Annotated in this window: 57 protein-coding genes (2 of these 57 cut by a window edge); 33 read left to right on the top strand and 24 right to left on the bottom strand. The window is 71.2% G+C overall.

What is annotated here, in order from left to right; translation table 11 throughout:
- The 7 genes from A4R43_RS21190 to A4R43_RS21160 all read left to right on the top strand — a co-directional run.
- Positions 1-254, top strand: the 3' portion of a protein-coding gene (locus tag A4R43_RS21190) for a DUF742 domain-containing protein (protein WP_113693928.1). 109 nt of this gene lie to the left of the window's left edge; the window shows 254 of its 363 coding nt (coding positions 110-363); the start codon falls outside the window, past its left edge; the stop codon is at positions 252-254.
- Positions 235-840 (top strand): GTP-binding protein, encoded by a 606-nt coding sequence (locus A4R43_RS21185; protein ID WP_113693927.1) that lies wholly within the window; start codon positions 235-237, stop codon positions 838-840. Before A4R43_RS21190 ends, A4R43_RS21185 begins: the two co-directional genes overlap by 20 nt.
- Positions 841-995: 155 nt before the next feature.
- Complete coding sequence (locus tag A4R43_RS21180; RefSeq protein WP_257791796.1) at positions 996-1,535, top strand: RNA polymerase sigma factor; 540 nt, start codon at positions 996-998, stop codon at positions 1,533-1,535.
- Positions 1,525-2,109, top strand: a complete 585-nt coding sequence (locus A4R43_RS21175; RefSeq protein ID WP_418190852.1) for a methylated-DNA--[protein]-cysteine S-methyltransferase — start codon at positions 1,525-1,527, stop codon at positions 2,107-2,109. Before A4R43_RS21180 ends, A4R43_RS21175 begins: the two co-directional genes overlap by 11 nt.
- The gene (locus A4R43_RS21170) at positions 2,106-2,318 is read left to right on the top strand and encodes an Ada metal-binding domain-containing protein (protein WP_236809171.1); all 213 of its coding nucleotides are present in this window, start codon (positions 2,106-2,108) and stop codon (positions 2,316-2,318) included. Before A4R43_RS21175 ends, A4R43_RS21170 begins: the two co-directional genes overlap by 4 nt.
- Positions 2,297-2,590 carry a hypothetical protein gene (locus tag A4R43_RS21165; RefSeq protein ID WP_113693924.1) on the top strand — a complete coding sequence of 98 codons (294 nt, stop codon included), beginning with the start codon at positions 2,297-2,299 and terminating at the stop codon, positions 2,588-2,590. Before A4R43_RS21170 ends, A4R43_RS21165 begins: the two co-directional genes overlap by 22 nt.
- Before the next feature lie 41 nt (positions 2,591-2,631).
- Positions 2,632-3,228: a superoxide dismutase family protein gene (locus tag A4R43_RS21160; RefSeq protein WP_162788533.1), complete on the top strand. Its 597-nt coding sequence runs from the start codon at positions 2,632-2,634 to the stop codon at positions 3,226-3,228.
- Between the two features lies 1 nt (position 3,229).
- On the opposite strand, the gene A4R43_RS21155 is transcribed toward A4R43_RS21160, so the two are convergent.
- The gene (locus A4R43_RS21155; protein WP_113693922.1) at positions 3,230-3,787 is read right to left on the bottom strand and encodes a hypothetical protein; all 558 of its coding nucleotides are present in this window, start codon (positions 3,785-3,787) and stop codon (positions 3,230-3,232) included.
- A 553-nt stretch (positions 3,788-4,340) separates the two neighbouring features.
- Between A4R43_RS21155 and A4R43_RS21150 the strand changes: the two genes are divergently transcribed.
- The 5 genes from A4R43_RS21150 (at position 4,341) to A4R43_RS21130 (ending at position 8,428) form a co-directional block, all read left to right on the top strand.
- On the top strand, positions 4,341-5,642 hold the full coding sequence (locus tag A4R43_RS21150) for a sensor histidine kinase (RefSeq protein WP_113693921.1): 1,302 nt from the start codon (positions 4,341-4,343) through the stop codon (positions 5,640-5,642).
- Positions 5,639-6,082: a roadblock/LC7 domain-containing protein gene (locus A4R43_RS21145; RefSeq protein WP_113693920.1), complete on the top strand. Its 444-nt coding sequence runs from the start codon at positions 5,639-5,641 to the stop codon at positions 6,080-6,082. The genes A4R43_RS21150 and A4R43_RS21145 overlap by 4 nt, the downstream gene beginning before the upstream one ends.
- Before the next feature lie 63 nt (positions 6,083-6,145).
- Positions 6,146-6,487 carry a DUF742 domain-containing protein gene (locus tag A4R43_RS21140; protein ID WP_113697776.1) on the top strand — a complete coding sequence of 114 codons (342 nt, stop codon included), beginning with the start codon at positions 6,146-6,148 and terminating at the stop codon, positions 6,485-6,487.
- Between the two features lie 31 nt (positions 6,488-6,518).
- Positions 6,519-7,154 carry a GTP-binding protein gene (locus A4R43_RS21135; protein WP_113693919.1) on the top strand — a complete coding sequence of 212 codons (636 nt, stop codon included), beginning with the start codon at positions 6,519-6,521 and terminating at the stop codon, positions 7,152-7,154.
- Positions 7,155-7,198: 44 nt separating this feature from the next.
- On the top strand, positions 7,199-8,428 hold the full coding sequence (locus tag A4R43_RS21130; protein ID WP_113693918.1) for a styrene monooxygenase/indole monooxygenase family protein: 1,230 nt from the start codon (positions 7,199-7,201) through the stop codon (positions 8,426-8,428).
- A 276-nt stretch (positions 8,429-8,704) separates the two neighbouring features.
- On the opposite strand, the gene A4R43_RS21125 is transcribed toward A4R43_RS21130, so the two are convergent.
- Together A4R43_RS21125 and A4R43_RS21120 are read right to left on the bottom strand one after the other, a co-directional pair.
- A complete protein-coding gene (locus A4R43_RS21125; protein ID WP_113693917.1) occupies positions 8,705-9,076 on the bottom strand; it encodes a DUF427 domain-containing protein in 372 nt (123 codons plus the stop codon).
- A 22-nt stretch (positions 9,077-9,098) separates the two neighbouring features.
- Positions 9,099-10,121, bottom strand: a complete 1,023-nt coding sequence (locus A4R43_RS21120; protein WP_113693916.1) for a serine hydrolase — start codon at positions 10,119-10,121, stop codon at positions 9,099-9,101.
- A 96-nt stretch (positions 10,122-10,217) separates the two neighbouring features.
- Here A4R43_RS21120 and A4R43_RS21115 point away from each other — a divergent pair, with 96 nt between their 5' ends.
- Complete coding sequence (locus A4R43_RS21115) at positions 10,218-10,592, top strand: hypothetical protein (protein WP_113693915.1); 375 nt, start codon at positions 10,218-10,220, stop codon at positions 10,590-10,592.
- A gap of 42 nt (positions 10,593-10,634) precedes the next feature.
- Positions 10,635-11,735 carry a calcium:cation antiporter gene (locus tag A4R43_RS21110; RefSeq protein ID WP_113693914.1) on the top strand — a complete coding sequence of 367 codons (1,101 nt, stop codon included), beginning with the start codon at positions 10,635-10,637 and terminating at the stop codon, positions 11,733-11,735.
- Positions 11,736-11,783: 48 nt separating this feature from the next.
- On the opposite strand, the gene A4R43_RS21105 is transcribed toward A4R43_RS21110, so the two are convergent.
- The 5 genes from A4R43_RS21105 to A4R43_RS21085 all read right to left on the bottom strand — a co-directional run bounded on the left by A4R43_RS21105 (position 11,784) and on the right by A4R43_RS21085 (position 16,590).
- On the bottom strand, positions 11,784-13,295 hold the full coding sequence (locus A4R43_RS21105; protein WP_113693913.1) for a long-chain-fatty-acid--CoA ligase: 1,512 nt from the start codon (positions 13,293-13,295) through the stop codon (positions 11,784-11,786).
- Complete coding sequence (locus tag A4R43_RS21100) at positions 13,292-14,173, bottom strand: bile acid:sodium symporter family protein (RefSeq protein ID WP_113693912.1); 882 nt, start codon at positions 14,171-14,173, stop codon at positions 13,292-13,294. The genes A4R43_RS21105 and A4R43_RS21100 overlap by 4 nt, the downstream gene beginning before the upstream one ends.
- 117 nt (positions 14,174-14,290) lie before the next feature.
- A complete protein-coding gene (locus tag A4R43_RS21095; protein WP_162788532.1) occupies positions 14,291-14,914 on the bottom strand; it encodes a hypothetical protein in 624 nt (207 codons plus the stop codon).
- Positions 14,915-15,455: 541 nt separating this feature from the next.
- Positions 15,456-16,106 (bottom strand): peptidylprolyl isomerase, encoded by a 651-nt coding sequence (locus A4R43_RS21090; RefSeq protein ID WP_113693910.1) that lies wholly within the window; start codon positions 16,104-16,106, stop codon positions 15,456-15,458.
- A gap of 31 nt (positions 16,107-16,137) precedes the next feature.
- A complete protein-coding gene (locus tag A4R43_RS21085) occupies positions 16,138-16,590 on the bottom strand; it encodes a MarR family winged helix-turn-helix transcriptional regulator (protein WP_113697775.1) in 453 nt (150 codons plus the stop codon).
- Between the two features lie 86 nt (positions 16,591-16,676).
- On the opposite strand from A4R43_RS21085, the gene A4R43_RS21080 reads away from it, so the two are divergent.
- Complete coding sequence (locus A4R43_RS21080) at positions 16,677-17,741, top strand: NAD(P)/FAD-dependent oxidoreductase (RefSeq protein WP_113693909.1); 1,065 nt, start codon at positions 16,677-16,679, stop codon at positions 17,739-17,741.
- Here A4R43_RS21080 and A4R43_RS21075 read toward each other — a convergent pair.
- Genes A4R43_RS21075 through A4R43_RS21065 form a run of 4 tightly spaced genes read right to left on the bottom strand, consistent with a single transcriptional unit; the run spans position 17,719 to position 19,746 of the window.
- The gene (locus A4R43_RS21075; protein ID WP_113693908.1) at positions 17,719-18,363 is read right to left on the bottom strand and encodes a hypothetical protein; all 645 of its coding nucleotides are present in this window, start codon (positions 18,361-18,363) and stop codon (positions 17,719-17,721) included. The two genes, A4R43_RS21080 and A4R43_RS21075, sit on opposite strands and share 23 nt — an antisense overlap.
- On the bottom strand, positions 18,360-19,076 hold the full coding sequence (locus A4R43_RS21070; protein WP_236809169.1) for an ABC transporter ATP-binding protein: 717 nt from the start codon (positions 19,074-19,076) through the stop codon (positions 18,360-18,362). Before A4R43_RS21070 ends, A4R43_RS21075 begins: the two co-directional genes overlap by 4 nt.
- Positions 19,073-19,423, bottom strand: coding sequence for a hypothetical protein (locus A4R43_RS44035; protein WP_236809167.1), 351 nt, complete (start codon positions 19,421-19,423; stop codon positions 19,073-19,075). Before A4R43_RS44035 ends, A4R43_RS21070 begins: the two co-directional genes overlap by 4 nt.
- Positions 19,420-19,746, bottom strand: coding sequence for a PadR family transcriptional regulator (locus tag A4R43_RS21065; RefSeq protein WP_113693906.1), 327 nt, complete (start codon positions 19,744-19,746; stop codon positions 19,420-19,422). Before A4R43_RS21065 ends, A4R43_RS44035 begins: the two co-directional genes overlap by 4 nt.
- A 109-nt stretch (positions 19,747-19,855) precedes the next feature.
- Between A4R43_RS21065 and A4R43_RS21060 the strand changes: the two genes are divergently transcribed.
- The gene (locus A4R43_RS21060; protein WP_113693905.1) at positions 19,856-21,805 is read left to right on the top strand and encodes an AfsR/SARP family transcriptional regulator; all 1,950 of its coding nucleotides are present in this window, start codon (positions 19,856-19,858) and stop codon (positions 21,803-21,805) included.
- On the opposite strand, the gene A4R43_RS21055 is transcribed toward A4R43_RS21060, so the two are convergent.
- Positions 21,802-22,275: a sigma factor-like helix-turn-helix DNA-binding protein gene (locus tag A4R43_RS21055; RefSeq protein ID WP_113693904.1), complete on the bottom strand. Its 474-nt coding sequence runs from the start codon at positions 22,273-22,275 to the stop codon at positions 21,802-21,804. The two genes, A4R43_RS21060 and A4R43_RS21055, sit on opposite strands and share 4 nt — an antisense overlap.
- Before the next feature lie 75 nt (positions 22,276-22,350).
- Entirely contained in the window at positions 22,351-23,292 is a 942-nt protein-coding gene (locus tag A4R43_RS21050; RefSeq protein ID WP_113693903.1) for a CE1 family esterase, read from the bottom strand.
- A 154-nt stretch (positions 23,293-23,446) separates the two neighbouring features.
- On the opposite strand from A4R43_RS21050, the gene A4R43_RS21045 reads away from it, so the two are divergent.
- Positions 23,447-23,842: a hypothetical protein gene (locus tag A4R43_RS21045; protein WP_113693902.1), complete on the top strand. Its 396-nt coding sequence runs from the start codon at positions 23,447-23,449 to the stop codon at positions 23,840-23,842.
- Positions 23,843-23,846: 4 nt separating this feature from the next.
- Here the strand turns inward: A4R43_RS21045 and A4R43_RS21040 are convergent, their stop codons facing one another.
- Both A4R43_RS21040 and A4R43_RS21035 read right to left on the bottom strand, forming a co-directional pair.
- Positions 23,847-24,305, bottom strand: coding sequence for a MarR family winged helix-turn-helix transcriptional regulator (locus tag A4R43_RS21040; RefSeq protein ID WP_113693901.1), 459 nt, complete (start codon positions 24,303-24,305; stop codon positions 23,847-23,849).
- Between the two features lie 10 nt (positions 24,306-24,315).
- A complete protein-coding gene (locus A4R43_RS21035; RefSeq protein WP_113693900.1) occupies positions 24,316-25,164 on the bottom strand; it encodes an SAM-dependent methyltransferase in 849 nt (282 codons plus the stop codon).
- A gap of 84 nt (positions 25,165-25,248) precedes the next feature.
- On the opposite strand from A4R43_RS21035, the gene A4R43_RS21030 reads away from it, so the two are divergent.
- Positions 25,249-26,685, top strand: coding sequence for an amino acid permease (locus A4R43_RS21030; RefSeq protein ID WP_162788531.1), 1,437 nt, complete (start codon positions 25,249-25,251; stop codon positions 26,683-26,685).
- Positions 26,686-26,786: 101 nt separating this feature from the next.
- On the opposite strand, the gene A4R43_RS21025 is transcribed toward A4R43_RS21030, so the two are convergent.
- Positions 26,787-27,383 carry a dihydrofolate reductase family protein gene (locus A4R43_RS21025; protein ID WP_113693899.1) on the bottom strand — a complete coding sequence of 199 codons (597 nt, stop codon included), beginning with the start codon at positions 27,381-27,383 and terminating at the stop codon, positions 26,787-26,789.
- Between the two features lie 113 nt (positions 27,384-27,496).
- Between A4R43_RS21025 and A4R43_RS21020 the strand changes: the two genes are divergently transcribed.
- The 3 genes from A4R43_RS21020 to A4R43_RS21010 all read left to right on the top strand — a co-directional run bounded on the left by A4R43_RS21020 (position 27,497) and on the right by A4R43_RS21010 (position 35,066).
- Positions 27,497-30,175, top strand: coding sequence for an ATP-binding protein (locus A4R43_RS21020; RefSeq protein ID WP_113693898.1), 2,679 nt, complete (start codon positions 27,497-27,499; stop codon positions 30,173-30,175).
- Positions 30,176-30,371: 196 nt separating this feature from the next.
- Positions 30,372-33,608 (top strand): tetratricopeptide repeat protein, encoded by a 3,237-nt coding sequence (locus A4R43_RS21015; protein ID WP_236809164.1) that lies wholly within the window; start codon positions 30,372-30,374, stop codon positions 33,606-33,608.
- A gap of 12 nt (positions 33,609-33,620) precedes the next feature.
- Positions 33,621-35,066, top strand: a complete 1,446-nt coding sequence (locus tag A4R43_RS21010) for a phenylacetate--CoA ligase family protein (protein WP_113693897.1) — start codon at positions 33,621-33,623, stop codon at positions 35,064-35,066.
- A gap of 205 nt (positions 35,067-35,271) precedes the next feature.
- Here the strand turns inward: A4R43_RS21010 and A4R43_RS21005 are convergent, their stop codons facing one another.
- Positions 35,272-35,685 carry an SsgA family sporulation/cell division regulator gene (locus A4R43_RS21005; protein ID WP_113693896.1) on the bottom strand — a complete coding sequence of 138 codons (414 nt, stop codon included), beginning with the start codon at positions 35,683-35,685 and terminating at the stop codon, positions 35,272-35,274.
- Between the two features lie 242 nt (positions 35,686-35,927).
- Here A4R43_RS21005 and A4R43_RS21000 point away from each other — a divergent pair, with 242 nt between their 5' ends.
- A complete protein-coding gene (locus A4R43_RS21000) occupies positions 35,928-36,509 on the top strand; it encodes a dihydrofolate reductase family protein (protein WP_162788530.1) in 582 nt (193 codons plus the stop codon).
- Here A4R43_RS21000 and A4R43_RS20995 read toward each other — a convergent pair.
- From A4R43_RS20995 to A4R43_RS20975, 5 genes are all read right to left on the bottom strand, one after another.
- The gene (locus A4R43_RS20995; protein WP_113693894.1) at positions 36,458-37,114 is read right to left on the bottom strand and encodes a PIG-L deacetylase family protein; all 657 of its coding nucleotides are present in this window, start codon (positions 37,112-37,114) and stop codon (positions 36,458-36,460) included. The genes A4R43_RS21000 and A4R43_RS20995 overlap by 52 nt on opposite strands.
- Before the next feature lie 18 nt (positions 37,115-37,132).
- A complete protein-coding gene (locus tag A4R43_RS20990; protein ID WP_113693893.1) occupies positions 37,133-38,989 on the bottom strand; it encodes an ArnT family glycosyltransferase in 1,857 nt (618 codons plus the stop codon).
- Positions 38,986-40,233, bottom strand: a complete 1,248-nt coding sequence (locus A4R43_RS20985; protein WP_113693892.1) for a bifunctional glycosyltransferase family 2/GtrA family protein — start codon at positions 40,231-40,233, stop codon at positions 38,986-38,988. Before A4R43_RS20985 ends, A4R43_RS20990 begins: the two co-directional genes overlap by 4 nt.
- Before the next feature lie 168 nt (positions 40,234-40,401).
- Positions 40,402-41,328: a threonine ammonia-lyase gene (locus A4R43_RS20980; protein WP_162788529.1), complete on the bottom strand. Its 927-nt coding sequence runs from the start codon at positions 41,326-41,328 to the stop codon at positions 40,402-40,404.
- Positions 41,214-42,005 carry a CDP-alcohol phosphatidyltransferase family protein gene (locus A4R43_RS20975; RefSeq protein WP_113693891.1) on the bottom strand — a complete coding sequence of 264 codons (792 nt, stop codon included), beginning with the start codon at positions 42,003-42,005 and terminating at the stop codon, positions 41,214-41,216. Before A4R43_RS20975 ends, A4R43_RS20980 begins: the two co-directional genes overlap by 115 nt.
- A 259-nt stretch (positions 42,006-42,264) precedes the next feature.
- Here A4R43_RS20975 and A4R43_RS20970 point away from each other — a divergent pair, with 259 nt between their 5' ends.
- The 7 genes from A4R43_RS20970 to A4R43_RS20940 all read left to right on the top strand — a co-directional run bounded on the left by A4R43_RS20970 (position 42,265) and on the right by A4R43_RS20940 (position 48,061).
- Positions 42,265-43,230, top strand: a complete 966-nt coding sequence (locus tag A4R43_RS20970; RefSeq protein WP_113693890.1) for a zinc-dependent alcohol dehydrogenase — start codon at positions 42,265-42,267, stop codon at positions 43,228-43,230.
- Between the two features lie 3 nt (positions 43,231-43,233).
- On the top strand, positions 43,234-43,632 hold the full coding sequence (locus tag A4R43_RS20965) for a 6-pyruvoyl trahydropterin synthase family protein (protein ID WP_113693889.1): 399 nt from the start codon (positions 43,234-43,236) through the stop codon (positions 43,630-43,632).
- Entirely contained in the window at positions 43,629-44,666 is a 1,038-nt protein-coding gene (locus tag A4R43_RS20960) for a glycosyltransferase family 4 protein (protein ID WP_113693888.1), read from the top strand. Before A4R43_RS20965 ends, A4R43_RS20960 begins: the two co-directional genes overlap by 4 nt.
- On the top strand, positions 44,663-45,442 hold the full coding sequence (locus tag A4R43_RS20955; protein ID WP_113693887.1) for a methyltransferase domain-containing protein: 780 nt from the start codon (positions 44,663-44,665) through the stop codon (positions 45,440-45,442). The genes A4R43_RS20960 and A4R43_RS20955 overlap by 4 nt, the downstream gene beginning before the upstream one ends.
- Positions 45,443-45,516: 74 nt before the next feature.
- Positions 45,517-46,161, top strand: a complete 645-nt coding sequence (locus A4R43_RS20950; RefSeq protein WP_113693886.1) for a GTP cyclohydrolase II — start codon at positions 45,517-45,519, stop codon at positions 46,159-46,161.
- Entirely contained in the window at positions 46,158-46,949 is a 792-nt protein-coding gene (locus A4R43_RS20945) for an inositol monophosphatase family protein (RefSeq protein WP_113693885.1), read from the top strand. The genes A4R43_RS20950 and A4R43_RS20945 overlap by 4 nt, the downstream gene beginning before the upstream one ends.
- 71 nt (positions 46,950-47,020) lie before the next feature.
- Positions 47,021-48,061 (top strand): lysylphosphatidylglycerol synthase transmembrane domain-containing protein, encoded by a 1,041-nt coding sequence (locus tag A4R43_RS20940; protein WP_113693884.1) that lies wholly within the window; start codon positions 47,021-47,023, stop codon positions 48,059-48,061.
- Here the strand turns inward: A4R43_RS20940 and A4R43_RS20935 are convergent.
- A complete protein-coding gene (locus A4R43_RS20935; protein ID WP_113697771.1) occupies positions 47,978-48,658 on the bottom strand; it encodes a creatininase family protein in 681 nt (226 codons plus the stop codon). The two genes, A4R43_RS20940 and A4R43_RS20935, sit on opposite strands and share 84 nt — an antisense overlap.
- 71 nt (positions 48,659-48,729) lie before the next feature.
- Between A4R43_RS20935 and A4R43_RS20930 the strand changes: the two genes are divergently transcribed.
- The 4 genes from A4R43_RS20930 to A4R43_RS20915 all read left to right on the top strand — a co-directional run.
- On the top strand, positions 48,730-51,678 hold the full coding sequence (locus tag A4R43_RS20930) for an AfsR/SARP family transcriptional regulator (protein WP_113693883.1): 2,949 nt from the start codon (positions 48,730-48,732) through the stop codon (positions 51,676-51,678).
- Between the two features lie 129 nt (positions 51,679-51,807).
- On the top strand, positions 51,808-52,410 hold the full coding sequence (locus A4R43_RS20925) for a hypothetical protein (RefSeq protein WP_236809160.1): 603 nt from the start codon (positions 51,808-51,810) through the stop codon (positions 52,408-52,410).
- A 119-nt stretch (positions 52,411-52,529) separates the two neighbouring features.
- Positions 52,530-53,720, top strand: coding sequence for an ATP-binding protein (locus A4R43_RS20920; RefSeq protein WP_113693881.1), 1,191 nt, complete (start codon positions 52,530-52,532; stop codon positions 53,718-53,720).
- Positions 53,717-55,411 carry the 5' portion of a tetratricopeptide repeat protein gene (locus A4R43_RS20915; protein ID WP_162788528.1) on the top strand. The gene runs 30 nt beyond the window's last position, so the window shows 1,695 of its 1,725 coding nt (coding positions 1-1,695); the start codon lies at positions 53,717-53,719; its stop codon lies beyond the right edge, outside the window. Before A4R43_RS20920 ends, A4R43_RS20915 begins: the two co-directional genes overlap by 4 nt.

The raw sequence follows: 55,411 nt of genomic DNA, 5'->3' as shown, positions 1-55,411 counted from the left end.
TGGTGGCCATGCCGTCGATCGCGGAGGCGGCCGGCATGGACCCGGAGTACGCCCAGATCGTGCGCCTCTGCCAGCGGCCGATCTCGGTGGCCGAGGTGGCCGCCAGGGTGGACCTGCCGCTGCCGGTGGTCAAGGTGCTGCTGTGCGACCTGATCGAGCAGAACCTGGTCCTCTTCCGCACCGCGGCCCCGCTGACCGAAACCCCCAACAAACACGTACTGCAGGCGGTTCTTGATGGCATCCGGAAACTCTGAGGCCCGGCGCGGACTGACCGCAACCGCGGTCAAGATCCTCATCGCCGGTGGCTTCGGGGTCGGCAAGACCACGATGGTCGGCTCGGTGAGCGAGGTTCCCCCGTTGCGCACGGAGGAACTGATCACCGAGGCCTCGGCCGGGGTGGACGACCTGTCCGGGGTGGAGTCGAAGACCACCACCACGGTGGCGCTGGACTTCGGGCGCATCACCATCAACCCGGAGCTGATCCTCTACCTGTTCGGCACGCCCGGCCAGGACCGGTTCTGGTTCATGTGGGACGAGCTGGCCACCGGCGCGCTCGGTGCGGTGGTGCTGGCCGACACCCGCCGGCTGGAAAGCTGCTTCGCGGCGGTCGACTTCTTCGAGCGCCGCGGGCTGCCGTTCATCGTCGGCGTCAACTGCTTCGACGGCGCCTACCGCTACGGCACCGAGGAGGTCCGCGCCGCGCTGGACGTGGACCCGTCGGTCCCCCTCCTGCTGTGCGACGCGCGTGACCGCGAGTCGACCAAGCAGGTGCTGATCGTGCTGCTGCAGCACCTGCTGGCGGGCAGCGAACTGGCCGAAAGCATGCCGTTCGCGCGCTGATCTCACGTTTCCGGCCGTTCCTTCGTCTACCCGGTACAAAGGGTTTTCGACGAAGGGACGGACGTGCGTGCAACGCAAACCCCCACGCGAGGTCGCGCCGGTCACTGGGCTGGGGCGCGTCAGGTCGCCCCAGCGGCCTGGCGTGGCTCGGCCCAGTGACCGGCTCAAGGGCGACCTCGCCCGCCGCGCCGGAGGCGCGGCCAAAAACACCGCCGTTCGACGCGATCGTCACCGAGTACGGCGCGATGGTGTTCCGCGTCTGCCGCGCGGTGCTGGGGCAGGCCGACGCCGAGGACGCCTGGTCGGAGACCTTTCTCGCCGCGCTGAAGGCGTACCCGAAGCTGCCCGCCGACGCGAACGTGGAGGCCTGGCTGGTCACCATCGCGCACCGCAAGGCCATCGACGTGCGCCGCGCCGAGGTGCGGCGGGCGGTGGTGGCCGGTGAGCCGCCGGACCGCCCGTCCACCACGGGCAGGCCGGAGGACTGGGACGGCGACCTGTGGGCCGCGCTCGGCTCGCTGCCCGACCGCCAGCGCACCGCGGTGGCCTACCACTACCTCGGCGGGCTGCCCTACCAGGAGATCGCCGCGATCACCGGCGGCACGGCCGACGCCGCCCGGCGCGCCGCCGCCGACGGGATCAGGAAACTCAGAAGCGTCTATCCGGGGAGTGACCGTGTCCGAGCTGTTCGCTGACCTGCCCGAAATCGATCCGGCGACCACCGCGCGGCTGCGGGCCAGGCTGGCCGGGGCCGCCGAGCGTGACGGGGTGCTCGACGTCGCCTACCGCACGGTTGATTCGCCGGTGGGGGAGCTGCTGCTGGCCGCCACCGACGCGGGACTGGTGCGGGTGGCCTTCGCCCGCCAGGACCACGACGCCGTGCTGGCGAACCTCGCCGAGGTGGTCAGCCCTCGGGTGCTCCGGGCCCCGGGGCGCCTGGACGAGGCGGCCCGCCAGCTCGGCGAGTACTTCGAGGGCCGCCGCCGGTCGTTCGACCTGCCGCTGGACTTCCGGTTGTCCCGGGGGTTCCGGCTGGCCGTGCTGCAGCACCTGGCGGAGATCGGGTACGGCAGGACGGAGAGCTACGCCGAGGTCGCCACGGCCGCGGGCAGCCCGCGCGCGGTGCGGGCGGTCGGCACGGCGTGCGCGACGAACCCGTTGCCGCTGGTGGTGCCGTGTCACCGAGTGGTCCGCTCGGACGGTTCGTTCGGCGGGTACGCCGGGGGGCCGGAGGCCAAGCACCACCTGCTCAGCCTGGAAGCCGCGTGACCGGCCACGGCACGCTGGGCGGAAACCGGCGGCTGCGCAGCTACGGCAGGTTGGACTGTCCGTCCGCCCTGCGAGCCATCGCCCGCGGCGGGGACGTCCGCCACCGCGTCTTCTTCGCCGACGAACCCGAAGCCGTGGCCGCCGGGTACCGGCCGTGCGCGGTGTGCCTGCCAGAGGAGTACCGGAAGTGGAAGAACTCGGCACGCTGACCATCGGCTGCTCACGGGACGCCGAGTGCCGGGCGATGGCCGAGGACGCCGCGGCCGCCTGGACCCGCCGCGGCGGCACCGTGTTGTCCATTGTGGACTGGCCAGAGACGGCGGCTTCGTGGTTGCGGCAGGCCAGGCGCTTCGTCGAGGGCGGGCCGGACGCCTGGCTGGTGGTCGCCCGGCCGGCGGGCTGGGCCCGCATGCGGGAACGACTGCTCCACTCCACCACCTGGGACCCGGCGCGCACCCTCGCCGTGCACCCGGGTGATTAGGAAACGGGCATTCCGGGAAGCCGGGGCCCATGGACAGGAGGATGCGACTGCTGGCCTGCGCGGCAGCGGCGGGACTGCTCGTGACGGGCTGTGGGGACGAACCGGACGGCGAGGACACCGGCGAGCAGCCGCCCGCGGGTGGGGTGAACGTGCAGCAGGAGGGCAAGCTGGCCCCGCCGGAGCAGGCGAGCAACGCCTTCACCTACGACCAGGCCGCCGCGCCGGCCGGGGCCACGCTCGACATCTCGGCGAAGTCGACGCCGACGGGCACGCTGGTCGAGTTCGGCGTGGACGGGATGGCGCCCAGCCGCGGTTATGCCGTGCACCTGCACGCCAAGCCGTGCGGGCCGACCGGCGACGCGGCCGGGCCGCACTACCAGAACCGGCTGGATCCCGCGGCCACCCCGGAGCAGCCGTCGAAGGACCCCGCCTACGCGAATCCGCAGAACGAGTTCTGGCTCGACCTGCGCACGAACGAGCAGGGCGACGCCGAGACCCGTACCGAGGTGCCGTTCGGCTTCAGCGACCGGGTACCGGCTTCGGTGGTGGTGCACGCCGAGGAGAAGACCGCGACCGAGCACGGCAAAGCCGGGCAGGCCGGCGGCCGGGTGGCTTGCCTGACCGTGCCGTTCCGGTAGGTCACCTCTCCGCGGTGACGCGGTCCTCCTCGAGCACCTTGTTGGCTGCCTCCAGCTGGCTGACGATGTGCGCGCGGAGGCTATCGGCCTCCTCCGATCGGGCCCGCGCCTCCGCGAGGATGCGCTCGGCCTCCGCCGCGGCCTCGGCCCGCTGCGTTTCGATGGCGCGCAGCGCGTCACGCCGCCGGACGGACATCGCGAGTTCGAAGTCCTGCTCGACCTGCTTCCGGCGTTGCTCGTCCCGGTCGCGCTGGGCGCGCGCGGTGGCCTTGATCTCAGTGGCCTCCAGCCGGGCCAGCTCCATCATGTGCCGGAGCCGCTCGGTCAGCCCGTCGGGCTCGATCGGCTGCTGGCACACCCGGTCGAGCGCCTCGGTCAGCTCCTGGTTGTCCTCCAGCAGCACGGCCACCTGCTTTTCGAGGTCTTTCACTTGGGACACCGCGGCTTCGTGGTCCGCCACCGCCTCGGCCAGCTCGGCTCTGAGCTCGTCGAGACACTGCTCGACCTGACCTCGGTGATAGCCACGCCACACCACGCCGAAGTTGGGGTTCTCCGCCACGTCACCTCCAGAACCTCGGAGAACTCCAACATACCAACGAATCCGGCCGCGGTGTGCCGCCGATCGCGCGGTCTTCGCGATTTCCCTTGCGCACCAAGGAGAAATTCGAAAACCCTGCTGTGGCAAGGCATCCGGTGGGTGAATTCGAGGTGAGCCGCGGTTACCCCGCGCAGGGTAGCCGGACCGGGTGGATGTCCGTTTTCGCGCCGCGCGCGGAACATTCGCCGCCGCGCGCCGCCGCCCCCGGTGTCACGAATGTGGCTTTCGAGACGTCCGGCGTCTCGAAAGCCACATTCGTGACATCAAGGCGCGGGCTGGGTCGATCGGGTGTTCGAACGAGCCCGGCTTCGACTGCTGAGAATGATCATCCACAGTGGACAGTGGAAGATCATGGCCGGATACGTGGCGCGGTAACGGTATGACCGTGCGTATCCAAGCCGGAGCTTTTTGTGGACATCGGCTACCGTGTCTGCTTGCATGTTGCACTACGACCGTCGGCGTACGCTCGGTGGTCGAAACGGAGCCGTACGCGACGAAAAGGGTAGACAGGCAGATGGCGACGCGGGCTCGGGAACTACTGGATCGCTCGCGGGTGCTGCGAGATCGCGCCCGCGCGGCCGCGGTCCAGTTCCTCAGCACCCCCGGTCAGGAACCCCACCGGGGCACCAGGGTGATCGAGGCGCCTGCGCCCGCACCCGCGGTGGACAACACCGAGCAGGAGGCGCTGGCCGGGATCTGCGCCAGCGTCGCGCTGCGCGACCTCAACCTGGTCGACTCCCTGCTCTCGCAGCTGGAAGAGATGGAGTCGCGCGAGGAGGACGACGAGCGCCTCGCCGAGCTGTACCGGCTCGACCACCTCGCCGCCCGCCTGCGCCGCAACGCGGAGAACCTGCGGGTGCTCGCCGGTCGCGAGGCCGGGGACAACGCGGGCGAGACCGCCTCGGTGGTCGACGTGATCCGTGCCGGTATGTCGTCGATCACGCACTACGCCAGGGTTTCCATCGGCCGCGTGGTCTCGCTCGGCGTGGTCGGCTTCGCCGCCGAGGACCTGAGCAGGCTGCTGTCGGAGCTGCTCGACAACGCCACCGGCCAGTCCTCGCCGAACACCCCGGTCCGGGTCAGCGCCCACCTCACCGAGCAGGGCAGCGTGCTGATCCGCATCGAGGACGAGGGCATCGGCGTGCCGGCCGAGCGGCTCGCCGAGCTGAACGACCGGCTCGAGGCCGAACCGGTGCTCGACCACACCGCCGTCCGGCACATGGGCCTGGCCGTGGTGCGGCGCCTCGCCGTCCGCCACGGCATGCGGGTGCGGCTGGAGCGCCGCGTCCCGCACGGCACCACGGCCACCGTGCTGCTGCCCGCCGAGCTGGTCAGCGAGCTGCCCGAGGCGAGCTGGTCCGGTACCGCCACCGTGGTCATGCCGTCGAACGGCTTCACCCCGACCATGGCTCAGGACGCCGAGGCGGTCCCGCTGGCGCGCCGCCCGAACGCCGCGCCGAGCCCGTCGGGCTCGTCGAGCCCGCTGCCCAAGCGCACCGCGGGCGCCTCGGGTGCCACAGCCACCGCCGAGCCGCTGACCAGGCGCAAGCCATCGCCCGCACCCCGTGGCGAAGAGGGCGGGATCACCGCGGGCGGCCTGCCCCGCCGGGTACCCCGCAGCATCAAGGGCACCGGTGAGGACGAGCCACCGCCGCCCGCCGTCACGGAGGACCCGGTCGACGGCCACGACCGGCTGCTCGCCGACCTCGGTGCCTTCTCCGACGGAGAGCGCGCCGCGCTGGCGGAACAGCGCGACTCCGACGGCGCCAGAGACGAGAACGATCCAGCGAAACCATCCGAGGGACCCCAAGCGTGACCGCCGCCCAGCACAGTTCCGGCAAGCAGGACTTCACCTGGCTGATCAACGACTTCGTGCACAAGGTGCACGGGGTGAGCCACGCGCTGATCATGTCCGCCGACGGCTTCCCGCTGACCTCGTCGGACAGCATGGACAACGACGACGCCGAGCAGCTCGCGGCCATCGCCAGCGGCCTGCTCAGCCTCGCCGGCAACAGCGCCGCGCTGTTCCACAAGGGCAGCTGCGAGCAGATCATCATCCGGCTCACCCACGGCTACTTCCTGTTCATGGGCATCGGCGTCGGCGCGGGACTGGCCGTGCTGACCGGACCGGAATGTGACATGAAGGTCGTCGCGTACGAGATGACGCAGTTCGTCCGCAACGCCGGCCACGTGCTGACCCCTGAGATACGGGCCGATCTGCGGCGCGTGCTCACCGCCCGCAGGCCGCAGGCCTGAGCCGGCCGGGAGGATGTGAACTACGTGTCCACTGACGAAGTGACCGAGCAGCCGGTCCGCAAGATGCGCAGCAGGCGCGTCCGCCCGTACACGCTCACCGGTGGCCGCACCCGGAGCAAGCACCACCTGCTGGTGGAGACGCTGATCTCGGTGCCGAGCTACGACCCGGTGCTGGCCGAGGCGCTGATGCCGGAGTCGCGCGCGATCTACGAGCGGGCCCGCACCCGCGCGTCGATCGCCGAGCTGTCGGCCGGGCTGACCATGCCGCTGGGTGTGGTCCGCGTGCTGATCAGCGACCTGGCCACGCAGGGCGCGGTGTACATCCACTCCACGGCGCACACCTACTCCCACGACCTGTCGCTGCTGGAACGAGTCCTCGACGGGCTCAAGCGGCTTCCCGTCTAGACGAGGCCTTGGGCACCGCGGAAAGGACAAGATGAGCAAGTCGAGCCTCGCGCAGCCGGACGCCGGAGATCCACTCGCGGCGATTTCGGCCAAGATCGTCGTCGCGGGTGGTTTCGGGGTGGGCAAGACCACGCTGGTGAGCGCGGTTTCGGAGGTGCCGCCGCTGAACACCGACGCCTGGATGACCGAGGCGGGCACCGGCGTGGACGACCCGCCGGACGGTGGCAAGAAGTCGACCACCACGGTGGCGATGGACTTCGGCCGGATCACCCTGCACTCGGACCTGCTGCTGTACCTGTTCGGCACGCCGGGCCAGCCCCGGTTCTGGTTCCTGTGGGACGACCTGTGCCGGGGTGCGCTGGGCGCGGTGGTGCTGGTGGACACCCGGCGGCTGGACGAGTCCTTCGCCGCGATCAACTACTTCGAGAACGACTCCGACCTGCCGTTCATCGTGGCGATCAACCTGTTCGACGGGGAGCTGACGCACGCGGTGGACGAGGTGCGCGACGCGCTGGCGCTGAGCGACGACGTCCCGCTGGTCACCTGCGACGCGCGGGATCGCGGTTCGGTGCAGCGGGTGCTGCAGGACGTGGTCCGCCACACCATGTCGATGGCGCGGCTGTCGGTGCCGGGCGGGGTGCCCCGCGCCGAGTTCAGCCCGGCCTGACCCGTCGTTTTCCTCGAAGAACCTTCCTGGAGGGATGTCCCCACATGCCCAAGATCCTGATCGTCGGCGCCGGTCAGTCCGGCCTCCAGCTCGGCCTGAGCCTGCTCGAAAACGACGGCTACGAGGTCACCCTGATGTCGGCGCGCACGCCGGACGAGATCCGCGCCGGCCGGGTGATGTCCACCCAGTGCATGTTCCACCTGGCGCTGGAGCACGAGCGTGAGCACGGGCTGAACTTCTGGGAAGCCGAGACGGTCAAGGTCGAGGGCCTCGGGGTGTCCATCGCGGCGCCGGACAGCAGCCGCGCGCTGGACTGGGTCGGCAAGCTGGACAACTACGCGCAGTCGGTGGACCAGCGGGTCAAGATGGCGGGCTGGCTGGAGAAGTTCGAGGAACGCGGCGGCAAGCTGATCATCCACGGGGTGACCACCTCGGACCTGAACTCGCTGGCGGGCATGTACGACCTGGTGGTGGTCGCGGCGGGCAAGGGTGAGCTGGTGCAGCTGTTCGACCGCATCCCGGAGCTGTCGCCGTACACGCAGCCGCAGCGCGCGCTCTCGCTGGCCTACGTGCACGGGCTCAAGCCGCGGCCGGAGCACCCCGACTTCTCGGCGGTGCGGTTCAACATCATTCCCGGCGTCGGCGAGCTGTTCATCATTCCCGCGTACACGCTCAGCGGGAACTGCGAAATCCTGTTCTTCGAGGGCATTCCCGGTGGGCCGCTGGACGTGTTCACCGACAACCCGGACCCGCAGGAGCACCTGGACCGGATCCTCAGCCTGATGCGGCAGTACCTGCCGTGGGAGTACGACCGCGCCACCGAGGTGGAGCTGACGGACTCGCGGGCCACGCTGGCGGGCGGGTACACCCCGGTGGTGCGCAACGCGGTCGGCGAGCTGCCGTCGGGGCACGCGGTGCTGGGCATGGCCGACGTGGTGGTGGCCAACGACCCGATCACCGGGCAGGGCTCGAACAACGCCAGCAAGTGCGCGGCGTCCTATTTGGACTCGATTCTGGCGAACGGGGACAAGCCGTTCGACCGGCAGTGGATGAAGGGCGCGTTCGACAAGTACTGGGAGTACGCGCAGCACGTGACGATCTGGACCAACGCGATGCTGCAGCCGCCGCCCCCGCACGTGCTGGAGATCATCGGCACGGCGGCGGCGAAACCGGCGGTGGCGCGGCGGTTCGCCAACGGCTTCCAGGACCCGTCCGACTTCCAGCACTGGTTCCTCGATCCCGACAAGGCGGCGGCTTACCTGGCCAGTGTGTAGGGGGGCGACCACCCCGGTATTTCATTGTGACGACGGCTGGGAACCCCTTGTCAAGGCGGGAAAGAGTACCTTGACAAGGGGTTCCCAGCCGTGTTTTTGGCTGTGGACCGGGGCGGGGAAGGGGGAGTTTGGGTGGGCGCCGGGTTCCCGCCCCGGCTTCCGGTGGGCTGGTGGCTCCGGCTTGCGGTGGGGCCGCTGGTCCCGCGATGTCACGAATGTGGCTTTCGAGACGCTGAACGTCTCGAAAGCCACATTCGTGACACTTGGTCCGCAGAGCTACCGCGGGGTTTCGGTGATCTGGTCCACGCGGTCCGGGTAGAAGGCGACGTAGCCCTTGATCTGGGCGACCGCGTCGTACGGGGTGTCGTAGGTCCAGACGGCGTTTTCCCCGCCGCCCGCCACGGTGTAGTAGGCGGCCTCGCCCTTGTACGGGCAGTACGTCTGGTGGTCGGTGCGCTCCAGCGCCGAGAAGTCCACGTCCTCCCGCGGCAGGTACGCCACCGGTGGGTAGGTCGCCTCCCGCAGGGTGAGCGCCCCGGTGGTGTCGGCGATGGTGCGCCCGCCCGCGGTGACGACGATCCGGTTCGGGTTGGGCTCGATGGTGATCGGGTGGTCCGGCCCGGGGACCAGCACCTTCCTGTCCGGCATGACGCACTCCGTTCCTGGCGGGTCAGCCGCCGTTCGACGGCTGGTAGGCCCTCGCCTTGAAGGTCAACGCGGCCGGCGTCGAGAACCTTCCCACCGAGTCCACCAGCGTCCGCCCGATCGCCTGCCGTGCGCGCAGCGCCGGGTGCGTGGCGCCGAAGTTCACGTCGTTCGCCGCCGCGTCGCCGGCGAACGGGCCCGAGGCGAACAGCGAGTAGGTGACCACCGGCCTGCCTTCCGCGTCGAACACCACCCCGGCCTCGTTGCGGCCGTCGTTGAACCAGCCCGCCTTCGTCGCCACCCGCAGCCGCTCCTCGGAGCTGAGGTTGAGCCGGATGCCGTCGGTGAACGAGCTGAGCGAGCGCAGCACGTTGAGCAGGTACTCGGTCGACGCCTTCGACAGCAGCGTGCCGCCGACCAGCTTCTGCAGCAGCGTGTACGTCTCACGCGGCGTGGTCTTGCCGAGGAAGAACCGGTTCGGGTTGGCCACCGGGACCACCTGGGTGTGCGTGAAACCCTTGGCGCGCAGGATTTCGTTGAGTTCCGCGGCCGGGCAGACCAGGCCGCACAGGCGGACCGCGGTGTTGTCCGAAAGGGTCAGCAGCGCGGCCATCGCGTGCCCGAGGGTCACCGAGCTGGGGTAGGCGCCGTCGAGCCCGAAGATGCCGTCGGTGTCCTTGATGACGATGTCGGCGGTGACGTCCACGCGCTGGTCCAGCGCGAGCAGGCCGCGGTCCACCTTGTCCAGCACCGCGGTGGCCACCGCGATCTTGTTCACGCTGTAGGCCTCGACCACCTCGTCGGCGCGGTCTTCGACGGCGGCGGCCTGGGCACCGGCCACCGCGATGTAGGACGACCAGGTACCGCGCGCACGGGCGGTTTCCCTGCCGTAGGTGCGCGCGATCTTGCGGTTGGCGGAGGCCGCGTCGACGGCGACGATCTCTTCTTCGTCGGAAGCGGCAGCGGTAGCGGTAGCGGCGGAGCCGAGCACCACACCGGCGGCGGCCACGCCGCCCAAGCCCAGCGCATGCCTGCGATTCACGGTCATGGCGGGATCCTAGTCAGCATTACCTCCCGCGTAATCGACTCCGCCCGTCCCAACCGCGAAAGTTGGTGCATCGGAACGGAAAAGCTGGAGGACACAATGTTCGGACTGCGCAACGTGCTGCGGATGGACGCGCTCGCCTCGGGTGCGCTCGGCTTGGTGCTGGTGGCCTTGGGAGCGGTGCTGGCGGAGCCGCTCGGCATCCCGGTGCTGCTGTCGATCATCGCCGGGATCGGCCTGCTCGGCTGGGCGGCGTTCGTCGGCTGGGTGTCGTCGGGGCTGAAGGCGGGCATGGTCCGCGAAGTGATTTCGATCAACGTGCTCTACGTGCTGGGCAGCGCCGCGTACGCCTTCCTCGGCGGGCTCACCGCGCTCGGCACGGCGTTCGTGCTGGTCCAGGCGGTGGCCGTGCTCGGGCTGACCGCGCTGCAGGTGACCGGCCTGGCCGCGACACGCCCCGTGCCCGCCGGGTGAATCGCCGGGCGAGGTGGCCGGGGGTCTGGTTGGCTGGGTGGCATGGCCACTCGATCCCCGGCGTTGTCCTGGACGACCGTGGTCCCGGTGCTCGCGGCCATCGTGCTCGCGCTGACCTGGGGCCGCGACCTCAACACGCTGCTCGTCATCGTAGTCGCGGTGGTGCTGGCCGGCACGGTGCTGGCCGCGGTGCACCACGCCGAGGTGGTGGCGCACCGCGTCGGGGAACCGTTCGGCTCACTGGTGCTCGCGGTGGCGGTGACCATCATCGAGGTGGCGCTGATCGTCACGCTGATGGTCTCGGGTGGACCGGAATCGGCTTCGCTGGCCAGGGACACCGTGTTCGCCGCGGTGATGATCACCTGCAACGGCATCGTCGGCATCGCACTGATGGCCGGCGCGATCCGGCACAGCTTCACCCACTTCAACGCCGAGGGCACCGGCGCCGCGCTCGCCACGGTGGCCACGCTCGCGACGCTCAGCCTGGTGCTCCCGACGTTCACCACCAGCCAGGCGGGCCCGGAGTTCTCCGGCCCGCAACTGGCTTTCGCGGCGCTGGCTTCGCTGGCGCTGTACGGCATGTTCGTCTTCACCCAGACCGTCCGGCACCGCGACTTCTTCCTGCCGGTGGAGACCGAATCCGGCTCCACCGACGCCGACGGTGACGGGCACGCCGACCCGCCGACCGCCAAGGCCGCGCTGCTCAGCCTCGGCCTGCTGCTGGTGGCGCTGATCGCCGTGGTCGGACTGGCCAAAGTGGAGTCACCGGCGATCGAAGCCGGGGTCAAGGCGATCGGCTTCCCGCCGTCCTTCGTCGGTGTGGTGATCGCGTTGCTGGTGCTGCTGCCGGAAACGCTGGCCGCGCTGCGGGCCGCCCTGCGTGAGCGCGTCCAGATCAGCCTGAACCTGGCCTACGGTTCGGCGATGGCCAGCATCGGGCTGACCATTCCGGCGATCGCGCTGGCCACGCTCTGGCTCGACGGCCCGCTCGTGCTCGGCCTCGGCGCCACGCAGATGGTGTTGTTCGGGCTGACCATGGTGGTCAGCGTGCTCACCGTGGTCCCCGGCCGCGCCACCCGCCTGCAGGGCGGCGTGCACCTGGTGCTGCTGGCCGCGTTCCTGTTCCTCGCGGTGAACCCTTAGCCCGCCCGTCGCCCACCACCACCCTCAACGGAGCGCTCCGCGCCGTTCCTATACCTGGCGGCCGCGCCCGGCCCAGTAGGGCGCCCGCAGGTCGCGCTTGAGGATCTTGCCGGTGGCGTTGCGGGGCAGCGCCTCCACGAGGTCCACAGTGGTCGGTCGCTGGTAACCGGCCAGCTTGTCCGTGCAGTAGGCGAGCAGCTCCGCCTGGTCGAGGTCGCCGGAGGGCACCACGACCGCCTTCACCGTCTCGCCCCACTTCTCGTCCGGCACGCCGATCACCGCGACCTCGGCGACCGCGGGGTGCTCGCTGAGCACCCGCTCCACCTCGGCCGGATACACGTTCTCACCACCGGAGATGATCATGTCCTTGACGCGGTCCTCGACGTAGAGAAAGCCCTGCTCGTCGCGGTGCCCGGCGTCGCCGGTGCGCAACCAGCCGCCCTCCAGGGTCGCGGCCGTCTCCTCCGGCCGCCGCCAGTACCCGGCCATCACCTGCGCCCCGCGGATGCGGAACTCGCCGACCTCGCCGTCGGGCACCGGTTCGCCGGTCGACGGATCGACCACGCGCACCTCGACGCCACGCACCGGGCGCCCGGCCGAGGTCAGCCGCTCGGCGGCGCGGTGGTCTTCGGGGCCGAGCACGCAGAACACACCTGACGCCTCGGTCATGCCGTACACCTGGTAGAAGTCCACGCCGAAGGCCGCCATCGACCGCCGCAGCAGCGGCTCCGGCATCGGCGAACCGCCGTAACCGAGGCAGCGCAGGCTCGAGTAGTCGTACTCCTCGACCCCGGGCACCTTCAGGAAGAAGCCGAACACGGCGGGCACGAAGAACGCGTGGGTCACCTTGTCACGACCGAGCTGCGCCAGGAGCTGGTCGGGGACCACCTCGCGCACGACGATGGTTTCGCAGCCGACGCCCATCCCGGCGAGCGCCCAGCTGGTGCCGCCGACGTGGAACAGCGGCATGGCCACCAGGTTCACCGACTCGCGGTCGAAGCGGAAGGCCTCGGTGGCCGCGTCGGCGTGGGCCAGCATCGAGCGGTGGGTGAGCAGCACGCCCTTGGGGTGGCCGGTGGTGCCGGAGGTGTAGAGCTGGAGGAAGCAGTCGTCCGGTGCCGGTTCGCGGGTTTCGGTGAATTCCGGTGCGGTGGCGAGGAAATCCTCGTAGTCGCCGATGTCGACGATCCGCTCGACGGTCTCCAGCCGGTCCCGGATCCCGTCGACGACCTCACGCAGTTCGGCGCCGACGAAGAGCACGCGCGCGGTCGAGTCGTTGAGCACGTAGACCAGCTCTTCGGGCGCCAGCCGGAAGTTGACCACGGCGTTGGCGGTACCGGCGAGCGCGCAGGCCAGCGTGGTTTCCAGGCAGGCGGGGTGGTTCTTGTCCAGGTAGGCGACGCGGTCACCGGGCCGCAGTCCGGCGGCGAGCTGGGCGCCCGCGTTGCGGCGGATCCGGCTGACCAGTTCCCGCCAGGTCCACGCGTGCTCCCCGAACCGCAGGGCGATCCGGCCGGGCTCCTCGTCGGCCCAGCGCTGGACCGCGGTGAAGACGCTCACGGCGCCGAGCCTACCGCCGGCGCGGCCACCCGGCGGCTGATCAGGAAGCCGAACGCGCCCGCGGTGAAGAACATGACGATGCCGTAGACGGCGGCGGGAATGGCGATCTGCGTGCTGTTGAGCAGGGTGAGCGCGATGGTGATGGCCAGCACGCTGTTGTGGATGCCGATCTCCATCGCCGCCGCGATCGACTGCCTGCGGTCCACCTTGAACAACCGCGGCGCGAGATAACCGACCCCGATCGACAACACGCTGAACAGGAAGGTCGCCAGCCCGACGTCGGCGAGGTAGCCGGTGATGTTCTCGCGTTCCTGGTAGACGGCCACCAGGATGGTGCCGATCAGGAACACCACCGACAGCAGCTTCACCGGTTTCTGCGTGCGGTCGGCCAGCGCCGGGACGCGGTGGCGCGCGAGCATGCCCAGCGCCACCGGGATCAGCACGATCGCGAAGACCTGCACGGTCTTGCCGAACTGCAGGCCGATCCCGGCGTCCGCGGTGAGGAAGTGGCCGAGCGCGAAGTTGACCACCAGTGGCAGGGTGAGCACGGCGAGCAGCGAGTTGACCGCGGTGAGCGTGATGTTCAGCGCGACGTCACCGTGGGCGAGGTGGCTGAACAGGTTCGCCGTGGTGCCGCCGGGGGAGGCGGCCAGCAGCATCATGCCGACCGCCAGCTCCGGGGGCAGGCTCAGCGCGTAGACCAGGCCGAAGCAGGCCGCGGGCAGCACCAGCACCTGGCACACCAGTGCCACCACCACGGCCTTCGGGTAGCTGAGCACCCTGGCGAAGTCCTTGGTGGTCAGGGAAAGCCCGAGACCGAACATGATCACGCCGAGCGCGATCGGCAGCAGCACGGTGGTGGCGACCGAGGATTCCACAGTGAAACCTCCGCTGGGCCGGACAATCCGGAGGAACCGGACCGAGGCGGCCCAGTCTCGCAGCCGCCGCGCCCCGAATCCAGGGCCGAGGCCGGTTCGTGGCCGAACCGATCTTCGTCAGGCAGCCATCGCCGGGACGCGGGGTGCGGTGGGTTCGCGCATCGCGGGCAGCGCCACGCACAGGGCCGCGCCGCCGAGCACCATCAGGGCGGTGACCTGCGTACCGATGCACGCGGCGCCGATCACGAAGGTGCCCGCCGCCCACCACGGGACGTCGCGGCGGAAGGCCAGCAGCGCGACGAGCAGGGCGACGGCGCCCAGCTGCAGCGACGGCACGGCGCCGTAGAAGAAGGCGTCGAAGCCGGGCAGGTCGTGGATGGACCGGGAAATCGCGCTCATCCCGGCGCGGTTCTCGGCCCGGAAGCCGACGATCAGGTCGATCACCATTTGTCCCTGGATGGCGATCAACCCGACCAGCCCGGCGACGCCGAGCACGTCGGCGAGGGTGCGCTCGCCGGGGTTGCGGGCGTTTTGCCTGGCTCTGGCCCAGAACACGGCAAGCACGATGCCGAAGGCGAGGTAGCCGACGACGTAGGCGAGGTGGGCGCCGGTCCACAGCGGGAGCGCGATGCCCCAGTCGAGGCCGGTGTTGCCCTTCCACCCGAACTTCATCGCGACGACCCCGGCGAGCAGGAGGACGGGCCCCGCTGCGAAGGCGCCCTTGACCACGGCAGGTTTCATGATTTTTCCCCGTTCATCCCGGTTGTGGGAATGAACGATGGCAGCGGTGGTCCGCCGGTACATCCGGGAATCCCCCGCGAGACGCCCCTAGGTGAGACCCGGGCGCCGGTGCCGGTGCCGGTGCCGCGACACGAATGTGGCTTTGGGGGCGGATTTCGCCCCGAAAGCCACATTCGTGTCCGAGGGTCGGGGAGAGGCGCGCGGCCAGCGGAGGCACGCGGCCAGCGGAGGCGCGCGGCCGGGGGCGCTCCCTCCGGAGGCGGCCAGGGGAGGCGCCGCCGAGGCAACTCTCAGGATGCGCGCCTCTGCCGGGGCGCCTCTCGGGAGCCGTGCCGCCGGGCGGCTTCGGGAGCCGCGCGGCCGAAGCCACCCGGCGCGGCGCTGGCCGGCGCTATGAATGTGGCTTTCATAGCGTCTGGCGCAATGAAAGCCACATTCATAGCGTTCGCCCGCCGCCCTTCGCAGGGGGGCGGCCCGGCCTCCGTAGCGTTCGCCCCGCTCCTACGTAGCGCGGCCCGGCCTCTTCGTGGCGTCCCGCCCCCTAGGTGGTCACGGCGAAGTGGATGCGGACCGGGTGCGCCGGCGCGCCGTCGTCGGCGCCGTCGGCGATGCCTGCGGCGACGATCCGGTCGAGCGTGTCCATGCCCCACACCACGCGCCCCAGCACGCTGTACTTCGGGTCGATGTTCGCGTGCGAGTGCACCAAGAAGAACTGGCTGCCGTTGGTGCCCGGCCCCTGGTTACCCATCGCGACGGTGCCACGCGGGTAGGTCTCCTTCCCGGTCACCTCATCGGGGAATCGGTAACCGGGACCACCCTTCTCCACCTCGTAGATGTCCCCGCACTGCAGCACCCCCAGCCGCTGCGAAGCGGTCAGCCGGAAACACTGCGTGTGCTGGTAGAACCAGCTCCGAACGAGGTGCCGGAAGTTGTGCACCGCGCACGGCGCGTTCGACTTGTCCAGTTCGATGGCGACCAGCCCGTAGTTGGTCTGCAGCACAGCATGCGCCGTCCCCTTCGCCGAGGCGGTCGGCGACGGCGGCCGCACCGGCCGCGCGGCCGGGTTCTCCGGGGTGGGCGTGAACTCGCACTGCACGGTGGGGGCGGCGGGCGCGGCCTGGGCGGGGGTCGCCAGCCCGGCCAGTGCCAGCGCGGAAACCACGGCGATGGTCAACCGGTGCGTAATTTTCATGCGCGCACGTTAGCCCGATCGGGGCGAGCCGTCAGCTCCCCGCGGCGGGTGCGAACACCTGCCGGCCGGTTTCGGCCCGCGCGGTCAGCCCGAACAGCTCGGTGGCGATCAGCTCGCGCGTCGCGGCCGGCATGCCCGCGGTCAGCTCGTCGAGCCGGTCGACCACGTCGTTGTGCGCGCGCTGGCCGAGTTCGGCGCCCTGCTCGGTCAGCTCGATCCGGCAGGCGCGCCGGTCGTGGTCGTCGCGCACCCTTCTCACCAGCCCGCGCCGCTCGACCCGGTCCACCAGCCCGGTCAGGCTCGACTTCTCCAGGTGCAGCACCCGGCTCAGCTCGGTCATGCCCACCGGCCCCGCGTTCAGCGCGCACAGCAGCTGCGCCTGCGGCTGGGTCAGGTCGTGGTCCCGGCTGGCGTCGGTGAACACGCGCTGCACCAGGTGCGACAACCGCACCAGTGCGGTCGCCAGCTCGGTCCCGTCGCTCATGAACCCAGTGTAGTTGACGATCGTTCGCACCACGAACTACAGTAGTTCGTATAACCAACAGTACGTACTACGAACAAGGGGCGAAGATGACAGCGACCGTGGTGGTTGTCGGGGGCGGGTACGGCGGCGCGTCCGCCGCGAAGGCGCTCGACGACGTGGCAGAAGTGGTGCTCGTCGAGCCGAAGGAGCAGTTCGTGCACCACGTGGCCGCGCTGCGCGGCCTGGTCGAACCGGAGTTCGCGGAGCGGATCTTCCTGCCCTACGACCGCCTGCTCAAGCGTGGCCGCGTGGTGCGAGATCGCGCGGTCGCGGCCGATGCGGGCACCGTCACGCTCGCCTCGGGTGAGCGGATCGACGCCGACTACCTCGTGCTCGCGACCGGGGCCGACTACCCGTTCCCGGCCAAGTTCTCCGACCACGACACCGCCGCGGCCAAGGCGAAACTGCGGGCCGCGCACGACGAACTCGCCGGGGCCGCGAGCGTGCTGCTGCTCGGCGCCGGGCCGGTCGGCCTCGAACTGGCGGGTGAGATCAAGGCGAAGTGGCCGGACAAGGCGGTCACCATCGTCGACCCGGCGCCGGAGTTGCTCCCGCGCTTCCCGGACGAGTTCCGCGCGGAGGTGCGCCGGCAGCTCGACGAACTCGGCGTGGAACTCTTGCTGGGCACGTCGGTCGAGACGCCTCCGGCCACCGGCGGCTTCACCGTGGAAACCGCCGACGGCACCAAGGTCACCGCGGACCTGTGGTTCCGCTGCTTCGGCATCGTGCCCGCCACCGGTTACCTGACCGGGGAGCTGGCCGCCGCCCGGCGGCCGGACGGCCGCGTCGAGGTCACCCCGGAACTGCGCCTGTCCGGGCAGGAACGCGTCTTCGCGATCGGTGACATCACCGACGTGCCCGAGACGAAGATGGCCAGGGCCGCCGGGCAGCACGCCGAGGTGGTCGCGGCGAACATCCGTGTGCTCATCGGCGGCGACGGAGAACTGACCAAGTACGAAGCCGCACCGCCCGCGATGGCGTTGCCGCTCGGGCCGAAGGGCGGCGCGAGCTACACGCCCGAAACCGGGCTGCTGGACGCCGCGACCACCTCGGAGATCAAGGGCGCCGACATGATGATCGGCAACTTCGCTACGTTGCTCGGACTCGACTGACCACCACGGCCGCCGCGACCGCCAGCGCCAGCGCGAGCCCCGCGTCGAAGCCCAGGGTGGACAGCGAAACGGGGGTGTCCACCAGGGTGCGCGCGGCCTCGCCGACCGGTGGCAGCCAGCGCTGGAAGCCGGTCGCGGCGACCACGGTGGCACCGAGCACCGCGGACCAGCCGATGCCGTGCACCACCGGGCGGGCGCACAGCAGGCCGACCGCGGTGCCGGTGGCGCCCGCCGCGAAGTGCGCGAGCACGCCGGCCGCGAGCAGGTGCGGCGGATACTCGTACGCGGTGGCGAGCACCGGCCACCCCAGTGCCAAGGCGACCAGCACCAGGTCGGCGAGCAGGCAGGTGAGCAGGATGCCGGTGGTGACCCGGCCGCGCCCGCCCGCCGCGGCGATGGTCACCTGGCGCTGCACCGGGTCCTCGGTGTTCGCCACGGTGACCGCGAGCCAGACCGACACCGGGTACAGCGCGAGCACCGAGGCCGCCCAGGTGCCGGGCGGCGGGCCGGGATCACCGCCGAACAGCGGCGCCAGCAGCATGCCGTAGAGCAGGAACGGCAGCAGGAACCGTTGGGAGCGCAGCAGATCCGCGCTGTAGTACCGGACCAGCGGCCAGGTCACGTGCGGCGCACCTCCTCGACCGTGGCGCCGAGCCGGGACGCTTCGGCGAGCAGTGGTCCGGCGAGTTCGCCGCGGCAGGACAGGGTGATCACGACGGTGCCTTCGCCGTCCGGTTCGGCGGTCAGCCTCCGCTCGCGCAGCCGCAGTTTCCGGTGGTGCGGCAGGGCGTCGGCGGTGCCGGTGTGGTCGGTCAGCACCAGCGCCGTGGCCGGTGCGAGAGCACTGATCACTTCGGTGAGCACTGGTCTCACCCCGACGTCCAGCCCGGACCACGGCTCGTCCAGCACCAGCAGCGCGGCCCCGCTGGTCAGCGCCTGCACCAGGCCGACCTTCTGCGCGTTGCCCTTGGACAGCCGGCTCATCGGCGTGTCCAGCCCGCCGGTGAAACCCAAGCGGCGCAACAGGTCCGCCGGATCCGCCGAACGACGAGCGCGCGGCCGGACGCGTTGCAGGTGCCGCAGGTAGCTCGACGCGGGCATGCGCAGGTGCGCGGGGAACCGGTCGGGCACGTACCCCACGGTCGGCGGCCGTCCGGTGACGCGGCCCTCGGACGGTGTGCCGCACCCGGCGATCACCCGCAGCAGGGTCGACTTGCCGGAGCCGTTCTCGCCGAGCACCACGATCGGCTCACCGGGCTTGATCTCCAGATCGACGTCCTCGACGACCAGCGGGCCGCGGCGGTGGCGCTGGCTGACGGATTCGAGCCGGATCACCGGTGGACCCGGCTGGTGACCGCGGTGACCGGCAGCGCGGTGAGGAAGCCGATGGCCTGGCGCGTGCGCTCGCGGCCCTCGCAGGCGTGCAGCACGGAAACGAGTTCGGCGCGCCAGTGCTCGCGTTCGGCGCGGGGGAGGACGATCGCGAGCCGGTTCAGCACGGTGGTGCCGCTCGGCAGGCAGCGGCGGGTGACGCCGACGAGCGCGGCGGAGGCCAGCATCATCGCCGTGGTTGTCCACAACAGACTGACCGCGGCGATGAGCCATTCGGTCCGCGCCAGGAGCAGGGCGGCGGTCGCCAGCGTGAACGGCGGCAGCCACCAGCGGGGGAGGGCGGCGGTCATGCGCCCTCCTCGGCCGGGCCGAGCAGGCGGGACAGGCTGGCGCGCTTCTTGGCGCCCTCGGCCAGCGCGTGCACCGCCCGCGCGCGACCCTCGGTGGTGAGCGTGTAGTACCGGCGCGGCGGGCGGCCGGCGCCCTGCGCGTGCTCGGCCTCCTCCCAGCGGCTGGTGATCCAGCCGGCGGCGGTCAGGCGCTGGAGGATCGGGTAGATGGTGCCCGCCGGGAGTCCGCTGGCCTTGCTGAGCTCGAAGCCCCACAGCTCGGCGGCGTCGCGCTCGAGAAACGCGGCGAGCACGGCCTGGGTCTGCAGGGTCATCCGCGGCATAGACAGAACTCTATATAGCCCTGCTGGCTCGCGGCAACTCGTTAGTTTTTGGCCGAAGTGACACTCGAACCTGATACCGTCACACCGTCAGTCGGCCTGGGGGTTGTGCATGACGGTGTATCGGGTGCTCGGTCCGCTCCTGGTCGAGCGGAACGGCGGCGAACTGCGACTCGGCCGTCCGCAGGCGCGCCGGTTGTGTGCGCTCCTGCTGGCCGAGGCCAACCAGGTGGTCTCCGTGGACCGCATCGCCGAGGCGTTGTGGGGCGCGGTGCCGCCGACCAGTTATCGCGTGCAGATCCAGGGGCTCGTCTCGCAGCTGCGCCGGGCGCTGCGTGACCCGGACGACCCGATCGCCACGGTGGGCCACGGCTACCGGCTGACTGTCGCATCAGGACAGTCTGATGTGGACATGTTCGCCGAAGCCGTTCGGGCCGGTCGCGAGCTGCTCGCCGAAGGCAAGCTGGAAGCGGGCGTGCGGCGCCTACGCGAGGGGCTGGCGTTGTGGCGCGGCCCGGTGCTCGGCGACGTCCGGCTCGACGCGGTCACCGAATTCGTTGCCTGCTGGGAAGAACGGCGGCTCACCGCGCTCGAAGAATGCATTGACGCGCAACTGCGGATCGGCGCCGACGAGGATCTGAGCACCGAACTGCGTGAACTGATCACCGCGCACCCGTTCCGCGAACGGTTCTGCGGTCAGTTGATGACCGCACTGGCGAACCGTGGCCGCGCCGCCGAGGCGCTGGCGGTTTACCAGCGGTGGCGCGGGAAACTGGTCGAGGAACTGGGCGTCGAGCCGTCGGCGTCGCTGCGGGAGATCCAGGTCGGCATTCTCCGCGCCGAGGACCGGGACCTGCGGCTCGCCCCCGCGTCGCGGCTGCTGCTGACCCGGCTGGCGGCGTTGCCGATGCCCGATTTCTCCGCCTGGATGGCCGCCGCGGTGGTCGACGGAGACCCCGCCGAAGCCGAAGTGCTGGTGCGTGCACTGGACGAACGCCAGCTCGTCCGGGCAAGCGGGCGGCGGTACCGGCTGCACGACCTGGTGCGCTCGTCCGTGCCGGAAATCGTTGGCGCGGAACGAGATTCCGCCTTGGAGCGGGTGTTCGGCGGCCTGCTGTGGCTGACCGAGCGAGCTGCCGAACGGCTGCCCGGCAGCGTGCTGCGGCCCGAGCCCGGCGGCGCGAAGCGGTGGCCGGTGGCCATTCCGGCCCCTGCCGACCCGCTGGCCTGGTTCGAAGCCGAGCAGCAGGCGATCGAGGACGCCGTCGGTCACGCGGCCGACGCCGGTTTTGCCGAACTGGCCTGGGAACTCGCCACCACCGCGGCCGCCTACTTCGACTACCGCGGGCTCTACCAGGAATGGGCCCGCTGCCACCGCCGCGCGCTCGCGACCGTGCGCGCCGCGGGCGATCGGCGTGGGGAAGCCGCGCTGCTGCGCGGAATCGGCCAACTCCACATCTACTGGGACGAATACGACGACGCGGTGGTGGCGCTGACCGAGTCGTACCGGATCAGCACGGCGCGCGGCGACCGGCCCGGCATGGCCCGCGCGCTGACCGGCCTCGGTGTGGTCTCGCGGGTGCTGTGGCGGCCGGAGCAGGCGCACGCCAGGACCGTGCGCGCGCTGGAGCTGTTCGTCGAATGCGGTGACCGGCTCGGCGCCGCCCACACGCACACCTCGATCGCCGCGATCTGCCTCGACCTCGGCCGGCTCGCTGACGCCGAATCGGCGCTCGAACAGGCCAGGCGGCTGTGTGCCGACCTCGGCGACGATCACCGGATGGCGCTGGTGCTGCGGCGGTCCGGGCAGCTCCACCTGCGCCGCGGTGATCCGGAACGTGCGCTGGCCAGCCTGTACCAGGCGCTCGAACGACTGGAGTCCCTGCGAGACGACCAGTGCGCCGCGCAGGTCCGGCTCGACATCGGCCGCGCCTACCGCGTGCTCGGCGAGTGCCAGGACGCCGCGCGCCTGTTCCGCGCGGCGTCGTCGCGGTTCACCAGGGTCGGCAACCGCAGCAGCGCGGCGGCCTGCGTGCTGGAGATCGACCGCATTCGGGCTTAACCACGTAAGTGCTTCATCGCGCGGTGCTGGATCTGCCGCACCGCGCTCAGCGTGCTGCCCATCGCCTCGGCGGTTTGCTCGGCGCTGAGGCCGACCGCCACGCGGAGCACCACGACCTCCCGCTCGATCTCCGGCAGTTCCCGGACGAACGCGCCGAGCCCGTCACCGGCACCGACCGCCTCACCGACGCGCTGGTGGGCGATCTCGTAGACGAACGCGCGGAACGAGCCGTCGTCCCGGCGGGTGGGCAGGGCGGTCAGCACCGAGATGCAGACCTCCTGCGCCACTTCGTCCGCCGGGCCGAAACCGTCCCCGTGCTTGCCGATGCGGGCTCGGCAGTACCGGACCACCGACGGCCGGACGGCCGCGATCAGCCGGTCGATCGCGGCCGGGTCACCGGCGACGGCGTCGGCGACCGCCGCGCCACAGGTCTCCGAGGGGTGGACGCAGAGCTTCTCCGCTGTCTCCATGCGAGAGGAACCCGGAATGGGTTACCCCATGACGGCGAAGTTGCCAATTCGAAATATGGTCAGCGAAATTCTCGGTTAGCGCAGCCGCTGACCTTGGAAAAAGCGCCAGATGACCGGTGTCGCGTCCATGACCGTCGGCGTCGCGGAGTCGTTGTTCGGCTTGGTGCTGGGCCAAACGTGGCCCGCGCCGTCGATGCGGTAATGCTGGAGATTGCTCCGTTCGGCGCAGCCGAGCCATTTCCGCACGGTCACTTCCGGCTGCGGTGAATAGGTCACCGGATGTGCGAAACAACCGTTGCGCGCCGCCCATTTTCCGAGCCAGTCGGGAATGGCGGGCAGGCCCTTCGCCGGATTTCCGGCATAGGGAATGGTGGCGTCCGCGGTGCCGTGGAAGGCGAGGATCGGCGCGGGCCTGCTGGGCGAACAGTCGCCGCCCTGCGGGTAGTACGCGCCCGCGACCGGCGCGAACGCGGCGATGCGGCCGGGCAGGCGGCAGGCCAGCACCCCGGCGAAACCGCCACCGTTGGACTTGCCGGTGGCGTAGACCCGCCGCGCGTCCACGCACAACTGCGACTGCAGCTTCGTCAGCAGGTCGCTGGTGAACAACACGTCGTCGACGTCGGCGGAGTACGGCGCCCCGGTCCAGGCCGATTCGCCGTCCGTGCCGGGCACGCCCTGCGGGTAGACGGCGATGGTGTTCAGCCCGGAGAACTCCGAAAGCTCCTCCTGCCACCGCGACGTGCGCTTGTGCCCGTGGAAGGACAGCACCACCGAGGTGGGCCGGTCCGGCTGGTAGTTCGACGGCACGTGGAGGGTGTATTCCCTGGTCAGCCCGCCGGAGACGAGGGTCTGCGCGCCGGTGGTGCCCGGGGTGACCGGCGGGGCGTGACCGCAGCCGGTGGTGGGCAGCGGCCGGTCGGGCACCCCGGGACGCGCGGCGGCCGGGGCGGCCAGCAGGACGGGCAGCACCGCCGCGGCCGCCAGCAGCAGCCGTGCGGAACGTAGTGGTCGGAGCACGTGATCCTCCTTGATCAACGGGCCGAATGCCGGTCAAGGATCACCGCGGTGGTGACCGTGGTCACGTTTTCGTTCATTGTGTTCACCCTCCGGGGTTTCGCCCGGCCGGGTTCCGGGTACAGGTAACCAGCCCAGTAGCCGGGAGGAGCCGACGTTGACCACGCCGAGGCCTGACCAGATCCTGAACGCGAGGATGTCACTGACCGGCGGCCCGGAGAGCGCGTCCTGGGCGCGCAGCCAGGTGCGCCTGATGCTCGACGGGACCAGCCCCGAGTCGGTGCACCGCACCCTGCTCGTGGTGGACGAGCTGATCCGGGACGCCGAACGCCACCGCGAGCGCGTGACCGAAATCCGCATCGCACTGAACCGGGAAGCCGTGCGCCTGCACCTCGAACTGGACGCTGCCGCGACCGGCGGTGTGCCGCTGCCCGCCACCCCCGAGGAGATCGCCGACGGCAGGCTGCTGCTGGAGCAGGTGCCGATGGACTGGGGTGTGCGCACCGCCGGCGGCATCCGCACGGTGTGGGTCGTGCTGGAACTTTCCCGTTAGAGCGTCACGAGCGGCCTTCGGCGGTCGCTTCCCGCTCGTAGGTCTCCAGCGTTTCGACGAAGAGCCGCCGCTGTTCCGGGGTGAGCGGCTCCAGCGCCTTCCGCCAGGCCTTCGCGCCCGCGGAAAGCCACGCGTCCACCGCGTCGCGGTGCTGCTCGGCGATGCTCACGATGGTGCGCCGCCGGTCCTGCTCGTCCTCGCGGCGTTCCAGCACACCCTGACGGCTCAGGTCGCCGACCATCAGGCTGACCGTGGCGGGCGCGACCTGGAGCAGGCGCGCCAGTTCGTTCACCGTCATCGGCCCGTCGAACAGCAGGTAGGCCAGCAGCGACAGGTGCCGCGGGGCGAGTGAGAACGAACGCAGCTGCTCCGGGATCGGGATGCGCTTGACCCGCCCGGCCATGCGCGGCATGAGCAGCAGCAGCGTCCGGATGCCCTCGTCGACGCTCAGCCCCTCGCTCATGGGGCCGATCCTAGGGTTTGCGGCCGAGCCCGGCGAAGGCGCTGCTGGTGGCGGGCTGGGCGAGGAAGTCCTGGGTGGCTTCGGAGGCGCGTTCTTCCGGCCGCCATTCCGGGATCCAGGTGATGCCCGGCTCGACCAGTTCGAAGCCGTCGAAGAAGCGGGTGAACTCCTCGCGGGAACGCAGGTGCAGCGGCGTGGCCGAGTTGCGGTACTGGCGCCGGACCTCGGCGCGTTCCTCCTCGCCCTCGGCCGGGACGCCATCGACGGTCATGTGCGAGGACAGGAAATACGAACCCGACGGCAGCAGGTCCCGGTACTGGGCGATGATCTCGTTCGGGCCGTCCTCCGGGCTGACGAAGTACAGCACGTTCACCATGATCAGCCCGATCGGCTCCTTCGGGTTCAGCACGCCGGTGCCCATCGCGCGTTCCCAGATGTCCTCCGGGTCACGTAGGTCGGCCTGGATCACCGCGTGCCGCCGCAGATCGCCTTCGCGTTCCAGCAGCACCTGCGAATGCGCCACCGCGACCGGCTCGTTGTCCACGTAGACGCAGCGGCTGGCCGGGTTCACCGAGTCGGCGATCTCGTGCACGTTGCCCACGGTCGGCACGCCGGAGCCGAGGTCGAGGAACTGCGTGATGCCCTGGCGCGCCAGGTAGTGCACACCACGCCCGAGGAACTCGCGGCCGACCTTGGCCATCGACCGCACCATCGGGAACGCGGCCACCGCCTTCGCGCCGAACTCCCGGTCGATCGCCCAGTTCGCGGTGCCGCCGAGGAACCAGTCGTAGATCCGGGCCGGATTGGGGCGGTCGAGATCAACGCCGTCGGGTACGAACTCGGGATCGTGGTCGGACATGAGTTCTCCTCGCCTTCGCCTGCGCACACCGTAGCGGGTGGGCGTTGCGCTGCGGGAAGAGATCGGACCTCATACGGTGCCCGCATGGGAATCATGCGCACCATGGACGTCGACACGGTGCTGAAGCGGCAGGAAACCGGTGACCTCAAACGCCGTCTGCGCGGCCGTGACCTGGTCGGTTTCGGGGTCGGCATCATCATCGGCACCGGCATCTTCACCCTCGCCGGGGTCGAGGCGAAAACCCACGCCGGCCCCGCGGTGACGCTGTCCTTCGTGATCGGCGCCGTGGTCGCCGGGCTGGCCGCGCTCTGCTACGCCGAGCTGGCGTCGAGCGTGCCGACCGCCGGGAGCGCGTACACCTACGCCTTCGCCACGCTCGGCGAGGTGTTCGCCTGGATCATCGGCTGGGACCTGCTGCTGGAGTTCGCGCTCGGCGCGGCGGTGGTTTCGCGTGGCTGGTCCGGGTACCTGGCGAACCTGCTCGGGCTGCCGCCGCAGTGGTTCGGCGAGGAGGCCACGATCAACGTCGGCGCGGTGCTGATCATCGGCGTGCTGACCGTGGTGGCGGTGGCCGGGATCAAGCAGTCGGCGTTGTTCACCAACGCGCTCGTGGTGGTGAAGGTGGCGGTGTGCCTGCTGATCCTCGGGATCGGCGTGTTCTTCGTGAAGAGTTCGAACCTGACGCCGTTCATCCCGCCGTCGCGACCGGCTGGCGAGGACGCCGACGTGCTGCACCAGCCGGTGGTGGAGGCCGGACTGGGGCTGGAGCAGTCGGCCTTCGGCATCGCCGGTGTGCTCACCGCGGCGGCGATCGTTTTCTTCGCGTACACCGGTTTCGAGGCGCTGGCGAACCTCGGCGAGGAGACCCGGAACCCGCGCAAGGACCTGCGGGTCGGCATTCTCGGCGCGCTCGGCATCTGCGCGCTGCTCTACATCGGGGTTTCGCTGGTGCTGACCGGCATGGTGCCGTTCACCGAGATCGACGAGGGCGCGCCACTGGCCGACGCGTTCGATTCGGTGGGCATGCACTGGATCAGCGCGCTGATCTCACTCGGCGCGGTCACCGGGCTGACGTCGGTGATGATGGTGGAACTGGTGACCATCGGGCGGATCGGCTTCGCCATGGGGCGGGACGGGTTGCTGCCGAAGAAACTGGGCACGGTGCACCCGCGCTGGGGCACGCCGCACCGGGTGACCATCATCGGCGCGGTGCTGATCGCGCTGCTGGCCGCGTTCGTGCCGATCACCGAACTGTCCGACATGGTCAGCATCGGCGCGCTGTCCGCGATGATCATCGTGGCGATCGCGGTGCCGGTGCTGCGGCGCAAACGCCCCGACCTGCAGCGGCCGTTCACCGTGCCGTTCTCGCCGGTGCTACCGGTGGTGGCGGCGCTGGCCTGCCTGTACCTGATGCTGAACCTGGACGTGCTGACCTGGCTGCGGTTCGCCGCTTGGCTGGCTTTGGGCCTGCTGATCTACTTCCTGTACGGACGCCGCCACTCGCGCCTGCGGGAGTCGTGACCTGGCCGGTCCGATGTCACGAATGTGGCTTTCGAGACGTTTGACGTCTCGAAAGCCACATTCGTGACGTTCGTGTCCAAAGGGGACCGGCCCCCCGGGCGTCAGGGGCGTTCGTAGGTGAGGACGACGGCGCCGGTCGGCAGGGTGCACACCCCGCCAAGACGCCACGTCGAGTAGGGCGGGTTGCCTTCGAACAGCCGCAGCCCGCCGCCCAGCAACGCGGGCACGATGGTGATGCGCAGTTCGTCGAGCAGGTCGGCGGCGACCAGTGCCCGGATGATGCTGGCGCTGTTCAGCACCAGGATGTCCCGGCCGGGCGCGGCCTTCAGCTCGCGCACCTCCGTCTCCAGGTCCTGCTTCGCCACGCGGGCGTTCTGCCAGTCCGCCTTCTCCAGCGTCGTCGAGAACACCACCTTCTCCACGGTGTCCAGCCAGGTCGCCAGGTCGCGGTCGCGCGGGGAGGCGTCCGGGCTGTGCACCACCGAAGGCCAGAAACCGTGGAAGCCCTCGTAGTTGGTGCGGCCCATGATCGCGGTGTCGGCACCGCGCCAGACGCCCTCGAAGTAGGTGGCGCTCTGCTCGTGCGACGCGTGGTCCTGCAGGAACGCCATCCCGCCCATGCCGTCGTCCGGCGAACCGGCGCTGTAGCCGTCGATCGAGACGTGGACCTGGGCGACGACCTTGCGGGAGTGGGACATCGGAAGCTCCGTTCGTTCGTTGTCGATGTCCAGAAGTCTGGCCGCCCCGCGCCCCCGCGGAATCCGTCTCGGTATCAGTAATTCGCGCGACCGGCATAGGTAGGGTCACCGGCATGCTGAGGGGCCGTCGCGCGGAGCAGGAGGCGATCGCCGCGCTGCTCGCCGGCGCGCGCGACGGGATCAGCGGTGCCCTCGTGCTCCGCGGTGAACCCGGCATCGGCAAGACCAGCCTGCTCGACCACGCCGCCGCGACCGCCGGTGACCTCCGGGTGCTGCGGGGCGTCGGCATCGAATCCGAGGCCGAGCTGCCGTTCGCCGGGCTGCACCTGCTGCTGCGTCCGGTGCTGGACCGCCTCGACGCGCTGCCCGAACTCCAGCGCCGGGCCCTCGAAGGCGCGTTCGGCCTCGGTAACAGCGGCGACGGCGACCGGTTCCTGATCGGCGCCGGCGTGCTCACCCTGCTCGCCGAACAGGGCCCGCTGCTCTGCCTGGTGGACGACGCGCAGTGGCTCGACCAGGCCTCCGCCGGCGCGCTGCTGTTCGCCGCCCGGCGGCTGGACCGCGAGGGCGTGGTGCTGCTGTTCGCCGCGCGGGACTACGCCGACGCCTTCGCCGCGACCGGCCTGCCCGAACTCCACCTCGACGGGCTGGACCAGGAGAGCTCGTCGGCGCTGCTGGACGACACCGGCGCCGACCTGCCCGCCGGGCTCCGCGAGCGGCTGGTCGCCGAGACCCGCGGGAATCCGCTGGCCCTGCGCGAACTCCCGGCCGTGGTCTCGGTGACCGATGCCGGTCCGATGCCGCTGACCAACCGCGTGCTCGACGCCTTCTGGCACCAGGTCCGCTCGCTGCCCGCACCGACCAGGACCCTGTTGCTGCTCGCCGCCGCCGACCAGACCGGCGAGCTGAAAACCCTGCTGCGTGCGGCCGGTGAGCTGGGTGCCGGGCTCGCCGATCTCGAACCCGCCGAGGAACGCGGGCTCGTCACGCTCACCGCGGGCACGCTGACCTTCCGGCATCCGCTGATCCGCGCGGCGGTCTACCACGGCGCGGCGGCCAGCAGCCGGATGTCCGTCCACAGTGCACTCGCCGCCGAGCACCACGACCCCGACCTGCGGGCCTGGCACCTGGCCGCGGCCGCCACCGGACCCGACGACCAGGTCGCCGCCGAACTCGAGCACGCGGCGGACCGGGCCGTCGCCCGCGGTGGGCACGCCGCCGCGGCGACCACCTACGAACGCGCCGCGAGCCTCAGCGAGCAGTCCGCCGAGTCGGCGCGCCGCCTGCTCCTCGCCTGCGAGGCGGCCACCCACGCGGGGCGCCTGGACTGGGCGAACACGCTGGCCGAGACCTTCACGCAGCCGGGCGACCCGGCCATGCGGGTGCGCGTGATCCAGGTGCGCGCGAGCGCCGCCTTCGCCAGGGGCGACCTGCACCAGGCACACCAGTTGCTGATCGACGGTGCGAGCCTGGCCGGTGATCCCGTGCAGGCGTTCTGGATGCTGGTGCGCGCGCTGCACGCCGCCTGGGCCGCGCCGACGGACGTGCGAATGCTCGCCGAACCGCTCGACCGCTTCGACCAGGTCGGTCTCGCCCCGGACCACCCGCTGATGTCGATGGCCTGGCTTGCCCGCTGGGGCACGGCGATGGTGCTCGACCGCGACACCAGCGCCTTCCCACCGCTCGACGACGTGCTGGCCAGGGCGCGGTCCGCGGCGGCCGAGACGGGCCCGCGCGGCATGACCGAGGTGGCCAGCCGCGCGCTGGTCGCGGCCCGCGACGAGGAGTCCGCCGAGATCGCGGCCGAGCTGATCGCCGACGCCCGCGCGAAGGGTGTGCTCATCGCGCTGCCCGCCGCGCTCGGGCATCTCACGCTGGTGCAGGTGCTGCTCGGCAGGCATCGCGAAGCGCGCGTCACCGGCGCCGAATGCCTGCGCATCGCCGCCGACACCGGCCAGCCGCTGTGGGCCGGGTACACCGCGGGCGCGCTCGCGTACCTGGCCGCGGTCGAGGGCGACGAGCGGGATTGCCGCCACTACGCCGAGCTGACCGCCGACGAGGCCGCGTCCTCCGGGGACACCTGGGCGCAGGTCGCGCTCGCCCTGCTCGACCTGGGCCACGGCCGGGTCCAGGACGCCTTCGACCGGCTGCGCGTGGTCACCGGCGGGCCGTCGCGTCACCTGTCCGGGGTGGTCCGCTGCGTGCCGGACCTGGTGGAGGCCGCGGTCCGGCTGGGCAGGCCACGCGACGCCGCCGCCTCGCTGGAGTTGTTCGCGACCTGGGCGGACACTATGGACCGGTCGTGGATCCACGCGTTGCTGGCGCGGTGCCGGGCGCTCACCACCGCCGACGCCGAACCGCACTTCGTCTGGGCGCTGGAGCTGCACCCGCACGACTCGCGGCCGTTCGATCGGGCGCGCACCGAACTGCTCTACGGCGAGTGGCTGCGCCGGGCGCGGCGCAAGAGCAAGGCCCGCGACCACCTGAGCACCGCGTCACGCATGTTCGAGGAACTCGGCTCGGCGCCGTGGGCCGCTCGCGCGCGGGCCGAACTCGGGGCGACCGGCGCCGGGGTGACCAGGACGGCGGCGTCGGGCCGGGGCACCGAGCTGACCCCGCAGGAACTGCAGATCAGCCAGCTCGCCGCGCAGGGACTGGCCAACCGGGACATCGCCGCCCAGCTGTACCTGAGCCCGCGGACGGTGGCCTACCACCTGTACAAGGCCTACCCGAAGCTCGGCGTCGCCTCGCGCGGTGAGCTGGCGGCCGTGCTGTCTCAGGAGTTGCCTTAGGGCACCCGCCGTACCCCACGCGGCGGGTGCCCTGAAGACCTGTCTCACCGTAGTGACCAGGGGTGGACGGTCACCTGTACTCGGCACTGTACCCGGCGACCCCGGTTTGACCAGCGAAAATGTCCCTGTGGTGCATTTGGCGGTGGCTGCCGGGCGGCATCTTCGCCAAGCTGGACGGGCAGGTTGGGAGGTGCCGGTGGACAACAGGCTGCGAGCCAGGCGGCTGCTGGCCGGGCTGACCCAGGCGCAGCTGGCCGAACGCGCCGGGGTCAGCCTGCGCGCGGTCCGCAACGCCGAACGCGGGCACGTGCGCAGTTCCCGCGCCGAGACGCTGCGGCGGCTGCTGGCCGTGCTCACCGAGGAGGACCCGCCGCTGCGCATCCGGGTGCTCGGGCCATTGTCGGTGCACCTGGCGGGCGAGCCGGTCGAACTGGGCGCCGAGAAGCAGCGCCGGTTGCTCGCGCTGCTCGCGATCCAGCCGAACCGGGCGGTGCGGCGCGAAGAGATCGTCGACGTGCTGTGGGGCACCGAGCCGCCGTCGTCGTGCCTGGACCTGGTGCACACCTACGTCGCCCGGTTGCGCAAGGTGCTGGAACCGCGCCGGGTGCGGCAGGAACCGGCTCGTGTGATCACCACGGTCAACGGCGGATACCTGTTGTCCGCCACCGAAGAACAGCTGGACCTCCTGCAGTTCGAAGCCGCCGTGAAGCGGGCGGAGGAAGCCGAGGACCCGGTGACGGCGGAACCGCACTGGGTCGAGGCGCTCGGTGCCTGGCGTGGTCCCGTACTGGCCGGAATGGACGGTTTCCGGCACCACCCGGTCCGCCACGCGCTCACCGCGCGCCGCGCGGACGCCGTGCTCGCCTACGCCGAAGTCGTTGGTGCGCAAGGAAAACACGGCGACGCCGTACCGCACCTGCGCGCGCTGACCGCCGCCGAACCACTGCACGAGACCGCACACGCGCGGCTGATGCTCTCCCTCGCCGGTGCCGGTCAGCAGGCGGCCGCGCTGGAGTTGTTCGACGAGATCCGCCGGCGGCTCGCCGACGAGCTGGGCATCGAGCCGGGGCCAGAACTGCGCCGGGCGCACACCCGCGTGCTGCGGCCGGAGGCCCCGGACGGCGAGCGGCCGCGTCCGGCCCAGCTGCCCGCCGACGTCAGCGGGTTCACCGGCCGTGCCGACGAACTCGCTGCGCTGAACCACCTGCTGCCCGGTGAAGGCACCGACGTGCGGATCGCCGTGCTGTCCGGTACCGCCGGGGTGGGCAAAACCGCGGTCGCCGTGCGCTGGGCACACCGGTCGCGCGATCGGTTCCCCGACGGGCAGCTGTACCTCGACCTGCGGGGCTACGGGCCGGACCGCCCGGTCGAACCCGGGGACGCGCTGTCCGGTTTCCTGCGTGCGCTCGGCGTCGCCGGTTCGGCGGTCCCGGCGGAAGAGGACCAGCGTGCGGCGTTGTTCCGCACCGAACTGGCCGACCGCCACCTGCTGCTGATCCTGGACAACGCGGGCTCGGCCGAGCAGGTCCGGCCGTTGCTGCCGGGTTCGGCGTCCTGCTCGGTGCTGGTGACCAGCCGCGAGACGCTGCCCGCGCTGATCGCCCGGCACGGCGCGCACCGCGTGGTGCTCGACCTGCTCACGGCCGAGGACTCGATGGAGTTGTTGCGCACGCTGCTCGGGGACCGCGTCGCGGCGGAACCCGTGCCCGCGGAGGCGCTGGCCGAGTACTGCGTGCGGTTGCCGCTGGCGTTGCGGCTGGTCGCCGAGCTGGCGCTGGCCAGGCCGGAGGTGTCGCTGGCCGAGCTGGCCACGGAACTGGCCGACGAGCGGCGGCGGCTGGACCTGCTCGGCGGTGGTGGTGATCCGCGTACCGCGGTCCGTGCGGTGTTCTCGTGGTCCTACCGGCACCTGCCCGCCGACGCCGCGCGGTTGTTCCGGCTGTGGGGCCTGCATCCCGGCCGCACGCTGACCCCCGACGCGGCCGCCGCGCTCGCCGATCTCGACCTGGCCGAGGCGCGTCGGCTGATCGACGTGCTGGTCCGCGCGCACCTCGCCGAGGAACTGCGGCCCGGCCGGTACCAGCTGCACGACCTGCTGCGGGTCTACGCCGCCGAACTGGCCGAGGACGACCGCGACGCGCTGACCCGGTTGTTCGACCACTACACCGCCGCGGCGGCGGTCGCGATGGACCTGGTTTCCCCGCAGGAGAAGCATTTGCGGCCGGAAGCACCGCCGACCCCGGTGCCGGGCTGGCGACCGGTGAACGCCCAGGAGTGGCTGGAGGCCGAACGCGCCAACCTGCTCGCCGTCGCCTCGCACGCCACACGGCACGGCTGGCCGGAGCACGTCCGGCTGCTGTCCGGGATCCTCTGGAAGTACCTGGACCTCGGCGGGTACCACGAAGACGCGCTGATGCTGCACACGCACGCGTCGGCCTTCGCCGAAGCCGGGGAGCGCACGGACCCGCTGACGCTCATCGGCCTCGGGTACTGGCGGGTCGGGCGGTCGAAGGAAGCGCTGAGCTACCTGGAAGAAGCGCTCGCCGCGGCCAGGGAAAGCGGCAACCGCAACACCGAAAGCTACGTGCTGAACACGCTCGGGCTGGTGTGCCGGGCGCTCGGCCGCTTCGCCGACGCGCTGGCGTACCTGGAGCAGGCGCTCGAACTGGCCAGGGAAACCGAGGACCGGACCAGCGAAGGACTGGTGCTGGTGGTGCTGGGCGCGGCGTGCCGCGGCATGGGCCGGTACCGCGACGCCGTGCGTTACCTGGAACTCGCGCTCGTGGCCGCCCGCGAGACGGGGGACCGCACGAGCGAGGGCTATGTCTGCGTCAACCTCGGTGATGTGCTTTCGGCACAGGGAAAGCACGAGCAGGCGGTGTCCTCTTTGGAGGATGGACTGGCGTTGTTCGCGGAAACCGGCACACGTACCAGCGAGGGGTACGCGCTGGGCATTCTCGGTGGTGCGCTGCGCTGCCTCGGCCGGTACGAGGAGGCGCTTGAGCGGCTGGACCAAGCGCTGGCGGTGTCACGCGAGACCGGCGGGCGGATCAACGAGGGCGTGGCGCTCAAGCACCGCGGTGACGTCCATCGGGACCTCGGCCACCACGACGACGCGGCGAGTTGCCTCGGTGAGGCCTTGGCGATCGCACGTGAGTGCGCTGATCGCGGGGTGGAGTCGCGGGTGCTCAACTCGCTGGGCTCGCTGGCCCTCGCCCGCGGGGAAGCCGCCGAAGCCGCCCGGTTCTTCCGCGACGCGCTGGAAATCGCGGTCGAGACCGGCTGCGTCGGCGACCAGGCCGCCGCGCACCACGGCCTGGGGGAGGCCACCGGCGAGCGTGAGCACTGGGAACACGCGCTCGCGCGGTACGCGGAAATGGGCGTGCCCGAGGCCGACGAGGTCAGGGCCCGGCTCCGTCCGGTCCGCGTCTGACACGATGCGAGCATGGACCTGGAGCGACCGCGCCGCGTGACGCGGGCCTTGGAGCGTTTCTTCACCGGTGAGCCGCCCGCGATGGACCCGGTGGCCCTGTTCCACGACGTGGCCAATTCGGTGCCCGCGTACCGGAAGTTCCTCGGCGAGCACGGCATCGACCCGGCCACCATCACTTCGCGCCAGGACTTCGCACGCCTGCCGATGCTGGACAAGGCCGGTTACCACCAGCGGTACCCGCTGCCGGAGCTGTGCCGCGGCGGCAGGCTCGAGGACCTGGACATGATCGCGGTGTCGTCCGGTTCGAGCGGCACGCCGACCATCTGGCCGCGGTCACTGGCCGACGAACTGGAGATCACCCGGCGGTTCGAGCAGGTGTTCCGCGGCTTCGGCGCGGACTCGCGGCGCACGCTGGCGGTGGTCTGCTTCCCGCTGGGCACCTGGGTCGGCGGCCTATTCAGCACGGCCTGCGTGCGGCACCTCGCGGCCAAGGGCTTCCCGGTGACGGTGGTGGCGCCGGGCAACAACAAGGCGGAGATCCTGCGGGTGCTGCCGGACCTGGCGCCGCACTTCGAGCAGGTGGTGCTGCTGGGTTATCCGCCGTTCCTCCGGGATGTGGTGGACAGCGGCGAGGGCTGGGCGCGGTACTCGGTGAAGCTGGTGCTCGCGGGTGAGGTGTTCAGCGAGGAATGGCGTGACCTGATGGCCGAGCGCGCGGGCATGGCCGATCCGGTGCGCGACTCGGTTTCGCTGTACGGCACCGCCGACGCCGGGGTGCTGGGCAACGAAACCCCGCTTTCGGTGGCCATCCGCCGGTTCCTGGCCGGACGGCCGGACCTGGCCAGGGAGGTCTTCGGCGCCGACCGGCTGCCCACGCTGGTGCAGTACGACCCGGCGAGCCGGTACTTCGAGGTGGCCGACGGCACGCTGCTGTTCACCGGCGACAACGGCATCCCGCTGGTCCGCTACCACATCGCCGACGAGGGCGGCCTGCTCCCGCACGACGAGCTGCTGGAGTTCTGCGCGCGGCACGGATTTTCGCCGCCGGAAGGGGAGGAACTGCCGTTTGTCTACGTTTTCGGCCGCTCGCTGTTCACCGTGTCCTTCTTCGGCGCCAACGTGTATCCGGAGAACGTGACGGTCGGGCTCGAACAGCCGGGGATCAGCGAGTGGGTCACCGGCAAGTTCGTGCTGGAAGCGGTCGAGGACGAACGGCTGGACCGGCGCCTGCGGGTGACCGTGGAACTGGCGCCGGGCCGGGACGGCGACCCGGCCGTGGTCGCCGAGTCGATCCGGGCGCAGCTGGTGCGGTTGAACAGCGAGTTCGCGCACTACGTGCCCGAGGACCGGCAACTGCCCGAAGTGGACCTTCGGCCATCGGGTGACCCGGAGTACTTCCCGGTCGGCGTGAAGCACCGCTACACCCGCGGCTCAACGCCCTCGCGGCCCTCGAAGTAGAAGAGTCGATAGTGGAGAGTGGCGGACTCGCGGTCGGCGCCGATGTCACGAATGTGGCTTTCGAGACGCCTGACGTCTCGAATGTGGCTTTCGTGACAGGGGGCCGGACCGCTCCGGTCCATTGTGGTCAGGCAACTGTGGTCGTGCAGGACGCAGGCTGCAACTGTCGCTTTTACCGCCCGCGTCACGGGGTGGCTCGGCCAGCTCAGCTGAGCGAGCTCAGCTTCTCCAGCTCGTGGTCGAAGTCGAACCACTGGTGCTCGGAACCGGCCGGGATCTTCTCGTAGGTGCGGTCGAGGAAGGCCGCGATCTCCGCCGACGGCGCTTCCATCACGGCTTCGCCGTCCGGCGTGATCAGCTCGAACACCACGTACTCGGGGTCCGTGGCCGGGCTGATCCGCAGGTCACCGAGGCCGGCCGGGGCGAGCAGCCCGTCGGCGAGCAGGTCGCGGGCGCACATCCAGCGCACGTCGCCGCGTCCGGTCTGGAAGGTGACCGCGACCGCGTACGGGTCGCTGGTGTCGTACGACAGCTCCGCGGGCAGCGGCGCCGGGCCCGCCGCGAAGGTGCGCAGACCGAAGACGATCTTCGCGCGGGTGGTGTCCTGGTAGTCGGGCATCGCCGTGGTTCCTTCCGTCCGTTCGCCGGCTCTCCCTATAGAGAACGCGCGAGCACGCAGTGTGGAACATGAAACCACTTCGCTTCATCCCAAAGGAGGAGTGCCAGCGGGATCTCGGTCACCCGTCTGCGGGAACGGGCTGTGACCCGGGTTACTTCGAAGAATTTTCCGGCGGTCTGTCGATCCGCGCGCGGCCCGCTCGACGCAGGGGCAAGCGCACCGAGAAACAAGGAGCCAAGCAGATGGGCAAGATCGTCAACGCCACGTACCTGACCCTCGACGGTGACATCAGCAACATGCAGGACTGGCACATGGACTACTTCGGCGAGGAGGCCAACCGGGCCGCCGACGCGCAGCAGCGCGCCGCCGACGCGGTGATCATGGGCCGCGAAACCTACGAGAGCTTCGCCGAAGTCTGGCCGTCGGTGACCGAAGAGGACGGTTCGCCCGCCCGCCTGAACCTGATGAAGAAGTACGTGGTCTCGACCACGCTGACCGAGCCGAAGTGGCAGAACACCGAGGTGATCAGCGAGCACGTGGCCGAGCGCATCCGCGAGCTCAAGGAGTCGGGCACGAACCTGCTGCAGTACGGCTTCGGCCAGGTGACCCGGCTGATGCTGGACCACGGCCTGCTCGACGAGGTGCGGTTCTGGCTGCACCCGGTGCTGTCCGGCAAGGCCGCGCCCGGTGAGCTGCTCTACCGCGACGGCCAGCAGTACAAGTTCGGCTTCAACGGCGTCGAGGTGCACGAAACCGGGCTGCTCATCCTCAGCTACACCCCGAGCACCGGCAGCAACGCCTTCGACACCACGAACGCCTCGTAGTAACGCGGTACGCCGTTCTCCACCGCGCCGGCTTGCCGCGCCCACCACCGGGCGCGGTCCAGCACGGTCTCGCGGTGCATGAAGCCCTTGTCCGCTTCGGACTTGTAGCAGGCCAGGGCCTTCAGCTTCAGGTCGATGTGCGCGGTGATGTCGGTGAACAGCTGCGGGGTGAACGAGTCCGCCTGCCCCGGCGGCTCACCCTGCAGGACCAGCCCGACGTGCGCGGCCCGGTGGGCGACCGTGGTCGCCACCGTGCCGACCACCTGGTGGTCCTGGTGCTCACGCGGGCCGGGGTAGTGGGTCAGCACGACGGACGGCCGCACCCGGCGGATGTGCTGCTCGATCCGGTCGAACACCACGCGCCCGGCGGTCAGCGAGCCGTCCTCGAAGTCCTCCACCACCAGCTCGGCGCCGAGCACCGCGGCGGCCAGCCTCGCCTCCTTCGGGCGGAGGTAGGACTGTTCGACGTCGCTGTTGGCGCCGTCGGTGAGCGAGAGCACCGACAACGCGTAACCGCGGGCACGCAGCGCCGCGAAGGTGCCGAAACAGGCCAGTTCGGCATCGTCGGGATGGGCGAACACCGCCAGCGCGACCGGCTTGCTCATGGATCCTCCCTGGGTGCCTCAGCCGCAGCTGAACAACTTCTGGGCGGGCTGGCCGCCGTAGGCCGCGGGGTCGACCGGCACGCACCGCTGGTCCAGCCAGGCGGCGCGCTCCTGCTGGGCGGGCGCGCTCGGCCCCTGCCCGAGGCTGCTCAGCACGAACCGCAGCCTGCCCCGGTCCACCCAGTCCGCGAGCTGCGCGACCGAGGGCGCCGGGTCGGCACCGGCGTAGCCGCCGAGCCCGACCACGGTCTCGTCGGTGTGGATGAGGAACGGCGAGGTGGCCGTCGAACCGCGTTCCACCGCCAGCACGATTTCCGCGCCGCCGCCGTTTTCCTTGGCGTAGGCCAGGATCCGCCGGTTCTCCGGGCTGAGGTCCGCGGTGAGCAGGCCACCGAAGCCGCCGGGGCTGCCCTTGAGCTTGGCGAAGAGCTCGCTGAGCGGACCCGCCGACGGCAGCACGCCGATCCGGTTGCCGTCCAGCGCGGTTCCGGCCGACCACACCGCGGGCGCGAGCACCACCGCGGCCAGGCCGAGGCCCAGCGCGGGCTTGCGCAGCTCGGGTCGTTGCTTCGCGGCGACCAGCGCGACCACGGCCGCCGCCGCGACGACCACCACGGCCCAGCGCAGCCACCCGTGCCACGCGAGGTTGCGGGAGATCACCACCCACGCCCAGGCCGCGGTTCCGGCCACGGCCAGCGGCAGCAGCACCCACGCGGCCGTGTCACCGCGGTATTTCCGCCACAGCAGCACAAATCCGGCGGCGCACAACGCGGCCACGGCCGGCGCGAGCATGGTCGAGGTGTACGGGTGCAGCACGCCCTGCGCGAAGCTGAACAGGAGTCCGGCCAGCAGCAGCCAGCTGCCCCACAACACCCAGCCCGCGCGCCACTCGCGTCCGGCGCGGCGGAACCCGAGCACGGCGAGCACCAGCGCGAGCAGCGCCAGCGGCAGCAGCCACGAGATCTGCCCGCCACCGGCCGCCCCGAACATGCGCGTGATGCCGGAAGCCCCACCGGCCACGCCGACGTTGCCACCGCCGGGCTGCGCGGCGACCGCGGCACCGCCCTCCGCGCCGAACAACCGCCCGAACCCGTTGTAACCGAAGATCAGGTCCATCGCGGTGCCGTCGGCGGTGCTGGCCATGTACGGCTTTTCCCCAGGCCACCAGTCACGCAGCGCGGGCCACCAGAACGACGCCACGAACAACACCAGCCCGGCGGCGAGCAGGTCGAGCAGCTTGCGCCGGACCGGGCCGGTCGCCCCGACCAGGAACGCCGCGGCCATGCCGGGCACCACGATCCACGCCTGCAGCATCTTCGTGGTGAACGCGCAGCCGACGAAAAAAGCCGACCACAGCAGCCATCCGGTGTGCCGCCCGGTTTCGATGGCACGCGTGAGCGCGTACGCGGCGGCGACCAGCAGCAGCACCAGCAGCGTGTCCGGCAGGTTCACCTGGTTCACCGCGACGGTGATCGGGGTGAGTGCGAGCAGCAGCGCGGCCAGCAGCGCGGCCGGTTCACCGGCCCAGCGGCGCACGGTCCGGTGCAGCAGGAACACCGCGGCGGCCCCGGTGAGCACCTGCGGCAGCAGGACGGCCCAGCCGTGGTAACCGAAGAGCCACACCGAGACCACCTGCGGCCACAACGACATCGGCGGCTTGTCCACCGACACCGCGCCCGCCGGGTCGTAGGCGCCGAAGAGGAAGTTGGTGAAGCCGGACGACATCGCCTTCACGCCCGCGCTGTAGTACGTGTTGCCCCAGCTGCCCGAGGTGAAGCCCCAGGCGTAGAGCAGCGCGGCGAGCAGGCAGATCCCGGTCAGCGCCCAGACCGGCCAGCGGGTGCGCGTGGTTTCGCCGGTGGCCAGCGCGGTCATTCGACGGCCTCCTTCCGGCGGAAGACCCAGTTGCGCAGCAACAGGAACCGCCCGGTGGTGCCGAGAACCGACGACACCAGCAGCACGGCCAGCTCCAGCGCGCGCGAGGCGTCCGGGGCCAGCCAGTGCAACAGCAGCAACGCGCCCGAGGTGAACCCGTAGTACAGCGCGAACACGATGATCCCCTGGAAATGCACCCGCCCGGTGGAATGCCGCCGCCCGGCGAAGGTGTAGCGGCGATTCGCCTCGGTGTTGAACAACGTGGTCAGCACCAGTGCCGCCAAATTGGCGAGCAGCAGCGGCAGCCATTCCCGGAAAATCGCGTACAGGGTCAGCGTCGCGACCGTGGAAATGGCGCCGACAATGGCGAACGAGAGCAATTGCCAGGAAAGCGCGCCGGTGTTCCCGCCGAGCACCGGGTCGGGGTGGATCGGCTTCGGGTCGGGCCGCCGCGGCAGCTCGGCCACGCGGGCGGTGCCGCGTGCCTTGGCCCTGGCCACCCTGATCAGCCCGCGGATGTCGTGCCAGGCGGTGCTGGTCACCTCCACCCTGGTGTCCACGTCCTCGATCCAGTCCACCGGCACTTCGTGCACACGCAGGCCGTTGTGCTCGGCGAGCAGCAGCAGCTCGGTGTCGAAGAACCAGCCGTCGTCGTGCACGTGGTGCAGCAGCGGCCGGATGATGTCGGCGCGCGCGGCCTTGAACCCGCACTGCGCGTCGCGGAACCGGGCGCCGTGCGTCAGCCGGATCAACGCGTTGTAGGAGCGGGAGATGAACTCGCGCTGCAGGCCGCGGATGGTCCGCGAGCCGGGCGCGTGGCGTGAGCCGATCGCGATGTCCGAGTGGCCGTTCGCCAGCGGGGCGACCAGTGGCAGGAGCGCGTCGAGCCCGGTGGACAGGTCGGCGTCCATGTACACCACCACGTCCGCGTCGCTGGCGCCCCAGGCCTCGCGCAGCGCGCGGCCGCGGCCCGCCACGTCGAGGTGCCGCACGCGGACGCGTTCGTCGTTGTGCGCCAAGGCGTTGGCCACTTCGAGCGTGCCGTCCTCGCTGCCGTTGTCCATCACCGTGATGGTCCAGTCGTACGGGAAGTTCTCGCGGAGGTAGGCGCGCAGCACTTCGACCGTGCCGGTGAGCGCGCGTTCCTCGTTGTACACGGGCACCACGATGTCCACCGTAGTGGTGCTCAGTGAAATGGGTGCGGCAGCGGCCGGAATCGTCGTCGCATCGGGAGTTCTGGGCATCGCCTCTCGTTTCCTTCCAAGGAGGTCGAAATGCGTGCTGGGTGAAACGGCCCGTGAATTACTGTGCCAGCCGGGTAGCGCGTCCCCAACCCCCTAATTGCGCACCGGTTTCCCCCCTTACCGCTGGACGGCAGGGGCTCAGCGCGCGCCAAGCTTTGTTGCCTTGGATTAGTGCACGGCGTCGAGCAACGCGGGCAAGGTGATATTGCGACCGGACACCACCGCGACCGTCGTGCCGTGCGTTTTCCCTTTGCCCGCAAGCAAAGCGGCGACCGGCAGCGCGCCGGCGCCCTCGGCCACCACACCGCGTTCGGTGAGCAGGTACCGCATTGCCGCGCGGATTTCGGTTTCCGTCACGGTGAGCAGTTCGTGCACGTGCGTGGCGATCAGGCCGATGGTCACCGAACCGGGTTCGACGCCACCGGCCACGCCGTCGGCGATCGTCTCGCCGATCGGGACGTCGACCACGCGGCCCGCGCGCACAGCGGCGGAAACGGCGGTCGATTCGGCGGCTTCCACCCCGATGACGCGGATGTCCTCGTGCCTCGAGGCCCACAACCCGAGCCCGGCGGCCAGCCCGCCACCGCCGACGGCGCACACCACGGTCAGCGGGCCGGGTACCTGCTCGCGCAGTTCGAAGCCGATCGTGCCCTGGCCCGCGATGACCGCCGGGTCGTTGTAGGGCGAGAGGTAGTAGGCGCCGGTGAGCCCCAGCGCGTGCCGTTCCGCGTCGTCGTAGGAGGTGCCGACCTCGACCAGGTCGATACCGGTGGCGCGAAGGGCGGCGACCTTGGCGGGGGAGGCGTTGCCGGGCACCACCACGGTGGCGCGGCGGCCGAGCAGGCGAGCCGCGTGGGCGACACCGAGACCGTGGTTGCCCGCGGAAGCGGTGACCGGCACGACGTCCGGCGGCAGCGTGCTCAGCGCGTTGAGCGCGCCGCGGATCTTGAACGCGCCGGTCGGCTGGAAGGATTCGAGCTTCAGGTGGAAGTCGCCACCCGCGTGGACCGGGGTCGGGGCAAGCCGTGCGGAGATCGTGCGCCAGGCCGTGACGAGGTCGTCGTGGTCCGGCGTGCGCACTCGGCGGAACTCCATGCCCCGAGCTTATGCGCCCGCAGCCACCCGATGTCGCGGCCGAACGACCACAGCAGGCTGGCGAGCGCGCCCGCGGCGACGAGCACGGACAGCACGAGCGGCAGCGTGTCCGCGGTGACCACCACCAGCGTCACACCCTGCACCGCGCACACCGCCTTGCGCGCCGTGCTCGGCGGCAGGTCCGCGCGCAGCCACGGCGCCCACCACGCGGCGGCGACGAAGAGGTACCGCATGGCGCCGATCAGCAGCACCCACGGCCCGGCCACCGAAGCGGCGGCGACGCTGAGCACGAGGATCAGAAAGGCGTCGACCTCCATGTCGAACCGCGCGCCGAGCGCGGAGGCCGTGCCGGTGCGTCGCGCGACCCGGCCGTCCACCGCGTCCAGCACCAGCGCGACCGAGGCGAGCGCGACCAGCAGCGCGGTATGGGACGACCCGTCGGCCACCAGCATCGTCACGGCACCCACCAGCCCGGCCCGCCCGACCGTGACGCGGTTCGCGGGCCCGAGCACCCACGGCCGCCCGACGACCGCCGCGAGCGCACCCCACAGCACCGCGGTCCACGCGGCCCCGGCCAGCCAGCCCACCGGCCCGAGCCCGAGCACCCACCCCAGCGCGGTGAGCCCCGCGACCTGCCCGAGCAGCCAGCAGGCCGCCTCCCGGCCCAGTGTGCGCATCCGGTCCTCCCTAAGTCCCTCACCCAGACCACGTAACACACCGCCAACCGGTTCAAGCCAAGCCGAACCCGCGCACCCCGAGTGCCCAGCCGAGTGTCACGAATGTGGCTTTCGAGACGTTTGGCGTCTCGAAAGCCACATTCGTGACACCTGGCCGACGACGAAGGCACGCGCCCCCGGTTTCGTTCCGGCGCGCGGACCCCGCCCCGGCCTATCCTGGCGAGGCGATCTCCGCGTCCCGCGTCACGGCAGGAGGGAAATGCCCCACGCCTTCTGGCTTCGCGCCCCAGGTCAGGGTGAACTCCGGCCGGTCGAGGTGCCCGCTCCCGGTGAAGGCGAGGTGCTCGTCCGCACGCGCTACACCGGCGTCAGCCGCGGCACCGAGACGCTGGTTTTCCGCGGTCAGGTGCCGGAAAACCAGCACCACACGATGCGCGCTCCCTACCAGGATGGCGATTTTCCCGGCCCGGTGAAGTACGGCTACCTCAACGTCGGCGTGGTCGAGCAGGGCCCGGCCGAACTGCGCGGCCGGACCGTTTTCTGCCTCTACCCCCACCAGACGGCCTACGTGGTCCCGGCGACCGCGGTGACCCCGGTGCCGGACACCGTCCCGCCCGCCCGCGCGATCCTCGCGGGCACCGTGGAGACGGCGGTCAACGCGGTCTGGGACGCCGGGCCGAAGCTCGGCGACCGGATCACCGTGGTCGGCGGCGGCATGGTCGGCTGTGCGGTGGCCGCGATCCTGGCCGGTTTCCCCGGCGCGCGCGTGCAGCTCGTCGACGCCGATCCCGCGCGGGCGAGCGTGGCCGACGCGCTGGGCGTCGGCTTCGCCACGCCGGACGAAGCCGAGCACGACCGCGACCTGGTGATCCACGCCAGCACCACCGAAAGCGGCCTGGTGCGCTCGCTCGAACTGCTCACCACCGACGGGGTGGTCGTTGAGCTGAGTTGGTACGGCGACAAGCGGATTTCCCTGCCACTCGGCGAGTTCTTCCATTCACGGCGGCTCACCATCCGCGGCAGCCAGGTCGGCGTGGTGTCCCCGGCCACCCGCAAATCCCACGCGGACCGCATGGCGCTGGCGATGGACCTGCTCGCCGACCAGCGGTTCGACGCCCTGATCACCGGGGAAAGCCCGTTCGGCGAGTTGCCCGAGGTGCTGCCCCGGCTGGCCGGCGGTGCGCTGCCGGCGTTGTGCCACCGCATCGTCTACCCAGGAGAGTGAGCCTTGTTCAGTGTGAACGTCCGCGGTCACATCATGGTCGCCCACAGCTTCCGGGGTGAGGTCTTCGGCCCGGCACAGCAGCTGCACGGCGCCACCTTCGTGGTGGACGCGACCTTCCGGCGGTCCGAACTGGACTCCGACAACATCGTCGTGGACATCGGACTGGCCACCGAGCAGCTGTCCGCCGTGCTCGGTGAGCTCAACTACCGCAATCTTGACGACGTGCCGGAGTTCGCCGGGACCAACACCTCCACCGAGTTCCTGGCGAAGGTGATCGCCGACCGTCTCGCGGACAAGGTGCACGCGGGTGAGCTGGGCGAGGGCGCGCGCGGGCTCGCCGGGATCACCGTCACCCTGCACGAATCCCATGTGGCCTGGGCGAGCTACGAGCGTTCGCTGTGAGCGTGCTGCACGTTGTGCTGCCGGGCGACGTGGCCGATCCGCGGGTGCCGAGCGGCGGCAACACCTACGACCGCCGCGTGTGCGACGGCCTGCGCGCGCTGGGCTGGCAGGTGCGGGAAACCGCGATCGACGGGAGCTGGCCGGAGCCGGACGACGTCGCGTGCGACCGGCTGGCCGCGCTGCTCACCGGCCTGCCCGCGGGTGCGCTGGTGCTGCTTGACGGCCTGGTCGCGGCAGGCGTGCCGGAGATCGTCACCGCGCACGCCGGCCGGTTGCGGCTGGTGGTGCTGGTGCACCTGCCGCTGGTCGTCGAGCGCCCCGCGCTGGACCGGCTTGAACGCACCACGCTGCACGAGGTCGGCGCGGTGGTGGCGACCAGCGAATGGGCGGCCGGGCAGCTGGCCGCGCACCACGGGCTCGGCCACGTCCACGCGGTGCCGCCGGGCACCGATCCCGCCCCGGTCGCTTCGGGCACCGACGGTGTGCGGCAGTTGCTCTGCCCGGCCGCGGTGACCCCGCGCAAGGGACAGGACCTGCTGTTCAGGGCGCTGGCGGAACTCGACGGCCTGGACTGGCACTGCCGTTGCGTCGGCACGCTGGACCGCAATCCCGCCTACGTCACCGAGGTGGCGGAATTGGCCGCCGCGAGCGGTCTCGGTGAACGGATCGAACTCCCCGGCCCGCGATCGGGGGCGGATCTGGACGCCGAGTTCGATCGGGCGGACCTGGTGGTGCTCACCTCCCGCGCGGAGACGTTCGGCATGGTGGTCACCGAAGCGCTCGCCCGCGGCATTCCCGTGCTCACGACCGACGTGGACGCGCTGCCCGACACGCTCGGCAGAGCGCCGGACGGCACCGTGCCCGGCCTGCTCGCGCCACCCGAACCGGACGCGCTCGCGAAGGCTCTCCGCGCCTGGCTCACCGACGCTGACCTGCGCGAACATCTGCGCGAAGCGGCTTTTGCCCGCAGAAGCATGTTGGCCCTGTGGGACCACACCGCGAGGCAGCTCGCCGGGGTTTTGGAGCGCGTATGAGCGAGTTCTCGTCGGAATGGCTGGCGCTGCGCGAACCGGCCGACGCGGCCGCCCGCGCGGAGGAGCTGCTGGAGCCGTTGCGCAAGCGCTTGCGCACCCCACTGCACATCCGCGACCTGGGCAGCGGCACCGGCTCGATGGTCCGCTGGCTCGCCCCGCGCTTGCCGGGGCCGCAGCACTGGACGCTGCACGACCGCGACCCCGCGCTGCTGGCGGTCGCCGCCGAACGCTGCCCGGGCGTGGTGTCCACCGTGCACGGTGATGTGACCAGCCTGTGCGCCGCCGACCTCGCCGGGACCTCGCTGGTCACCGCGTCGGCGCTGCTCGACCTGCTCACCGCCGAGGAGGTCTCCGCGCTGGCCACGGCCTGCTCGGGCCTTCCGGCGCTGCTGACCTTGTCCGTGGTGGGCGAGGTGGACCTCGATCCGGCCGATCCGCTGGACGCCGAGCTGACCGCCGCGTTCAACGCGCACCAGCGGCGGGTGGTCCAGGGGCGGCGGCTGCTCGGGCCGGACAGCGTGGCGGTCGCGGCGGAGGCGTTCGGCGCGCACGGTGCGACGGTCGAGGTGGCGGCGAGCGACTGGCGGCTGGACGGCGAGCAGGCCGCGCTGACCGCCGAATGGCTCACCGGCTGGGTCGCCGCCGCGGTGGAGCGGGAACCCCGGCTCGCCGAGGCGGCGCGGCGGTACCTGTGCGAGCGGCTCGCGGCCGCCGCCGCGGGTGAGTTGCGCGTGGTGGTGCGCCACCGCGACCTGCTCGCCCTGCCGCCAGGGTGATCGAACACGTGGACGCGACCACCGATCTTGGTTAGCGTGGGGCCCGGGCTTCAGCGATGACGAGGAGTTGTTCGATGCGCGATCAAACCGTCGAGTTCACCGACATCGCCGAAGCCGACCTGATGACCAGTCGCGGGAAATTCCGCACGGTGGCATTCCGCGACTCCGCCGACGGCAACGAGCATATCGCCCTGGTGCTCGGTGAGCTGTGGCAACAACGGGACGTACTGGTCCGCGTGCATTCCGAATGCGTCACCGGGGACATTTTCTCGGCAAGACGTTGCGAATGCGGTGACCAGCTCGGCGCGGCACTGGACCGGATCGTGCAGCGCGGCCGCGGGGTGCTGGTCTACCTGCGCGGACACGAGGGGCGAGGGATCGGGCTGGTGGCCAAGGTGCGCACCCACGTGCTGCAGGACGAGCAGGGGCTGGACACGGTGGATTCGGCGACCTCGCTCGGCCTGCCGGTGGACGCCCGCGATTTCGGACCGGCCGCGCGCGTGCTCAAATATCTCGGCGTTCGCTCGGTCGAGCTGATGTCGAACAATGCCGACAAGATGACCGCGCTGGAATCGTACGGAATCGGAATTTCCGCGCGCGTACCGCTGCTGATCCAGCCGACCGACCACAATATCCGCTATCTCACCGCAAAACGGGACCGGCTCGGCCACGATCTGCCGCACCTCGATTCCGTGGTCGGCGGATCGGCCGGGAAATGACGGACCACGCCTCGCTGCTGCCGGTGGCCACCGAAGCGCTCACCCGTGCCACGCGCATCTTCGGTTCCCGCATTCCGGACACCGTGACGCTCAAGGGCGACCGCGACCTGGTCACCGACGTCGACCTCGCGGTGGAGGACGCGCTGCGGGAGTTCCTGGGCGCGGAAACCCCGGAAATCGGCTTCCTCGGTGAGGAACGCGGCCACACCGGCCCGAAGGACCGCTGGTGGGTGCTGGACCCGGTGGACGGCACCTCGAACCTGGCGCACGGCATCCCGTTGTGCGGGGTGGCGCTCGGCCTGGTCGACGGCGACCGCGGGGTGCTGGGCGCGATCGACCTGCCGTTCCTCGGCGCCCGGTACACCGCCGTCGAAGGCGGTGGCGCGTTCGCCGGTGACCAGCCGATCCGGGTCGCGGGCGTGGCCGAACTGGGCGACGCGGTGCTCTCGGTGGGCGACTTCGCGACGGGCGAGGGTGCCGAGGCGAAGAACCGCGTGCGGCTGGGCCTGCTGGCCAGGCTGGGCGCGCGGGCGCACCGGATCCGGATGCTGGGCAGCGCGGCGATCGACCTGGCCTGGGTGGCCGAAGGCAAGCTCGCGGGCACGGTGATCCTGTCGAACCTGCCGTGGGACACCGCCGCGGGCGTGCTGCTGGTGCGCGAGGCCGGTGGACTGGTGCTCGACAGCGACGGCAGCGACCACACCGTCGACTCGGCCGCGACCATCGCCGCCGGGCCCGCCCTGCTCACGGAACTGCTGGCCTTGCTGCGGCAGGCCGAACTCGATTGAACCGCCCGGCCCGACGATTCGTGCTCCTGGTTGCCGGGGTAACCCCAGCCGCGGCAGGAGGAGGGATCTCGATGACCGCGGCCGTGCTCACCCCCGGGCTGTCCGATGCGGGCAGGCGCCTGCTGTGGACGTGGGCCCGCCTGCTGGCCGGTGCCGCCCTCCTCGGCTTCCTGGTCTGGCAGCTGGGCACCGGCGCCCTGCTCGACGGGCTGCGCGCGGTGAACCTGCCCGCGGTGCTGGCCGCGCTCGGCATCGGCCTGCTCACCACGGTGTTCAGCGCGGCCCGCTGGGTGCTGATCGCCCGCCGCCTGGGGCTGCGGCTCCCGCTGGGTGAAGCCGTCTCGGCGTACTACCGCGCGTTGTTCCTCAACGTGGCCCTGCCCGGCGGCGTGCTCGGCGACGTGCATCGCGCGGTCCGGCACGGCCGGGACGAAGGCAACCTCGGCCGGGGCGTACGGGCCGTGGTGCTCGAACGCACGGGCGGCCAAGTGGTGCTCATCGCCGCCGGGATCGCCGTGCTGACCACGCAACCGGCGCTCGTCCCGGCGCAGGCCCGCGAGTTCATCACCGCGCTCGGCATCGGGCTGGTGCCGGTGGCGCTCGGCCTGCTCGCCGTCGCGCCCGTGGTGGCCCGGCGCTGGGCGGACAGCGGGTCGAAGTGGCAGCGCGGAGTCGCGGCCACCGTCGCCGACGTGCGCACCGGGCTGCTGTCGGCGCGGACCTGGCCGGGCGTGGTGACGCTGTCGGCGGTCGCGCTGGCCGGTCACCTGACCTTGTTCCTGGTGGCCACGCGGGTGGCGGGCACCGAGGCGCCGATCACCGAGCTGCTGCCGATCTTCCTGCTGGCGTTGCTGGCGATGGGCCTGCCGATCAACGTCGGCGGCTGGGGACCGCGGGAGGGGGTCACCGCGCTTTCCTTCGGCGCGGCCGGTCTCGGCGCCGCGCAGGGGCTGACCGTGGCGGTGGTGTACGGCCTGCTGAGCGCGGTGGCGAGCCTTCCGGGCGCCGGGGTGCTGGTGCTCGGCCGGTCAGCGAAGCGCGCGCAGGCAGTCCCCGAACGCCTCGGCGAGCCGGTCGAGCACGGCGCGTCCCTTGGCCGCGGTGGCCAGTGACGGCCTGCCCACCACGCCGCTCCTGGTGTAGGCGGACAGCCCGAGGGTGAGCAGGTCGCGGCGGTCCTCGGCGAGTTCGTCGGCGGTTTCCCAGCCGGGCCGCACCAGGTCGGGATGGGCGTGCAGCAGGATCGACGTTTCCAGCTCACCCGCGTGCATATCGCTGTACGCCGTGGTTTCCAGCCCGGCCGCGACGCGTACGTCGTCCCAGCACTCCATGCTCGGGAACAACGCCATTCCGCTCGACTGCTGCACGACGTTGCCCAGCACGTAGTTGCCGCCGTGGCCGTTGACCAGCACCAGCTTCTCGATCCCGCTCGCCCGCAGCGAAGCCGCCACGTCGGTGACGATGGCGGCGAGCGTGGTGGCCGAGATGCTGACCGTGCCCGGCCAGGCGGCGTGCTCGTGCGAGCAGGAAATGGTGACCGGGGGCAGGCGCAGCACCGAATGCGCCGCGGCGACCGCCTCGGCGATGGTGCACGCGATCACCGTGTCGGTGGCCAGCGGCAGGTGCGTGCCGTGCTGCTCGTGGCTGCCGACCGGGAGCACCGCGACCTCGGCACCGGCCGCTTCGGCGGCGGTGTGCGTCGGGAGCATCAGCACCTCCACTGTGGACGTGGCGGATTTTCCCACAGCGATACAGTGGCCGCCGAAGGCGGGAGGCGGTTGTGGACTTCGGAGTGCTGGGCCCGCTGACCGTGCGGCGAGCGGGCGTTTCGCTGGACCTCGGCACACCGAAGGGACGGCTGCTGCTGGCGGTCCTGCTGAGCCGCCTGGGCAGGCCGGTTTCCGACGACGCGCTGGCGGAGGCGCTCTGGGGCGGCGACCAGCCGAAGAGCGCCGCCAAGAACGTGCAGACCTACGTCCACCGGCTCCGCCAGGTGCTGGGTGAGCCGGGCCGGATCACCAGGGCGGGCGCCGGTTACCAGCTGCGTGCCGACCGCGACGAGCTGGACGCGACGCGGTTCGAGGCGCTGGCGGGCCGGGCCAGGGCGGCGCTGGTGGCCGGTGAGCTGGAGCGGGCGCGCCGCCTGTTCGACGAGGCGCTGGGGCTCTGGCGGGGGCCCGCGTTCGCCGGGATGGCCGATCTGCCCGCGTTGACCGCGGAGGCCGTCCGGCTGGACGAATCACGGCTGGGTGTGCTCGAAGAACGCATCGACGTCGACCTGCGGCTCGGGCGGCACGGCGAGGTGCTCGGCGAGCTGACCGCGTTGACCATGGAACACCCGTTGCGCGAGCGGATGTGGGCCCAGCTCATGCTCGCGCTGTACCGCGGTGGCCGCCGGGCGGACGCGTTGCAGGCCTATCTCCAGGTGCGCGGGGTGCTCGCCGAGGAAACCGGGCTGGAGCCGGGACAGCAGCTGCGCGAACTGCACCAGACCATTCTCAGCGACCACGACGAAGTAGCACCGGAACCGCGCAACGGCGCCCGGATGCTGCCGCCGGCGCTCGGCGACTTCACCGGGCAGCGCGCGGAACTGGCGGCGATCGAGTCGGTGCTGCGCGAGGAACGGGCCGCCGACGAGCCCGCCCCGGTGGTGACGATCTCGGGTCCCGGCGGCATCGGCAAAACCGCGCTCGTGGTGCAGGCCGCGCACCGCCTCCGGTCCACCTATCCCGACGGGCAGCTGTTCGCGGCACTGGCCGGGACACGCGCCCAGCCCGCCGATCCGGCCACCGTGCTCGGCCGCTTCCTGCGGGCGCTGGGCGTGCCCGCCACCGCGGTGCCCGACGACACGGAGGAACGCACGGCGCGCTACCGGGGCCTGCTCGCGGAACGCCGGATCCTGGTGGTGCTCGACGACGCGCTCGACGAGGAACAGCTGGCGCCGCTGATGCCGGCCAGCGGGACCTGCGGAGTGCTCGTCACCGGCCGCGTGCGGCTGGGCGGTCTTGGTGGCGCGCACCGGGTCGAGCTGCGCGAGATGTCCGAAGTGGACAGTGTGGCGATGTTGCGCACCAGCACGGACGACAGGCTGACTTCGGCGACCACCGGGGAACTGGCCGAGCTGGTCCGGTTGTGCGCGCGATTGCCGCTGGCCTTGCGGATCGCCGGTTCGCTGCTGGTGTCCCGGCCGCACTGGCGGCTCGCGGACCTCGTTTCCCGGCTGGCGGACGAGCAGCACCGGCTGGACGCGCTGCGATACCGCGATCTTGAGGTCCGGGCCAGTTTCGGGCTGAGCTACCAGGGACTCCGGCCGGAGGCGCGGCGGTTGTTCCGGCTGCTCGGCTTGCTGGAGGCACCCGACTTCCCGCTCTGGGCGGCCGCCGCCGCGCTCGACACCGAACTGCGCGCGGCCCAGGAACTGCTCGACGAACTGGTCGACGTCCACCTGCTCGACGTCACCGGCTCGCCGAACGGCCAGGCGCGCTACGGCTTCCACGACCTGATCCGCGCGTACGCGAGGGAACGCGCGGAGGCGGAGGAACCGCCGGAGGCGCGGCAGGAGGCCGTCGTCCGCGTGCTCGGCGCCCTGCTGGCACTGACCGACATCGCCGACCGCGACCACATGGGACAGAACCTGTTCCAGCAGGACGCGGCCCGGTGGCGGCCGGAGCGGGTGGCGGCGAGCCTGCCGCCGTCCGTGCCGCCGATGACCGTGCTGGACGCGGAGCGCGTCCCGCTGGTGGCGGGCGTGCGGCAGGCCGCGGAACTCGGCCGGGACGAACTGTGCTGGGAGCTGGCCGTCGGCGGGCACGCGTTGTTCGAAACGGAACGGTACTTCGACGACTGGCAGGAGTGCTACGACACGGCGATGGCGCTGGCCGAGGTCGCGGGGAACGTGCGCGGCCGGGCCAGGCTGCTCATCTCGATGGCCGGGCTGCGGTACACCCGGCGCCGCTACGGTCCTGCGGAAGAGGCGAACACCGAGGCCATGCGCCTGTTCGAGCGGATCGGGGACCGGCGGGGTTATCTGGAGGCGCTGAGCAACGCGCCGTTCTTCCTGGTGCCCAACGGACGGCTGACCGAGGCGATCGCCGCGGGCCGCGAGGCCTACGAACGGCTCGACGGCGGCGGGCAGGTCGCGGCGGCACTGCACGCGTACTCGCAGGTCGGCCTCGCCCACCTGCAGGCCGGTCGGCCGGAGGAAGCGGTCGAGGTGCTCGCGGAGATCGTCGCCGGGGCGCGGAAGCAGGGGATCCGGGCGTTGCTCGCGCGGGACACCTACTGGCTGGGCCAGGCGCAGGTGGCGCTCGGCAGGCACGCGGAAGCGGCGGAGGCCTTCACCGAACTGGCCGAGATCGCCGGGGACATCGGGCCGTCGGGCGGGTTCTACACGGCCCACGCCTGGGGTTGTCTCCACTTGGCGCGAGGGGACCACGCCGACGCGCGGCGCTGTCTCACCGAAGCCGTGGAGGTCGCGCGGGCGTTGCACGATCCCATGTTCGAGACCCGGGCCAACGTCGAACTGCTCGATCTTCGCCTGTACGACCGCGACGAGTTGCCCGCCGTGATCGGCCAGGCGGAGCACGCGGTCGAGGTGGCCCGCGGCATCGACTACCCGTACCTGCTGGCCGGGGTGCTGGAAAGGCTCGCGCGGCTGCGGGCCGCGGTGGGCGAAGACGTGGACCACCTCGCGGCGGAGGCCGCCGCCGCGGCCGCGAAGATCGGCTGAGGCACGTATTCCCGGCGTGTGCCGCCCGTATTCCGGGCTCTGCCAGTGTGCGCGGCGTCGAACGTTCGAAGCCGCCTTCGCGGGCGGCTCTGGTTACGCAGTGAGGTAGTAGTGCACAAGGGACGCATCGTGTTCGCGGCAGCTCTGGCCACCATCGGGCTCGGGCTGTCGGCCTGCGGCAGCGAGCAGAAGCCGCCGGCGGCACCGGCCCCGCCGGCCCCGTCGACCCCGGCCGCGTCCGCACCCGCGTCGGACAACGCGGAGGCCGCCCCGGTCGAGGGCGATATCACCGCCCCCGGAACGAAACTCAAGCTGGGGGAGCGGGCGGTGCTGCCGTTCGAGTACACCAAGCAGAAGAAGGGCACCATCGCGATCACCGTCACCGCGATCGAGAAGGGCAGCGAGTCCGACATGGCCGCCTTCGGCGAGAAGGCGAAGGGCATGACGCCGTACTTCATCAAGATGAAGGTGGAGAACGTCGGCGGGACCGACCTGGCGCACGCTTCGCTGAAGTTGAACGGTGTCCTGGAAGGCGGCAGCGGCACGGGGGTCGTGCTGATCGGCGACATCCCCGGCAAGTGCGACAACGAGACCGCGCCCGCCAAGTTCACCACAACGGGCGCCTCGTACGAGACCTGCTCACTCAGCGCGTCCAAGGACAAGCCCGTCACCGCCGCCGAATTCGACGAGGGCGACACCTACCAGGACGGCCCGGTCGTCTGGACCAGCTGAGCTCCCGCACCGGCCACCGCCCGGCCACAGTGGACAGGATCTTGGGTGAAACCCCTGCGGGCTCGCCGTGATCGACGGCATGCTTGGCTCTGGTCCGGAACACGGAAAGGGGTCGGGCGGTGCAGGGTGGCAATCCAGATGACGGCTTCGTCGAGGTGATCGCGCGCGAAGTGGAGGCCGACCCCGGGAATCTGGCGCTGCGTGAGGACTTCGTCACGCTGCTGCTGTCGCAGGACCCGGACCGCGCCGCCGCCGAACTGGACGCGTTCGAGGCCTTCGGCGGTGATCCGGCGCGGATCCGCCTGCTGCGTGCCCGGCTGATGGCGGCGCGGCTGCGTGCCTCGAACCCGCCGCCGCCCGCCGAAACCGCGGCGCGCCCGGTCGACGAGGACCGTCAGGACAGCGGCGCCGCGGTGTCGGCGTCGCTGTGGGACACCGAGCGCCCGGCGGTGACCCTGGACGATGTCGCGGGGCTCGCCGAGGTCAAGCGGCACCTCGACACCACGTTCCTGGCTCCGCTGCGTCATCCCGAGCTGGCGGCCGCGTTCGGGCAGAAACCGGGTGGATCACTGCTGATGTACGGCCCTCCCGGATGCGGCAAGACGTTCATCGCCAGGGCGATCGCGGGTGATCTCGGCGCGTCCTTCCTCCACGTGACCCTCGCCGACCTGCTCAGCAAGTGGCTGGGGGAGAGCGAAAAGGCGATCCAGAGCGTGTTCCGCCACGCCCGCGCGGCCGCGCCGTGCGTGATCTTCTTCGACGAGTTCGACGCGCTCGGCGGACGGCGGACCTCCGGTGGCGGCGGCTCGCAGTCGATGCGGATGCTCGTCACCCAGCTGCTGGAGGAACTCGACGGCGTGGCCGGCGCGAACGAGGGCGTCTACTTCCTGGCCGCGACGAACCGGCCGTGGGACATCGACTCCGCGCTGCGCCGTCCGGGCCGGATCGACAAGACGGTGCTGGTGCTGCCGCCGGACGCGGTCGCCAGGGCGGCGATCGTGCAGGGCGCGCTGGCCGGCAAGCCCGCCGGCGAGGTCGATGTGGTGGCCGTCGCGGCGGCGACCGAGGGCTTCTCCGGCGCCGACCTCGCGCACCTGACGACCACCGTGCTCCAGCAGGCGATGGTCGAGTCCATGAGCAAGGGTGAGCTGGTACCGGTGACCACCGACGCGATGCTGGCCGCGGTCGGCGGGATCGTCCCCTCCACGACGGCCTGGTTCGACCAGGTGGCGCCGGTGCTGGAGTACGGCGTCGACGACGGCACCTTCGACCAGCTCCGGGCGTACCGGGTGAAGCGGGGCATGCGATGAGGGACGCGGCGGTGGAGCGGGACCTGGACCTGGCGTGGGAACTCCTGGGCGCGCAGCCGACCCATCCCAAGGTGGCCGAGCTGGCGGTGCGCGTGCTCGCGGCCGAGCCGGAGCGGAACAGCGCGCTGATGGCGCTCGGCAACCACCGTCATGCGCGCGGTGAGCTCGACGAGGCGCGACGGCTGTTCCTCCAGGTGGCCGGTCGCCGCGACAACTGGTTCACCATGGCGGCTCGTTCGCTGCGGTTGCTGGAACAGGCGGAGAAGAACCACGACGAGGCGCTGCGGTGGGCTCGCGTCGTGCTGGGCGAGGACCACGAGGACTGGCACGACTGGATGGAGCTGGGCGACATCCAGGCCCGCTCCGGCGAGTACGAGGCCGGGTGGCGGCAGCTCGACGAAGCGGTGGCACTGTGCTCGCGGACGGCGCCGGACGACCTGCCCAAGGCACTCGAAAAGCGCGCGGAGTACCTGCTGGCGAGCCTCGCGCCGCCGGAGCGGTTCGCGGCCGCGGCGGAGGAGGCCATCCGGGCCGACGCGGCGAACTCCTGGGTCGGTGTGCTGCTCGGCTGGGCCTACCTGGCGCAGTACCGGTTCGACGACGCCGAGCAGCTCGGTCTCCGGCTCCTGCGGGAAAACCCGACCGAAGACCTGTTGCACAGCCTGGTGGACACGGCTCGGACGATGCAGGAGATCTTGAAGAAGGCGAGCGACGACGACATCACCCTTGATGACCTCCGCCGCACCGGCGCGCTCGAGCTGGCGTGGCAGCAACTCCGCGACCAGAAGCTCGGCATCGACCTGACTTCCGCGCTGGCCGCACTGGACGACGTGCTGCCCGACGATCTTCGCGCCACCCTGCGACCGGGCGCCGAGCTGGGCGAGGGTGAGAAGGTGGGTTCCCTGGCCGCACAGGACCTGGTGACCTGGCACGACGGCCAGGAGCCCGGCACGGGTGCCCTGTGGGGACTGGCCGAGCCGTTCCGCCTGATGTCGGCGGCCGAGATCCTCGCCATGGACGCCGAGATCGAAGCCGATCAGGAGGCACACCCGGACTGGCCGGAGAACGAGGTCTGGGAACAGGTGATGACCGACGACGCTGGCGCGTATCTGGTCGCCGTGGCGTTCGGTGCGCTGGTCAAGCGCCGCCCGGGGCAGCCGGACGAGCCCGTCGCCGCGTCGATGGCCGACTGGATCTGGGACCGGGTGGCCGCCTTCGGCGGCCGTGACCCGCGACCGGCGCCCAGGAAGCCCGAACAGCCCCCGGCCGACCTGCCGGACCTGCCCGCTGTCCCCGGCACCTCACTGACCGGCGACATCGCGACAATGTACGCCGCCCTGGGCGTGCCCGAGGACGCCGCGGCCTACGCGGAACTGCGCGCCCTCTTCCCCGTCTCGAGTGTCCGGCGAAGCGAACTGGAACCCGACCTCCCCAGCACGGAAGGCGTCTACCTCGTGGTGCTCGATGGGCTGGTGAAGAAGGTCACCGTCGAGGTCGCGCACTGCCGGAGCGCCGACCGCGTGATCGTCGGCCTCGACCTCCACGACCACCGCGGCTCGGTCGACGCCTACGTGCGGGCGAACGGGGCCGTGCCGCACAACAACTGGGTCAATCGCGCCACCGGCGAGGTCACGGCCAACTACGACCTGGCCAACCACCGGCTGGGCCTGCACTGGAACCACGGCAAACTC

Source organism: Amycolatopsis albispora (assembly GCF_003312875.1).
Taxonomy (GTDB): Bacteria; Actinomycetota; Actinomycetes; order Mycobacteriales; family Pseudonocardiaceae; genus Amycolatopsis; species Amycolatopsis albispora.
Note: the sequence above shows the minus strand (reverse complement) of the source record. Positions and strands in the feature narration are given on the sequence as shown.

Coding starts and splice junctions, on each gene's coding strand:
- A4R43_RS21185 (WP_113693927.1), top strand. CDS start 235: ATGGCATCCGGAAACTCTGAGGCCCGGCGCGGACTGACCGCAACCGCG.
- A4R43_RS21160 (WP_162788533.1), top strand. CDS start 2,632: ATGCGACTGCTGGCCTGCGCGGCAGCGGCGGGACTGCTCGTGACGGGC.
- A4R43_RS21150 (WP_113693921.1), top strand. CDS start 4,341: ATGGCGACGCGGGCTCGGGAACTACTGGATCGCTCGCGGGTGCTGCGA.
- A4R43_RS21140 (WP_113697776.1), top strand. CDS start 6,146: ATGCGCAGCAGGCGCGTCCGCCCGTACACGCTCACCGGTGGCCGCACC.
- A4R43_RS21135 (WP_113693919.1), top strand. CDS start 6,519: ATGAGCAAGTCGAGCCTCGCGCAGCCGGACGCCGGAGATCCACTCGCG.
- A4R43_RS21130 (WP_113693918.1), top strand. CDS start 7,199: ATGCCCAAGATCCTGATCGTCGGCGCCGGTCAGTCCGGCCTCCAGCTC.
- A4R43_RS21125 (WP_113693917.1), bottom strand. CDS start 9,076: ATGCCGGACAGGAAGGTGCTGGTCCCCGGGCCGGACCACCCGATCACC.
- A4R43_RS21120 (WP_113693916.1), bottom strand. CDS start 10,121: ATGACCGTGAATCGCAGGCATGCGCTGGGCTTGGGCGGCGTGGCCGCC.
- A4R43_RS21115 (WP_113693915.1), top strand. CDS start 10,218: ATGTTCGGACTGCGCAACGTGCTGCGGATGGACGCGCTCGCCTCGGGT.
- A4R43_RS21110 (WP_113693914.1), top strand. CDS start 10,635: ATGGCCACTCGATCCCCGGCGTTGTCCTGGACGACCGTGGTCCCGGTG.
- A4R43_RS21095 (WP_162788532.1), bottom strand. CDS start 14,914: ATGAAACCTGCCGTGGTCAAGGGCGCCTTCGCAGCGGGGCCCGTCCTC.
- A4R43_RS21090 (WP_113693910.1), bottom strand. CDS start 16,106: ATGAAAATTACGCACCGGTTGACCATCGCCGTGGTTTCCGCGCTGGCA.
- A4R43_RS21085 (WP_113697775.1), bottom strand. CDS start 16,590: ATGAGCGACGGGACCGAGCTGGCGACCGCACTGGTGCGGTTGTCGCAC.
- A4R43_RS21080 (WP_113693909.1), top strand. CDS start 16,677: ATGACAGCGACCGTGGTGGTTGTCGGGGGCGGGTACGGCGGCGCGTCC.
- A4R43_RS44035 (WP_236809167.1), bottom strand. CDS start 19,423: ATGACCGCCGCCCTCCCCCGCTGGTGGCTGCCGCCGTTCACGCTGGCG.
- A4R43_RS21065 (WP_113693906.1), bottom strand. CDS start 19,746: ATGCCGCGGATGACCCTGCAGACCCAGGCCGTGCTCGCCGCGTTTCTC.
- A4R43_RS21060 (WP_113693905.1), top strand. CDS start 19,856: ATGACGGTGTATCGGGTGCTCGGTCCGCTCCTGGTCGAGCGGAACGGC.
- A4R43_RS21055 (WP_113693904.1), bottom strand. CDS start 22,275: ATGGAGACAGCGGAGAAGCTCTGCGTCCACCCCTCGGAGACCTGTGGC.
- A4R43_RS21040 (WP_113693901.1), bottom strand. CDS start 24,305: ATGAGCGAGGGGCTGAGCGTCGACGAGGGCATCCGGACGCTGCTGCTG.
- A4R43_RS21035 (WP_113693900.1), bottom strand. CDS start 25,164: ATGTCCGACCACGATCCCGAGTTCGTACCCGACGGCGTTGATCTCGAC.
- A4R43_RS21030 (WP_162788531.1), top strand. CDS start 25,249: ATGGGAATCATGCGCACCATGGACGTCGACACGGTGCTGAAGCGGCAG.
- A4R43_RS21025 (WP_113693899.1), bottom strand. CDS start 27,383: ATGTCCCACTCCCGCAAGGTCGTCGCCCAGGTCCACGTCTCGATCGAC.
- A4R43_RS21020 (WP_113693898.1), top strand. CDS start 27,497: ATGCTGAGGGGCCGTCGCGCGGAGCAGGAGGCGATCGCCGCGCTGCTC.
- A4R43_RS21010 (WP_113693897.1), top strand. CDS start 33,621: ATGGACCTGGAGCGACCGCGCCGCGTGACGCGGGCCTTGGAGCGTTTC.
- A4R43_RS21005 (WP_113693896.1), bottom strand. CDS start 35,685: ATGCCCGACTACCAGGACACCACCCGCGCGAAGATCGTCTTCGGTCTG.
- A4R43_RS21000 (WP_162788530.1), top strand. CDS start 35,928: ATGGGCAAGATCGTCAACGCCACGTACCTGACCCTCGACGGTGACATC.
- A4R43_RS20995 (WP_113693894.1), bottom strand. CDS start 37,114: ATGAGCAAGCCGGTCGCGCTGGCGGTGTTCGCCCATCCCGACGATGCC.
- A4R43_RS20990 (WP_113693893.1), bottom strand. CDS start 38,989: ATGACCGCGCTGGCCACCGGCGAAACCACGCGCACCCGCTGGCCGGTC.
- A4R43_RS20985 (WP_113693892.1), bottom strand. CDS start 40,233: ATGCCCAGAACTCCCGATGCGACGACGATTCCGGCCGCTGCCGCACCC.
- A4R43_RS20980 (WP_162788529.1), bottom strand. CDS start 41,328: ATGGAGTTCCGCCGAGTGCGCACGCCGGACCACGACGACCTCGTCACG.
- A4R43_RS20975 (WP_113693891.1), bottom strand. CDS start 42,005: ATGCGCACACTGGGCCGGGAGGCGGCCTGCTGGCTGCTCGGGCAGGTC.
- A4R43_RS20970 (WP_113693890.1), top strand. CDS start 42,265: ATGCCCCACGCCTTCTGGCTTCGCGCCCCAGGTCAGGGTGAACTCCGG.
- A4R43_RS20955 (WP_113693887.1), top strand. CDS start 44,663: ATGAGCGAGTTCTCGTCGGAATGGCTGGCGCTGCGCGAACCGGCCGAC.
- A4R43_RS20950 (WP_113693886.1), top strand. CDS start 45,517: ATGCGCGATCAAACCGTCGAGTTCACCGACATCGCCGAAGCCGACCTG.
- A4R43_RS20945 (WP_113693885.1), top strand. CDS start 46,158: ATGACGGACCACGCCTCGCTGCTGCCGGTGGCCACCGAAGCGCTCACC.
- A4R43_RS20940 (WP_113693884.1), top strand. CDS start 47,021: ATGACCGCGGCCGTGCTCACCCCCGGGCTGTCCGATGCGGGCAGGCGC.
- A4R43_RS20935 (WP_113697771.1), bottom strand. CDS start 48,658: ATGCTCCCGACGCACACCGCCGCCGAAGCGGCCGGTGCCGAGGTCGCG.